This is a genomic window from Streptomyces sp. NPDC058662, from assembly GCF_042716255.1.
Classification (GTDB): Bacteria; Actinomycetota; Actinomycetes; order Streptomycetales; family Streptomycetaceae; genus Streptomyces.
In genome coordinates this window covers 1-55465 of sequence record NZ_JBHXRU010000002.1, presented here as the reverse complement: position 1 = coordinate 55465, position 55465 = coordinate 1, and the positions used below count along the sequence as shown (strand labels likewise).

General features: G+C 74.1%; 48 protein-coding genes, 1 pseudogene and 1 riboswitch (1 of these 50 cut by a window edge). Of the genes and pseudogenes, 19 read left to right on the top strand and 30 right to left on the bottom strand.

Annotated features, from left to right (window positions below):
• Both ACFWUQ_RS01395 and ACFWUQ_RS01390 read left to right on the top strand, forming a co-directional pair.
• A protein-coding gene (locus ACFWUQ_RS01395) for a serine hydrolase (protein WP_384531640.1) crosses the window boundary here: on the top strand, positions 1-860 show its 3' end. The gene continues 961 nt to the left of window position 1, outside the view; only the last 860 of its 1821 coding nucleotides appear in the window; its start codon lies beyond the left edge, outside the window; the stop codon is at positions 858-860.
• A gap of 108 nt (positions 861-968) precedes the next feature.
• On the top strand, positions 969-1505 hold the full coding sequence (locus tag ACFWUQ_RS01390) for a hypothetical protein (protein ID WP_384531428.1): 537 nt from the start codon (positions 969-971) through the stop codon (positions 1503-1505).
• A gap of 118 nt (positions 1506-1623) precedes the next feature.
• Here ACFWUQ_RS01390 and ACFWUQ_RS01385 read toward each other — a convergent pair whose 3' ends face one another.
• From ACFWUQ_RS01385 to ACFWUQ_RS01375, 3 genes are all read right to left on the bottom strand, one after another.
• A complete protein-coding gene (locus tag ACFWUQ_RS01385; protein ID WP_384531427.1) occupies positions 1624-2202 on the bottom strand; it encodes a dienelactone hydrolase family protein in 579 nt (192 codons plus the stop codon).
• 96 nt (positions 2203-2298) lie between these two features.
• Positions 2299-3099 (bottom strand): maleylpyruvate isomerase family mycothiol-dependent enzyme, encoded by an 801-nt coding sequence (locus ACFWUQ_RS01380; protein ID WP_384531426.1) that lies wholly within the window; start codon positions 3097-3099, stop codon positions 2299-2301.
• Entirely contained in the window at positions 3083-3325 is a 243-nt protein-coding gene (locus ACFWUQ_RS01375; RefSeq protein ID WP_384531425.1) for a hypothetical protein, read from the bottom strand. Before ACFWUQ_RS01375 ends, ACFWUQ_RS01380 begins: the two co-directional genes overlap by 17 nt.
• 205 nt (positions 3326-3530) lie before the next feature.
• On the opposite strand from ACFWUQ_RS01375, the gene ACFWUQ_RS01370 reads away from it, so the two are divergent.
• Positions 3531-3869: a YciI family protein gene (locus ACFWUQ_RS01370; protein ID WP_384531423.1), complete on the top strand. Its 339-nt coding sequence runs from the start codon at positions 3531-3533 to the stop codon at positions 3867-3869.
• 109 nt (positions 3870-3978) lie between these two features.
• On the opposite strand, the gene ACFWUQ_RS01365 is transcribed toward ACFWUQ_RS01370, so the two are convergent.
• Positions 3979-4830: a TetR/AcrR family transcriptional regulator gene (locus ACFWUQ_RS01365; RefSeq protein WP_384531422.1), complete on the bottom strand. Its 852-nt coding sequence runs from the start codon at positions 4828-4830 to the stop codon at positions 3979-3981.
• A gap of 89 nt (positions 4831-4919) precedes the next feature.
• Between ACFWUQ_RS01365 and ACFWUQ_RS01360 the strand changes: the two genes are divergently transcribed.
• On the top strand, positions 4920-6146 hold the full coding sequence (locus tag ACFWUQ_RS01360; protein WP_384531421.1) for an FAD-dependent monooxygenase: 1227 nt from the start codon (positions 4920-4922) through the stop codon (positions 6144-6146).
• Positions 6147-6285: 139 nt separating this feature from the next.
• Here the strand turns inward: ACFWUQ_RS01360 and ACFWUQ_RS01355 are convergent, their stop codons facing one another.
• The 4 genes from ACFWUQ_RS01355 to ACFWUQ_RS01340 are packed head-to-tail and all read right to left on the bottom strand — an operon-like array spanning position 6286 to position 11306.
• A complete protein-coding gene (locus ACFWUQ_RS01355; RefSeq protein ID WP_384531419.1) occupies positions 6286-6675 on the bottom strand; it encodes a hypothetical protein in 390 nt (129 codons plus the stop codon).
• Positions 6676-6721: 46 nt separating this feature from the next.
• Positions 6722-8347 carry a phytoene desaturase family protein gene (locus tag ACFWUQ_RS01350; RefSeq protein WP_384531418.1) on the bottom strand — a complete coding sequence of 542 codons (1626 nt, stop codon included), beginning with the start codon at positions 8345-8347 and terminating at the stop codon, positions 6722-6724.
• Entirely contained in the window at positions 8344-10419 is a 2076-nt protein-coding gene (locus tag ACFWUQ_RS01345) for a tetratricopeptide repeat protein (RefSeq protein WP_384531416.1), read from the bottom strand. Before ACFWUQ_RS01345 ends, ACFWUQ_RS01350 begins: the two co-directional genes overlap by 4 nt.
• Positions 10420-10445: 26 nt before the next feature.
• Entirely contained in the window at positions 10446-11306 is an 861-nt protein-coding gene (locus tag ACFWUQ_RS01340; RefSeq protein ID WP_384531414.1) for an oxygenase MpaB family protein, read from the bottom strand.
• 484 nt (positions 11307-11790) lie between these two features.
• Here ACFWUQ_RS01340 and ACFWUQ_RS01335 point away from each other — a divergent pair, with 484 nt between their 5' ends.
• From ACFWUQ_RS01335 to ACFWUQ_RS01325, 3 genes are all read left to right on the top strand, one after another.
• The gene (locus ACFWUQ_RS01335) at positions 11791-12768 is read left to right on the top strand and encodes a hypothetical protein (RefSeq protein ID WP_384531413.1); all 978 of its coding nucleotides are present in this window, start codon (positions 11791-11793) and stop codon (positions 12766-12768) included.
• 237 nt (positions 12769-13005) lie between these two features.
• Entirely contained in the window at positions 13006-14868 is a 1863-nt protein-coding gene (locus tag ACFWUQ_RS01330; RefSeq protein WP_384531411.1) for an HSP90 family protein, read from the top strand.
• Positions 14869-17829 (top strand): hypothetical protein, encoded by a 2961-nt coding sequence (locus ACFWUQ_RS01325; protein WP_384531410.1) that lies wholly within the window; start codon positions 14869-14871, stop codon positions 17827-17829.
• 214 nt (positions 17830-18043) lie between these two features.
• On the opposite strand, the gene ACFWUQ_RS01320 is transcribed toward ACFWUQ_RS01325, so the two are convergent.
• The 12 genes from ACFWUQ_RS01320 to ACFWUQ_RS01265 form a co-directional block, all read right to left on the bottom strand.
• Positions 18044-19327 carry an MFS transporter gene (locus tag ACFWUQ_RS01320; protein WP_384531409.1) on the bottom strand — a complete coding sequence of 428 codons (1284 nt, stop codon included), beginning with the start codon at positions 19325-19327 and terminating at the stop codon, positions 18044-18046.
• A gap of 76 nt (positions 19328-19403) precedes the next feature.
• The gene (locus ACFWUQ_RS01315; RefSeq protein WP_384531408.1) at positions 19404-20435 is read right to left on the bottom strand and encodes a polysaccharide deacetylase family protein; all 1032 of its coding nucleotides are present in this window, start codon (positions 20433-20435) and stop codon (positions 19404-19406) included.
• A gap of 5 nt (positions 20436-20440) precedes the next feature.
• Positions 20441-21823 (bottom strand): condensation domain-containing protein, encoded by a 1383-nt coding sequence (locus ACFWUQ_RS01310; protein WP_384531407.1) that lies wholly within the window; start codon positions 21821-21823, stop codon positions 20441-20443.
• A 107-nt stretch (positions 21824-21930) separates the two neighbouring features.
• Positions 21931-23070 carry an acyl-CoA dehydrogenase family protein gene (locus ACFWUQ_RS01305; RefSeq protein WP_384531405.1) on the bottom strand — a complete coding sequence of 380 codons (1140 nt, stop codon included), beginning with the start codon at positions 23068-23070 and terminating at the stop codon, positions 21931-21933.
• Between the two features lie 73 nt (positions 23071-23143).
• Complete coding sequence (locus ACFWUQ_RS01300) at positions 23144-23893, bottom strand: class II aldolase/adducin family protein (protein ID WP_384531404.1); 750 nt, start codon at positions 23891-23893, stop codon at positions 23144-23146.
• Entirely contained in the window at positions 23890-24606 is a 717-nt protein-coding gene (locus ACFWUQ_RS01295) for a dihydrodipicolinate reductase C-terminal domain-containing protein (protein WP_384531402.1), read from the bottom strand. The genes ACFWUQ_RS01300 and ACFWUQ_RS01295 overlap by 4 nt, the downstream gene beginning before the upstream one ends.
• Positions 24599-24862, bottom strand: coding sequence for a phosphopantetheine-binding protein (locus tag ACFWUQ_RS01290; RefSeq protein WP_384531401.1), 264 nt, complete (start codon positions 24860-24862; stop codon positions 24599-24601). The genes ACFWUQ_RS01295 and ACFWUQ_RS01290 overlap by 8 nt, the downstream gene beginning before the upstream one ends.
• A gap of 28 nt (positions 24863-24890) precedes the next feature.
• Positions 24891-26330 carry a class I adenylate-forming enzyme family protein gene (locus ACFWUQ_RS01285; protein ID WP_384531400.1) on the bottom strand — a complete coding sequence of 480 codons (1440 nt, stop codon included), beginning with the start codon at positions 26328-26330 and terminating at the stop codon, positions 24891-24893.
• A gap of 5 nt (positions 26331-26335) precedes the next feature.
• Positions 26336-27799, bottom strand: a complete 1464-nt coding sequence (locus ACFWUQ_RS01280; RefSeq protein ID WP_384531398.1) for a nitroreductase family protein — start codon at positions 27797-27799, stop codon at positions 26336-26338.
• 590 nt (positions 27800-28389) lie between these two features.
• Positions 28390-29580 carry an acyl-CoA dehydrogenase family protein gene (locus ACFWUQ_RS01275; RefSeq protein WP_384531396.1) on the bottom strand — a complete coding sequence of 397 codons (1191 nt, stop codon included), beginning with the start codon at positions 29578-29580 and terminating at the stop codon, positions 28390-28392.
• A 141-nt stretch (positions 29581-29721) separates the two neighbouring features.
• Positions 29722-30558, bottom strand: a complete 837-nt coding sequence (locus ACFWUQ_RS01270) for a class II fructose-bisphosphate aldolase (protein WP_384531394.1) — start codon at positions 30556-30558, stop codon at positions 29722-29724.
• Positions 30555-31457, bottom strand: coding sequence for an SIS domain-containing protein (locus ACFWUQ_RS01265; RefSeq protein WP_384531393.1), 903 nt, complete (start codon positions 31455-31457; stop codon positions 30555-30557). The genes ACFWUQ_RS01270 and ACFWUQ_RS01265 overlap by 4 nt, the downstream gene beginning before the upstream one ends.
• 155 nt (positions 31458-31612) lie before the next feature.
• On the opposite strand from ACFWUQ_RS01265, the gene ACFWUQ_RS01260 reads away from it, so the two are divergent.
• The gene (locus tag ACFWUQ_RS01260) at positions 31613-32392 is read left to right on the top strand and encodes a DeoR/GlpR family DNA-binding transcription regulator (RefSeq protein WP_384531391.1); all 780 of its coding nucleotides are present in this window, start codon (positions 31613-31615) and stop codon (positions 32390-32392) included.
• Between the two features lie 84 nt (positions 32393-32476).
• Here ACFWUQ_RS01260 and ACFWUQ_RS01255 read toward each other — a convergent pair whose 3' ends face one another.
• The 3 genes from ACFWUQ_RS01255 to tdh all read right to left on the bottom strand — a co-directional run bounded on the left by ACFWUQ_RS01255 (position 32477) and on the right by tdh (position 35891).
• Positions 32477-33391 carry a LysR substrate-binding domain-containing protein gene (locus ACFWUQ_RS01255; RefSeq protein ID WP_384531390.1) on the bottom strand — a complete coding sequence of 305 codons (915 nt, stop codon included), beginning with the start codon at positions 33389-33391 and terminating at the stop codon, positions 32477-32479.
• A 164-nt stretch (positions 33392-33555) separates the two neighbouring features.
• A complete protein-coding gene (locus tag ACFWUQ_RS01250; RefSeq protein WP_384531389.1) occupies positions 33556-34758 on the bottom strand; it encodes a glycine C-acetyltransferase in 1203 nt (400 codons plus the stop codon).
• A 104-nt stretch (positions 34759-34862) separates the two neighbouring features.
• On the bottom strand, positions 34863-35891 hold the full coding sequence (gene tdh / locus ACFWUQ_RS01245; protein WP_384531387.1) for an L-threonine 3-dehydrogenase: 1029 nt from the start codon (positions 35889-35891) through the stop codon (positions 34863-34865).
• Positions 35892-36100: 209 nt separating this feature from the next.
• Here tdh and ACFWUQ_RS01240 point away from each other — a divergent pair, with 209 nt between their 5' ends.
• Entirely contained in the window at positions 36101-37009 is a 909-nt protein-coding gene (locus ACFWUQ_RS01240) for an alpha/beta hydrolase fold domain-containing protein (protein ID WP_384531385.1), read from the top strand.
• A 53-nt stretch (positions 37010-37062) separates the two neighbouring features.
• On the opposite strand, the gene ACFWUQ_RS01235 is transcribed toward ACFWUQ_RS01240, so the two are convergent.
• Both ACFWUQ_RS01235 and ACFWUQ_RS01230 read right to left on the bottom strand, forming a co-directional pair.
• Positions 37063-37800: a class I SAM-dependent methyltransferase gene (locus ACFWUQ_RS01235; protein WP_384531384.1), complete on the bottom strand. Its 738-nt coding sequence runs from the start codon at positions 37798-37800 to the stop codon at positions 37063-37065.
• 181 nt (positions 37801-37981) lie between these two features.
• A complete protein-coding gene (locus ACFWUQ_RS01230; RefSeq protein WP_384531382.1) occupies positions 37982-39745 on the bottom strand; it encodes an alpha/beta fold hydrolase in 1764 nt (587 codons plus the stop codon).
• A 486-nt stretch (positions 39746-40231) separates the two neighbouring features.
• Between ACFWUQ_RS01230 and ACFWUQ_RS01225 the strand changes: the two genes are divergently transcribed.
• On the top strand, positions 40232-42355 hold the full coding sequence (locus ACFWUQ_RS01225; protein WP_384531639.1) for a SpoIIE family protein phosphatase: 2124 nt from the start codon (positions 40232-40234) through the stop codon (positions 42353-42355).
• Positions 42356-42364: 9 nt separating this feature from the next.
• Positions 42365-42958 (top strand): hypothetical protein, encoded by a 594-nt coding sequence (locus ACFWUQ_RS01220; RefSeq protein ID WP_384531381.1) that lies wholly within the window; start codon positions 42365-42367, stop codon positions 42956-42958.
• Positions 42959-43051: 93 nt separating this feature from the next.
• Here the strand turns inward: ACFWUQ_RS01220 and ACFWUQ_RS01215 are convergent, their stop codons facing one another.
• Together ACFWUQ_RS01215 and ACFWUQ_RS01210 are read right to left on the bottom strand one after the other, a co-directional pair.
• On the bottom strand, positions 43052-44845 hold the full coding sequence (locus ACFWUQ_RS01215) for a glycoside hydrolase family 15 protein (RefSeq protein ID WP_384531379.1): 1794 nt from the start codon (positions 44843-44845) through the stop codon (positions 43052-43054).
• Between the two features lie 114 nt (positions 44846-44959).
• Positions 44960-45526 carry a DoxX family protein gene (locus ACFWUQ_RS01210; RefSeq protein WP_384531377.1) on the bottom strand — a complete coding sequence of 189 codons (567 nt, stop codon included), beginning with the start codon at positions 45524-45526 and terminating at the stop codon, positions 44960-44962.
• Positions 45527-45648: 122 nt separating this feature from the next.
• On the opposite strand from ACFWUQ_RS01210, the gene ACFWUQ_RS01205 reads away from it, so the two are divergent.
• Together ACFWUQ_RS01205 and ACFWUQ_RS01200 are read left to right on the top strand one after the other, a co-directional pair.
• The gene (locus tag ACFWUQ_RS01205) at positions 45649-46113 is read left to right on the top strand and encodes a MarR family winged helix-turn-helix transcriptional regulator (protein ID WP_384531376.1); all 465 of its coding nucleotides are present in this window, start codon (positions 45649-45651) and stop codon (positions 46111-46113) included.
• A 104-nt stretch (positions 46114-46217) separates the two neighbouring features.
• Entirely contained in the window at positions 46218-46547 is a 330-nt protein-coding gene (locus ACFWUQ_RS01200) for a YkvA family protein (protein WP_384531374.1), read from the top strand.
• 60 nt (positions 46548-46607) lie between these two features.
• Here ACFWUQ_RS01200 and ACFWUQ_RS01195 read toward each other — a convergent pair whose 3' ends face one another.
• Positions 46608-47243: an alpha-ketoglutarate-dependent dioxygenase AlkB gene (locus tag ACFWUQ_RS01195; protein ID WP_384531372.1), complete on the bottom strand. Its 636-nt coding sequence runs from the start codon at positions 47241-47243 to the stop codon at positions 46608-46610.
• Positions 47244-47462: 219 nt separating this feature from the next.
• Positions 47463-47546, top strand: a riboswitch (cobalamin riboswitch).
• A gap of 60 nt (positions 47547-47606) precedes the next feature.
• Between ACFWUQ_RS01195 and ACFWUQ_RS01190 the strand changes: the two genes are divergently transcribed.
• The 4 genes from ACFWUQ_RS01190 to ACFWUQ_RS01175 all read left to right on the top strand — a co-directional run bounded on the left by ACFWUQ_RS01190 (position 47607) and on the right by ACFWUQ_RS01175 (position 50727).
• A complete protein-coding gene (locus ACFWUQ_RS01190; RefSeq protein WP_384531370.1) occupies positions 47607-47834 on the top strand; it encodes a CbtB-domain containing protein in 228 nt (75 codons plus the stop codon).
• Between the two features lie 14 nt (positions 47835-47848).
• Positions 47849-48667, top strand: a complete 819-nt coding sequence (locus ACFWUQ_RS01185; protein ID WP_384531368.1) for a CbtA family protein — start codon at positions 47849-47851, stop codon at positions 48665-48667.
• A 213-nt stretch (positions 48668-48880) separates the two neighbouring features.
• Positions 48881-49267 (top strand): ArsR/SmtB family transcription factor, encoded by a 387-nt coding sequence (locus ACFWUQ_RS01180; RefSeq protein WP_384531367.1) that lies wholly within the window; start codon positions 48881-48883, stop codon positions 49265-49267.
• A 113-nt stretch (positions 49268-49380) separates the two neighbouring features.
• Positions 49381-50727 carry an MFS transporter gene (locus ACFWUQ_RS01175; RefSeq protein WP_384531637.1) on the top strand — a complete coding sequence of 449 codons (1347 nt, stop codon included), beginning with the start codon at positions 49381-49383 and terminating at the stop codon, positions 50725-50727.
• Between the two features lie 125 nt (positions 50728-50852).
• Here ACFWUQ_RS01175 and ACFWUQ_RS01170 read toward each other — a convergent pair whose 3' ends face one another.
• Positions 50853-51242, bottom strand: a complete 390-nt coding sequence (locus tag ACFWUQ_RS01170) for an RNA-binding S4 domain-containing protein (RefSeq protein WP_384531365.1) — start codon at positions 51240-51242, stop codon at positions 50853-50855.
• A gap of 219 nt (positions 51243-51461) precedes the next feature.
• Here ACFWUQ_RS01170 and modA point away from each other — a divergent pair, with 219 nt between their 5' ends.
• A complete protein-coding gene (gene modA, locus ACFWUQ_RS01165) occupies positions 51462-52250 on the top strand; it encodes a molybdate ABC transporter substrate-binding protein (RefSeq protein WP_384531363.1) in 789 nt (262 codons plus the stop codon).
• Between the two features lie 110 nt (positions 52251-52360).
• Positions 52361-54328 (top strand): ABC transporter permease, encoded by a 1968-nt coding sequence (locus ACFWUQ_RS01160; protein ID WP_384531361.1) that lies wholly within the window; start codon positions 52361-52363, stop codon positions 54326-54328.
• A gap of 57 nt (positions 54329-54385) precedes the next feature.
• Here ACFWUQ_RS01160 and ACFWUQ_RS01155 read toward each other — a convergent pair.
• A pseudogene (locus ACFWUQ_RS01155) lies at positions 54386-55465 on the bottom strand (hypothetical protein); the annotation flags it as partial.

Sequence of the window (55465 nt, the reverse complement as noted above, 5' to 3'; positions counted from 1 at the left end):
ACGCCGGTGTTTTCGGCACCGCCTGGGACCTGGCCGTCCTCGCCCGCACCCTCCTCGACGGCGGGGTCTACGCCGGCCGTCGTATCCTGCGCCCCGCCTCCGTCGAACTGCTCTTCACCGACTACAACACCGCTTTCCCCGGCGACGACCACGGACTCGGCTTCGAGCTCTACCAGCACTGGTACATGGGCGCCATGGCCACCCCGCACTCCGCCGGCCACACCGGCTTCACCGGTACCTCCCTGGTCCTCGACCCCTCCACCGACTCCTTCCTGATCCTCCTCGGCAACTCCGTCCACCCGGTGCGCACCTGGCGTGCCGGGAGCGCGCCCCGGGTAGCGGTCGGCAACCGCTTCGCCCGTGCCGTTCCCGTCCGCACCCGGCACGGCGGCCCGGCCTGGTTCTCCGGCAACACCCCCGGCGGCTCGGGCACCCTCACCCTGCCCCCGATCACCCCCGCCTCCGGCGCGGCCCGGTTGCGCTGCGCCGTGTGGTGGGACACGGTGCCCGGCGAGGGCGCCTTCCACCTGGAGGTCTCGGCCGACGGACAGGCCTGGGAACCGCTGCCGTTCAGCACCGTACGGAGCACGGGCGGCGCCCCCGAGACATGGCCCCGGGGCTGCGCCGGCGGCTGGTCGGGCCGCGTCTGGCACCGCCTGGAAGCCCCCCTGACTCCGGCGTGGGCGGGCCGCGCAACCCACCTGCGCTTCCGGCACACCGCGACCGGCCGCTACGTGGGGCGCGGGGTCTACGTGGACGTCGTACGCGTGGCGGAACCGGCAGGCCTCCTCTTCTCGGACGACCGCCCCTCGGACGCCGCCCGCGTCCACGCCGTCGGCTGGTCCCGGTCGGCGGACTGAAAGGAGACGACGCCCTCACCCCGCCGCCGAACGACCACCACCGGCCCGGGCCCCGGGCCGGTGAAAACCTGGTCGACCGTGGCACCACGGTGAAGGGATCATGGGCGGATGTCGTCGATCGAAGCAGTAGCCAGCGAGCTACAGGACCGCGCCGCCCTCTGGAGCGTGCGCGAGGTCTCCGCCGGCGATGTCGTCAGCGCGGCCTGCGACGCGCTCGTCGCTGGACTCGACAGCCCGGGACTTCGGGTGTTGGCAGCCTGCACCAGCGCCGAGGCGGACTACGACGTGCACGACCTGCTCCCGGTGGCGCTCGACGAACTCGGACTCGACTTCTATCCAGTCGACAGCGACGCCGGCCGGGAAGCCGCCGCGCGAGCGCTCGCACGCCGCATGCTCGCCGGCGAGCTGACACCGTGGGAGCTGACATTCCGTATCCGCCGACGCTACGGACACGACCTGCCCTCGACCCAGCGGCTCGCCGAGCTCGATGACGAGTACGCCTTCCTCGAAGACGACGACAGCGCGGTGGCCCAGGTCAACGCCGAGGTCACGTACGAGGCCCGCCGCCTCGCTGCCGACCCCCACACGCCAACCGAACCCGTCGCACCGGTGCTACCGGAACCACACGCTGGAACAACAGGGTGACACCGTGCGGGCGCCGGGGGTCGGCGGCGAGGCGGGTGGGCCCGTACTCGGTCTGACGTCGCAGGCGTCTCCACCAGGTCGACGAACCCGGTGATCTCCAGCCCGGCCAGCGGTCGGGCTATGTGACGCGGTCGAGGAAGTCCAGTACTCGATCGGTGGCCTGCGTTGCGGCGTGTTCGTCGTGTGACGGCAGGCTGCTGTCGGTGAACAGGTGCCTGTCGCCGGGGTAGAGGAACAGTTCGGCATCCGTCGCCGTCTCGGCGAGTGCCCGGGCTGCCTCCAGGTCCCCTTCCCCGGCGAAGAACGGATCCTCGTCCATGCCGTGAACCTGGACCGGGACGCTGTGAGGCCATGCGCCACCGAACTCGGTGACCGGAACGCACGCCTCCAACAGCAGCGCCCCCTTTGCTCGGGGGCGGGTCTGGGCCAGTTTCTGCGCCGGCAGAACGCCCAGCGAGAACCCGAGGTAGACGAGTTCTGCAGGCAGCCCCTCGGCGGCGGCAATTCCGCGTGCGACGACCGTGCTGATCCCGATGTCCTCGGCATAAGCCATGCCCTCCTCAAGGCTGTCGAATACGCGCCCCTCGTACAGGTCCGGGACGTGGACGGTGTGTCCGGCCCGTCTCAGACGCTCGGCGAACTCGCGGACGCCGACGGTCAGCCCGTACCCGTGGTGGAGAATCAGCACCTCAGCCATGTCACTCCCCTCGTGCGGTGCCCGAGCGGCGCCGCAACGCGAGTATGGCCTGCACTCCGGCGGTCTCCAGGGGCGGCCAACCGTTTCCGCTACGTCCTACTTCTCCGCCGGCTCCCAGGCGCGGAGCAGGTCGAGCAGCCCTGCGTCTCCGTCAACGTGCAAGGAGTCGGCCTGGATCCGGTCGTACAGGTAGAGGACCAGCTCACTGGCCGTGCCGTGGACGGAGGCGCCGGCTGCGTCCGAATCCTCGCCGGTCGCGGCGGGGGGCGCGGGGATGCGGGTGGTGCGTGCGCCGTCGCCGTCGACGGTGAGGCGCCAGGAGCGGCCCTCGGCGGCGTGGAAGTCGAAGACCGTGGGCTTGTGCGGCCAGGCACTAGGCGTTGCGCAGACGGTGAACAGGAACTCCTCCACACCGTCGAGTGCCAGCTCGACCGGCAGCGGCTGCGGGGCGCCCCCGGCGAGCTGGGCGTCGTAGGTGTGCACCGCGGTCTCCTGGACCCGGTGCCGGGCGGTGCCGCCGGCGGTCTGCGGTGACTGCGACGCGGGCCACCACGTCCAGCAACCGCTCTCCGGTCCCGCCGCGCGCAGGGCGCCCAGCAGAAGCTGCGTCGACGCGTCCAGCCAGGCCAGCAGGGCCTCACGCTCCTGCGGCACTTCCAGCGCGGCGCGCGCGGCAGCGGCCTCGGCCGGGGGCGCGTCGGCGGGCCCCGCGCCGACGATGGCGGCCCAGAAGCGGTCTCCCCCGCCCAGGTGCTTCACCAGATCGAACAGCGTCCACCCAGGGCAGGTCTTCACCTGTGCGTCGAGACCGGGCGCGGCGGCGACCACGGCGCGGAAGGCGGTCGACCGTTCATCGATCAGTCGCAACAGGTCGGGGAACTCAAGATTGTTTTCCACGCCGGAGGTCTACACCGTGCTCCGGTGATCGGACAGCGATTTTCACAGCGCGGACACGGGCCAGGTCCTGCTGCTGCTTGGCCGCGTGGGCCCGCGCCGCGTCGGGCAGCGCCTCGGGGGCGCGGGCCTTGACCAGGGCGTAGAACAGGTCCTTGAGGCCAGTGTGCGTGTGGGTGAGCTTGTTGCGGCGCAGTCCGGCTTCGGTGGCCAGCGAGACGATCGTCATTCTGCCGTCGGAGTAGGGCGGTGATCTGGCTGTCGGTGCGGCTGATGTTTCGCGAGGGCCACGATCGGCACGGGGTCCTGATCGCCGCGCACCGCCATGGCGGCGGCCAACAGGCTCGGCGGTACAGCTCCGGCGTCGAGGAGGGCTGGCATCGTAGGGTGAAAGCCCGGTACGCCCGGGAAGGCCGGCAGCTCAGGAGGCACGGATGGCGCGGTACCTGATCTCGTTCGACGACGGTGCGATGGTCCTGTCCGAGGAAGAGTTGCCCGAGGTGGTCGAGGCCTCGGTCGCGGTGGTGCGGGAGGCTCAGGACGCCGGCGTATGGGTCTTCGGCGGTGGAATGGAGAGTCAGCGGGCGAGCGTCGTGGCCGTCGACGGGACTGTTGCCGAGGGTCCGTACCCGGAGACCAAGGCGGTGCTCGGCGGGTTCTCGGTCATCGATGTGCCCACACGCGAGGACGCGCTGGAGTGGGCTGCCAAGATCGCGGCCGCGTGCCGTTGTGCGCAGGAGGTGCGGGAGATTCTGCCCGACCCGATGGCCTGAACCCGAGGCGCCCCGCCCTGCGGCTGAGGCCTGTTCCGTACGCGGCCCGCGACCCGCGAGGTCGGCATGCCGCGGGGTGGGCTGCGGCGGGTTGCCGGTAGTCCGTGGGTCAGGCGGGACCCGGGAGGTGTCGCGGCGCGGACGCGGGCGCGGGCGTGGCGGCGGGCACCGCCCGGGGTGGCGGGGCGAGGGCGGCGTCGAGCATCCGGCGGACGGTGGAGGCGAGTTCGGCGGGATCGGGCGCGGGCAGGGACCGGGCCAGGGCGCCGGCGAGCCGGTCGTAGAGGAGACCGTCCGTCCAGGCGATGAGCAGTTCCGCCGCTTCCTCGGGCCGCTCGGCGCCGAGGGCGGCGAGTGCCTGCGCGGCGCGGGCGCGCGAACCCTGGCCCGCGCGGTGGAAGTCCGTCTCCAGGTCCGGGTTGCGGGCCGCCTCCAGGCTGAGCTCGAAGCGCGCCAGCTGGCGTGCGCGCCCCACCGTGAGCCAGCGGTACAGGAGTTCCGCCAGGGCTGCCGCGGTCGCGTCCCGGTCCGGCGGCACCGGCGCCGGACCGACAGGCGGAACACGTCCCGCACCCCGGACCGCGCCCACATCCGCGCCCGGGCCCGCACCCGGGTCGGCGTCCGCATGCGCACCCGCACCCGGAACGCCCCCCGCACCCGCGCTCCCGCCAGGAACGGATCCCGAACCGGCGCCGTCGTCGAAGTCGGCGAGGTCCAGCTCCGCCAACCGCTGGTAGCACGCGCCGATCAGAGCCGTCCTCGTCCGAAAGTAGTACGAGGTGCTGCCCGCCGGCAGGGCGGCCGCGCCGTCGACGGCCCGGTGGGTCAGGCCCCGCAGTCCCGAGGAGGCCACGAGGGCGATCGCGGTGTCCGCGATGAGCGTCCTGCGGTCGGCGGGCGGCGGCTGCGCGGCAGGGCCGCCAGGCGGGGTGCGGGGAGGGGTGCGGGGAGGGGTGGACATGGCCTCACTCTACAGCTGTAGAGTGAGGCCACGAGAGCCTCTACGGATGTAGAGGCACATGCGGAGCAGACGGAGAGGTGGGGTGCGCCGTGTCGGAGGTCGCGCGTCATGCGGTCGTGGTGGGTGCGGGCATCGGGGGGCTCACGGCGGCGGTGGCCCTGCATCGCGCGGGCTGGCGCGTCACCGTGTGCGAACGCTCCGCCGGACCGGCCGCCGTCGGGGCCGGCATCGTCCTCGCCCCGAACGCGCTGCGGGCCTTCGACGCCATCGGGTTCGACGCCGCCCGCGTCGCCGGCGGGACCGTGCCCGCCGCGATGGGGGTGCGCCGCCCCGACGGCCGCTGGTTGAGCCGCGCCGACACCGCCGCGCTGACGGCCCGCTACGGCCGGCCCCCGCTGGCCGTGCACCGCTCCGCCCTCACCGGCGCGCTGGCCGCCGCACTCCCCGACGGCACCGTCCGCCACGCGATGGCCGTCACCTCCGTGCTCGACCCGGACGGCCGCGACCCGCTGGTCCGTACGTCCGGCGGCGAGCTCACCGCCGATGTCGTGATCGCCGCCGACGGGATCCACAGCCCCCTGCGGCGCCAGTACTTCCCCGACCACCCCGGTCTGCGCCACAGCGGCGAGACCGCGTGGCGCACCGTCCTGCCCCCCGCGCACGGGACGGGCGCGGGCGGCGCCGGGGCCCCTGCGGCGGCCGAGACCTGGGGCCGCGGCGAACGCTTCGGGGTGGTCCCGCTCGCGGACGGCCGCGTCTACGTGTACGCCACCGCCGTGGCGCCCGAGGGGTACCGCCCCGACGACGTCATCGCCGAACTCCGGCGCCGGTTCGGCCACTGGCACGACCCGATCCCCGAGATCATCGCGCGGATCGACCCCGCGGCCGTGCTGCGGCACGACCTGTACGACCTGGCCACCGCGCTGCCCCGCTACCACCGCGGCCGGCTCGCCTGGATCGGGGACGCCGCCCATGCCATGACACCCAACCTGGGCCAGGGCGGCTGCCAGGCCATCGAGGACGCCGTGGTCCTGGCCCGCCTGCTGGAGCGGACCGCCCGGGCCGACGTACCGGCCGCCGTCGCCGCCTACAGCCGGGCCCGCCTCGCGCGCACCGACGCCATCCGCGTCCGGGCCCGCCGCGCGGGCCGGTTCGCCGCCGTCACCCATCCGCTCGCCGCGGCCGCCCGCGACCTGGCCGTGCGCGCCACCCCGGAGCGCGTCGCCCTGCGGGCCCTGGACTCCCTGTTCGACGGTTTCGTCCTGCCCGCCCGGCCGGCAACCGGCGGGGCGCCCCCGCGCGCCCGCGCACAGTGATCCCGTCCCGCTCCGCCCCCCAGCGCCGCGACCACGGGCTTCCTCCGGGGCGAACAGCAAGCGGCGGCGGTGGCCGTGACGGTAGCCGTGGCCGTGGCCGTGGCCGTGGCCGTGGCCCAAGGATCCCCAACTCGGAACCTTACTCGGCCATCTCCCCGGGCGAGAGACGAGTGATCTTCCTCCCGGCCTCGGTCTCCACCAGGGTCAACGCGCCGATCCAGTCCCCGTCGTCGGGATACTCCCAGTTCGCGGCATCCCCGAGGATCCCCGGAAGCTGATCCCGAGGAATCACCTCGCCCGGCTGGAAGCCGTTCTCCCCGGCCGGGGACGTCCACGGCGCGACCCGACGGACCTCGATCCACCCGCGGTCGACCAGAGTGAGCAGAATTCCCGCGAGCTCGCTGACCGGTCGGGATTGATCAGTGTCGCCGAGATCGCCCCACACGCCGGCCAGGATGTCGATCTCGTACGAATTGACCATGAACGCCTCTTCGGCCTCGGTCAACGCGTCCCACTCGTGCCTGCTCACCCGCCGATCATCGCAGAGCACCCAGGGAACCCTCACGGTCACGGCACTAGCGCCCCAGCACCGCCATCGCCGCGTTGTGCCCCGGGATGCCGCTGACCCCGCCGCCCCGCACCGCCCCCGCGCCGCACAGCAGGATGTCGCGGTGGCCGGTCGCGACGCCCCAGCGCGCTCCGGCGCTGTCCCCGTCACCCGCGCCCTGGCCGTCCGTCTCCGCGTACGGCCAGGACAGGTCCCGGTGGAAGATGTGGCCGCCGGGCAGGCGCAGTTCGCGCTCCAGATCGATCGGGGTCTTGGCCTCGATGCACGGCCGGCCGTCGGCGTCGAAGGCCAGGCAGTCGGTGAGCGGCTCGTCCAGGTGCGCGTCGAGCTGGGCGAGGGTGGCGGTCAGCAGCACCTCGCGCGCCTGCTGGTTGTCGTGCGCGAACAGCCTGGCCGGGGTGTGCAGCCCGAACAGGGTCAGGGTCTGGTACCCCTGCTCCACCAGCTCCGGAGCGAGGATCGTCGGGTCCGTGAGGGAGTGGCAGTAGATCTCCGACGGGGGTACGGAGGGCAGTTCGCCGGCCGCGGCCTCCGCGTGGGCCCGGGCGAGCTCGGCGTACCCCTCGGCGATGTGGAAGGTGCCACCGAAGGCCTCGCGCGGGTCTACGGCCGTGTCGCGGAGCCGCGGCAGCTTCCGCAGCAGCATGTTGACCTTGAGCTGGGCCCCTTCGGCGGGAACGGCCGGCGGGCTCTCGCCGAGCAGCCCCGCCAGCGCCGCGGGCGAGGCGTTCACCAGGACCTTGCGCGCGGCGACCCGCCCCTCCCCCGTGGCCGTCCGGAACAGCACCTCGGCGGGCCCGGCGCCGTCCGTGTCGATGCGCAGCGCCTCGTGGCCGGTGGCGATCTGCGCGCCGGCCGCACGCGCCGAGGCGGCCAGGGCGTCGGTCAGTGCGCCCATACCGCCGACGGGGACGTCCCAGTCGCCGGTCCCGCCGCCGATGACGTGGTAGAGGAAGCAGCGGTTCTGGGCGAGCGAGGGGTCGTGCGCGTCCGCGAAGGTGCCGATCAGCCCGTCCGTGAGGACCACGCCGCGCACCAGGTCGTCGGCGAAGCGGTGCTCCACCGCGCGTCCCAGCGGCTCCTCGAACAGCATCCGCCACGCGTCCTCGTCGTCGATCCGCGACCGCAGCTCCTCCCGGGTGGGCAGGGGCTCGGTCAGGGTCGGGAACACGTTGCGCGCGACCTGGGCGGTGGTGCCGTAGAAGGCGCGCCAGCTCTCGTACTCCCGGTCCGATCCGGTCAGCCGCGCGAAGGACTCCCGGGTGCGCGCCTCGCCACCGCCCACCAGCAGCCCGCCGGGCCGCCCGTCGCGCTCGACGGGCGTGTACGAGGAGACGGTGCGCCGGCGTACCGAGAACCGCAGGTCCAGATCGCGCACGATCTTCGCCGGGAGCAGCGAGACCAGGTAGGAGTAGCGCGAGAGCCGGGCGTCGACCCCGGCGAAGGGGCGGGTGGAGACCGCGGCCCCGCCGGTGTGGCCGAGCCGCTCCAGGACGAGCACGGACTTGCCCGCCCGGGCCAGGTACGCGGCGGCCACCAGCCCGTTGTGGCCGCCTCCCACGATCACCGCGTCGTACACCGCGCTGCCGAAGTCGTCGAGACCTGTCCGTGCCGAACCCCGCGAAGTGGTCATGGCTGTTGGTAGCACACCTGGCCGAGCCGCTCCAGGCAGTGGGCCTCGTCGGCGTGGGCCAGGACGGTGTCGGGGTGGTCGTCGCCGAGGGACCGCTCGCGGATGCCGGACAGGTCCCGGTAGACGGGCAGCGCCTCCTCCCAGCGGCCCAGGCGGCCCAGCCCGACGGCCATCTCGCGGCGGCTGGCGAGGGTGTCGGGGTGTTCGGCGCCCAGGGTTTCGGCGCGCGCCCCGCAGACCTGCCGGGCCTCCTCCACCGCCTCCTCCCAGCGGTCGAGCCGGCCCAGGTTGACGCCGAGGACGTGCCGGGCGCGCAGGGTCTCCGGGTCGGCGGCCCCGTACGCGCGGGTGCGGTCCCGGACGAGGGCCCGGAAGAGTTCGAGGGCCTCGGCGTGCCGCCCGGTGCGGCCGAGGGCCACGCCCACCTCGTAGCGCGCGGCGAGGGTGTCGGGGTGGTCGCGGCCGAGGACGAGCTCCCGCGCGCCGGCGACCTCGCGGAAGCCGGTCAGCGCCTCCTCCCAGCGGTCGAGCCGGCCGAGCGCGTACGCGGCCTCGTAACGCGTCAGCAGGGTGTCCGGGTGGTCGTCGCCGAGGACCGCGGCCCGCCCGGCGGCGACCTCGGCCGCAGCCGCGTGCGCTTCCGCGTGCCGGCCGAGGGCCCCGAGGGCGCAGGCCAGGTTGTGGTGGCAGCGCAGGGTGTCGGGATGGCGGGGGCCGGCCGTCCGGTCGCGGGCGTCGAGCACGGCCCGGTAGATCGCGTAGGCCTCCGCGGGGCGGCCGAGCCGGCCCAGTTCGTACGCGGCCTCCTGGCGGGCCGCGAGAGTGTCCGGGTGGTCCGCGCCGAGGACCCGGGCGCGCCCGTCCGCGACGGCCGTGTAGACGGCGAGCGCCTCCTCGGGACGGCCCGCGCGACTGAGGGCGAAGGCGTGGGTGTGCCCGGCCGCGAGCGCGCCGGCGCCCGTCCCGGGGCCGTGCGGCCGGCCCGGGAGGCCGTACGCGGCGGTGAGGCGGGGGTCCCGGCCGGGCTCGGGGCGGACGATCGGCCGGGGGCCGCTCGCGTGCGGGGCGATGGGCTCGGCGGCGGTCCAGGACCCGGTGAGCACCGCCCAGGCGCCGCTCTCGGGGCGGGGCTCGATGCCGGCCTTGCGCCCGGCGGTCATGCCGTGCGCCCAGGCCGGCAGCGGGGTCGGCGCACCGGGCGGGCCGCTGGGGCCGACCCGGGCCTCGACGAGCCGCCGGTGGACGTGGCGGGCGTCGCCCGGCCGGTCCTCGGGGCGCTTGGCGAGCAGGTCCAGTACCACCTGGTCGAAGTAGCCGGGCAGCTCGGGGCGGTGCTCGCGCGGCGGTACGGGTGCGGTGTCCCGGTGCCCGACGAGCACCGACCAGGAGTCGCCGAGGTCGAAGGGCGGGGCGCCGGTGGCGATCTCGTACAGGACGCAGCCCAGGGAGTAGAGGTCGCTGCGGTGGTCGACCTCGCCTCCCGCGATCTGCTCGGGGGACATGTAGTGCGGGGTGCCCATGGCCATCCCGCCGCCGGTCAGCTTGGCGGTGAAGCCGATGTCGTGGGCGAGGCGGGCGATGCCGAAGTCGCAGATCTTCACGGTGCCGTCGGTCAGCCGCATGATGTTGGCCGGTTTCAGGTCGCGGTGCACGACGCCCTGGTCGTGGGTGTAGCCCAGGGCGGCCGCCATCTGCTCCGCGATGTCGACGACCACGTCCACCGGCAGCGGCCTGGTGTCGTTGTCCTCCAGGAGCTGGCTGAGGTTGCGGCCCTCAAGGAGCTCCATGACCAGGTAGAGGGGGCCGCCCGCGGCGCTGTCGTCGCCGAAGTCGTGGACGACGGTGACGCCCCGGTGCTGGAGGGACGCGGCGACGCGGGCCTCCCGGCGGAACCGCTCGCGCAGCACCTGGGTGAAGTGCGCGTCCTGTTCCGGACCGAGCGGTTTGAGACACTTCACCGCGACCTGTCGGCCCAGCGATTCATCGCGGGCCCGCCACACCTCGCCCATGCCGCCGCGGCCGATCAGGTCGAGCGACCGGTACCGGCCCTGGATCAGTCTGGACTCCGCCATGTCTTGAAGCCGCCCCCGTCGTCGTGCTACGCCCTCCCCGGCCGGTCCAGTATGGCCGCTGATGTACGCAGTGTGTACGGGGCGGGGCGACTCCCGGGGCCCATGCGGCGCATCGCTTTCAAGATGTGACCTGGCGGCAGCTGCCAGCGCAGACCTGCGGGAACGGTGCGCAGCGCGCGGCCCGTGAGGCGCAGGCGCCGGGTGACGGTACGAGGGGTCGGTGCGGGGCGCCCGTACAGCTGGTGCGCCCAGCCGGGGAGGGATCCGTACGCGAGTCCGGCCAGCGGTCGCCACAGCAGGTTTCGGCCAGGGACGAGGAGGGGGTGGACGGGCGGACCGCGCAGGAAGCCGTCCACGGCGCGGGCGTCGGGGCCTGCCGCGAGCTCGGGGCGGACCGCGTCGAAGTACGCGGCCAGGCCGGCGGTGTCGGCCGGGACGGTGGCGGGGTCGAGGCCGACGAGGCGCGCGTTGACGCGGTTCTCGTCGACGTAGCGGTCGGCGTCGGCGGGGCTCAGCGGGATGCCGGACCGGAGCAGGACGTGCAGGAAGCTGTCGATCTGCGCACAGTGGATCCAGAGGAGCAGGGCGGGGTCGTCCACGGGGAAGCGCTCGCCGGTGTCCGGGTCGGTGGCGGACAGGTGCCGGTGGATCTCGCGGACCCGGCCGCCGGCGCGCTCGGCGGCCTCGGTGGTGCCGTAGGTGAGGGTGCCGACGAAGTCGGCGGTGCGCAGCAGGCGGCCCCAGGCATCGCGTTCGAAGTCGGAGTTCGCCCTGACCGCGCGTACGGCCCGCGGGTGCAGCGCCTGGAGGTAGAGCGCGCGGATACCGGCGATCCACATCATCGGGTCGCCGTGGCACTGCCAGGTGACGGACGAGGGCCCGTACAAGCCGGGGTCGGGGTCAGGGTCGGGGGCGCGGCCCGGGTCCTGGCCCGCACCCGGCCCCGCGAGCGCTCCCCCCGCCGGGCGGCCGCCCGCACCCCGTCCCGGTCCTGGTCGCCGTCCCGCTCCCGCTCCCGCTCCCGCGTCCATCCCCGTACCTCCCTGTGGCAGGTGCCCGGCGGATTTCCAGGCTACCCACGTCAGCACCGCGTCAAGACTCGGCCCGCCGCCGTCAGGACGGCGTTACGGCGTACCCGCGGACGGGTGACCGCGGGCACAGCTTCGGTGCGCCCCGGACCGCCACCCGCACCCGGGGTCCGCCCGTGCCCGTGGTTCCCCTGGGAGGGCCCATGTGTCTGTACCGGTCCGAAGCCGACCCCGAGCGGAGCCGAGGGAAACGGATGTGCGATTGTCCGTCGCCCGTGATAGTGACTACGCCTACGGGGGAGTGATCATCGGCCCCTGTTCGAACGCGGCAAGGGGTGGGGACATGGCGGTGCTCCGCGAATGGGGGCTCACGCTGGGGAAATGGGCCGGCCGGCCCGTCGCCCGGGTGTACGAGGATTCCGGCGATCCCGAGGTGCGGCGTGTACGGGAGGCCGCCGCGGCGGCCGACTGGACCACGGTACGGGCGGTGCTCGAAGCACGCCCTGAGAGCGCGGACCGGACGGAGCTGCTGTGGGCCGTCGGCGACACCGCGGGAGTGGAGCGGTGGATGCCCGCGGTCGTGGAAGCGGAACCGGAGGCGGCGCTGCCGCGGCTGGTGGCCGGCGTCCGCCACATCAGCTGGGGGTGGGAGGCCCGCACCGGCGCCCGGGCGGCGCACGTCTCAAGCGAGCAGTTCGAGGTGTTCCACGCCCGGCTGCGCACGGCCGAGCGATGGCTGTACGAAGCCGCGGAGCGCGAACCGCAGTGGATCTCGCCCTGGTACGGACTGCAGATCACCGGCCGCGGCCTCCAGGTCGAGAAGACCGTCGCGCGGCGCCGGTTCGAGGCGACGGTGCGGCGGGACCCCCACCACCTGGGCGCGCACCAGCAGCGGTTGCAGCAGCTCTGCGAGAAGTGGGGCGGCTCGCACGAGGAGATGCACGCCTTCGCGCGCGCGTCCGCCTTCGGCGCTCCCCCCGGCACGCACCTGGGCCAGCTCGTCGCCATCGCGCACATCGAGCACTGGCTGGCCCTCGACTCGGGACCGGACGGCGCCTACATGGCCCGGCCCGAGGTGGCGGCGTCCCTGCGGCAGGCCGCCGACCACTCCTTCCGGCACCCGGACTTCGTCCTCCGGGAGACCTGGCTCCCGGTGGTCAACACCTTCGCCATGGCGTTCTCGCTGGCCGGGGACCGTGTCGCCGCCCGGGAGTGCTTCCGGCTCACCGACGGCTGCGTCAGCAGATTCCCCTGGTACTACCTGGACTCCTCCGACCCGGCCGCGGCCTACCGCAAGCTGCGTTCGTCCGTCGGCCGCTGACCCCGGACGGGCCGCGCACGCACGCCGCCCGGCCCGTGCCCGTACGGCCGCCGCGGGCGCCCCGCGGCTCCCGACTTCCCGCTCCGAACTCCCCGCGCTCCGAACTCCCGGCGCTGCGAACTCCCCACGCTCCGCACTCCCAGTGCCCCGCACTCCGTCCACGTGCCCCCTCGCCCCGCGTCCCGCCCGCGCCGTCCACGGCGCGCACGGGACGCGCCCACCGAAAGACTTCGCCAGGTGCCCCACTCCGAGTCCGCCCACACCTTCCAGGTCGATCTGCGCGGTCTGGTCGACCTGCTCTCCCACCACCTCTACTCCAGTCCCCGCGTCTACCTGCGCGAGCTGCTGCAGAACGCCGTGGACGCCATCACCGCCCGCCAGGCGGTCGAGCCCGGCGCGGCCGGCACGATCACGGTGCGCACCGGTGACACGCTCACCGTCACCGACACGGGCATCGGCCTGACCGAGGCCGACGTCCACCGCTTCCTCGCCACCATCGGGCGCAGTTCGAAGCGGACCGCCGAGGGCTCCCTGGACGGCGCCGGGCTCGACGCGGCCCGCGGCGAGTTCATCGGCCAGTTCGGCATCGGGCTGCTCGCCTGCTTCGTCGTGGCCGACGAGATCACGGTGCTCAGCCGGTCCGCGGCGGACCCGTCGGCGCCCGCCGTCGAGTGGCGCGGCCACTCCGACGGCCGCTACACCATCCGCACGCTGCCCGCCTCGGCCGTGCCCGAGCCCGGCACCACCGTCCGGCTCGTGCCGCGCGCCGACACCGTCGAATGGACCAGCCCGGAGCAGGTGGTCTCCCTGGCCCGGCACTACGGCGGTCTGCTGCGGCACGAGGTCACCGTCGTCGGCCCGCGCGGCGAGGCCCACCGGGTCAACGAAACACCCCCGTGGGAGCAGGCCCACCGCTCCCCGCTGGCCCGCCGGGAGGCTCTGACGGCGTACTGCCGCACACACTTCGGCTTCACGCCGCTCGACAGCGTCGAGCTCGATCTCCCGGCGGCCGGACTGCGCGGCGTCGCCTATGTGCTCCCCACCGCGATGAGCCCCGCCCAGCGGGCGGGACACCGCGTGCACCTGAAGGGGATGCTGCTCACGGACCAGGCGCCCGAACTGCTGCCGGAGTGGGCGTTCTTCGTGCGCTGCGTGGTCGACACCACCAGCCTGCGGCCCACCGCGTCCCGCGAGGCGCTGTACGAGGACGGCACGCTGTCCGCCGTACGGGACGCCCTCGGGGACCGGATCCGGGACTGGCTCACCGGGCTCGCCGCCAGCGACCCGTCCCTGCTGCACCGCTTCATCGACACGCACCACCTCGCGGTCAAGGCGCTCGCCCGCTACGACGACGAGCTGCTGCGCATCGTGCTGCCGTGGCTCCCGTTCGAGACCACCGACGGCAACGTCACGCTGGAGGAGTTCGCGCGCACGCACCCGACCCTGCTGGTCACCCGTAGCGTCGAGGAGTTCCGCCAGGTCGCCCCGATCGCCTCGGCCGCCGGCCTCGGCGTCGTCAACGGCGGCTACACCTACGACCGCGACCTGGTGCACCGGCTGCCCGAGATCCGCCCGGGCACGGCCGTCGCCGACCTGGACCCGGCCACCGTCACCGCCCATCTCGACGCCGTCGACCCGGCCGCCGAACTGCGCGCGGCGGCCTTCCTCGCCGTGGCCCGGCAGACGATCGGGGTCCACGACTGCGACGTCGTACTGCGGGACTTCCAGCCCGTCACCGCCCCCGCGCTGCTCCTGGACAACCGGGAGGCGCGGCACGAGCGGACCCGGTCGGGCCTCGCCGCCGACAGCGACGGCCTGTGGGCCGACATCCTCGGCTCGCTGCGTCACGAGGCCCCGCGCGCCCAGCTCGTCCTGAACCACCTCAACCCGCTCGTCCGCCAGGCGATCACGATCACGGAGCGGGGACTGGCGGTCACGACGGCGGAGGCCCTCTACGGGCAGGCCCTGCTCCTCAGCCGCCGACCGCTCCGAGCAGGCGAGAGCGCCCTGCTCAACCGGGCCTTCATCGGCCTGCTCACCCACGCCATGCACCACCCCGGCCCGGCGGCGCCCGGCTCCGAGCCCCGGAAGGAACTGTAGATGCTGGACACCCCCGAGGCCGTGGTCGAGGCGCTGCGCGAGAACAACGACCGCCCCCACGGCACACAGCGCACCATCACCGCCGAGGAGCTCGTCGAGGCCGCCGAACCCTTCGAGAAGCCCGACGTCCTGGTCACCGCCCTGATGGAGTTGATGTCGGCGTACGAGTTCACGGGCGAGCACCGCAAGTCGCCCGTGGCCTTCGCCCGGCTGCTCCAGTTGTGGGACACCGCTCCGGAATCGTTCAGCGAGTGGGAGGCCCACCAGGTCTTCTGGCGCTTCAAGTGGGTGACGACGTCCCTGCTGCAGGTGCCCGAGGTGCCGCTGGCGACCGTCCGCGGCTGGATCGACCGGATGCGCGGCCGCTACGAGGACGCCGACCACGGCATGCAGCCGGTGGCCGCGATGCGCTACCACGTCGCGCGGCACACGGGCTCCGGCGTACCCGACGCCTACGACCTGTGGGTCACCCGGCCCCGTACCGGGCTGAGCGACTGCGAGGCCTGCGAGATCCGGCACCTCGCCTGGCACCGGCTGACGTCCGGCGACGACGCCGGCGCCCTGGAGGAGTGGCGGCCGGTCCTCGACGGGTCCGCGGGCTGCAGCGAGGAGCCGCAGATGAGCCAGGCGCGCGCCCTGCTGCCACTGCTGCGCGTCGGCCGCGCGGACGAGGCCCGCTCCCACCACCTCGCCGGCTACCGGCGGGTGCGCGGCAACACCGGCATGCAGGACGAGGTCGGCCTGCATGTGGAGTTCTGCGCGCTGTCGCGCAATGAGGGGCGGGGGCTGGAGATCCTGGCCGAGAACCGTCCGCTGTTCGAGGCGACCGGGGCTCCGCTGTCCCACCTGGGCTTCCTCACCGGCGTCGAGGTACTCCTCGCCCTCCTGACCGAGGACGGGCACGGCGACACGCCGGTCGCCGGTCCGCCCGGACGGAACTGGACCGCGGCCGCGCTCCTCACCCACGTCCGCGCCGAGGCGGACCGGCTCACCGAGGCGTTCGACACGCGCAACGGCACCACGGCCGTCGGCCGCCACCGCCGGGTGCGCCTCGCGCAGCGGCCGCTGCTCCCCGCGCCGCTGCCGCTGGGGCTGCGGACGTCCGTCGCCCGCTCCGCCCCGGCCGGCGGCGCCCTGACCGCATCCGCGCCCGCGGCCGGTCCGGAGGTGCCCGAGGACTTCGTCGCCCTGGTGGGCGAGGCACGCCGCCTGACGCGCTCGGGGCACCCGGGCAGCACCCGGCTCTGGGCCCGCGCCGCCGAGCGCCTGGCCGACGGCAGCGCCGCCCACGACGAGCGGCTCGGCCCCGAGGAGCTGCTGCGGGCCGAGCTCGCCGAGCAGTGCGCGTACCGGCTCTCCCAGGAGGACCGCGACAAGGAGGGCATCGCCGAACTGGAGCGGGCCGCCGAGCTCTTCGAGCGGCTCTCGATGGACTGGCACGCGCTGTCCGCCCGGACCCGCGCCCTCGCCTGGACGACCTCCTCCGACGAGGCCGTGGACGTCCGCGCCGGAGTCGACGACGCCCTGCGCGCGGCGGAACGCCTGCGCGCCGCGCTCCCCTTCACGGACGATGCCGCCGGCGACGGCGAGGCCGCGTCGTACGGGAGCGACGCGGAGGACCGGGTCCGTGAGTACCTCTCCGTGCTGTACTCCTGCACCTTCGCCGCCTACCAGGAGGCACTGCGGAGCCTGCCGGAGGCCTCCGGTCCGGCCGCGGAGCGGTTCGAGGAGTTCGCCGGCCTGCTGCGCGCCGCGGCGGAGCAGCTGGCCGTACCCCACCATGTGGCCAACGCGCGGCAGTTCGCGGCGGACATGGCCGCCCGGCGCGGCGACACCGTGCGCGCCGAGGCGGAGCTGCGCGCGGCGCTGGAGGACGTGGACGCCTCCGGGCGGCCCTGGCGGGGTTCGCGCCCGCGCGCGCTGCTGGCGCAGGTCCTGCTGTCCAAGGACGAGCCGGCGGAGGCGGTGGAGCTGCTGCACCGGGCGATCACCGACGCGGTCCGCTACGACGACACGGACTTCGCGATGGCTCCGACGTACGCGCTGCTCGGTCATGCCGCCTCGCACCTCGGTGACTCCGGCGGCGCCGTGCGGCACCTTTCGGAGGCGGCGGCGCGGTTCGACCAGGACGGGGCGCACGACGCGGCCGCCGACATCCGGCTCCAGCTCGCAGACGTGCTGGCGCGCGCCGGGCAGCAGGCCGACGCCGTCGCGGTCCTGGAGTCCGTACTGGCCGAGGAGGCGGCGTCCTCGCTCGACGAGCGGCTTCTCGCGCAGGCCCGGCTGACCCTGGCCCGGGGGCTGCGGGAGCTGGAGGAGTACCTGCCCGCGGCCGAGGAGTTCCTGCGGCTGGCGGACGGGGTCGCCGGCTGGGAGGAGGACCGCGCGGTCCACACCATGGTGGCGGCGGAGGCGGCCGCCACCCTGGCGATGGCCGACCGCTGGGAGGCCGCGGCCACGGCGTACGAGCGGGCCGTGACCTCGCACGCCGAGGCGCCGAACCCGGCTCTGATCGTGCACATGATGTGCGAGTTCGCGCGTCTGGTCGTGCGGTCCCGCGGGGCCGAGGGCCTCGACGCGGCGCTGGAGCACCTGGCCCGGGCCGACGCGGTCCGGCTCGCCGTGCCGCAGGGCGCGGACTCCGCGTCCTGGCACGAGGAGGGCGCCGTGCACTACCAGCGTGCGCGGGTCCTGGCGGAGGCCGAGCGCTTCGCCGAGGCGCTGGCCGAGGCCGAGGCCGCGGTCGCCGCGCACGAGCGGGGCGGAGAGCACGGCGAGGTGGCGCGCGCCGAAGCGGTGCGGATGGCCGCCCTGATCGAGGGCAACGGGCTCGGCCGGTACGAGGCGGCCGTCACCCGGCTGACGACGGCCGCGGCGCGCTGCCGGCGGGCGGACCTGCCCGAGGCCGCCCGGATCCTCGACGCGTTGCGGCAGGACTACCGGAACCGGTCGGCGGCCTGAGGGCGCCGACCGGCCGGGGCCTCCGGCATCCGGCATCCGGCATCCGGCATCCGGCATCCGGCATCCGAGGCTCCGGCGTCCGGGCCCCGGGCGTCCGGCCGTGTACCGCTGCCGACGCCGGCCGCGCGGGGCCGCCCCGCTCGGGGCGTGCCGGAGCCGCCGCGTCCCTGTCCTGGACGCGGCGGCTCCTTCCCGGGCCGGTGCCCGGCGGGGTTCAGGTGCGGTCGGGGACGCGTTCGAGGGTGCGGATGGGGCGGGCCGCGAGGAGGGCGACGGCGGTGAGGAAGCTGACGACGACGCCGACGAGGAGGACCTGGTCGGTGCCGAAGGCGCTGACGGCGGGGCCGGCGAGTGCGCTGCCGATGGGGTACATGCCGACGGAGCCGGCGACCTCGTAGGCGTGCACGCGGTTGAGGACTTCGCCGGGGACCTGGGTCTGGACGCTGGTGGCCCACATGACGCCCCAGATGCCGATGCCGGTGCCGACGGCTATCTGGGCGGCGGCGAGGGCGAGGACGGGCCAGTCGAGGACGATCCCAAGGGGGTACAGGGGGTAGGCGAGCATGGCCGCGGCGCCGGCGGCGAGGGGGCGCCGGGGCTTGTAGCGGATGGCGAGGAGGCCGCCGGCGATGGTGCCCGCGCCGAGGGCGGCGTTCAGGAGGCCGAAGGCACTGGCGCCGTGCAGGGGGACGATGACGCCTGCCGCTACCGACAGTTGGGGGCCCCAGGAGAGGATGGCGTAGAACATCCAGATGGCGATGACGCCCCAGAGCCAGGTGCGGGAGCGGAACTCGTGCCAGCCGACGGCGAGGTTGCGCCACAGGCTCTGGCCGGGGGGCGGGGCCGGGACGAAGCCCAGGCGCAGCGCGAAGAGGCAGACGGCGCTCGTGCCGTAGGCGAGGGCGGAGATGACCATGACCCAGCCCGTGGAGCCGAATCCGACGAGGGTGCCCGCGAGGGCGGGGCCGCCGAGGCCGGTGATGGCTTCGGAGGTGCGCAGGACTCCGTTGGCGCCCTGGACGTCGCGGGAGACGAGGGGGACGGTGGAGGAGGCGCCCGGCTGGAAGAGGGCGTTGGCGGTGCCGGCGACGACCAGGAGCGCGTAGAGCTGCCAGAGGTGGTCGATGCCGTTGATGAAGAGCAGGGCGAGCAGGATGTGGGCCGTGAGGTTGGCCAGGTCGGCGATGATCATCATGCGGCGGGCGGTGAACCGGTCGGCGAGTACTCCGCCGAACAGGACGAGGCCGGCGAAGGGCGCGACGAGGAACGCCATGGAGTAGCCGGCGGTGGCGAGGCCGTATCCGCCGCTGAGGAGACCGGCCGAGACGGCGACCGGCAGCATCGCCCAGCTGAGCAGCCCCGCGCTGCGCGCGACGAAGTAGTACTGGAAATTACGCGACCAGATCGCCGGCCCGCCGGCCGACGGCTCCTCGGCGGGCCGGTCCTGGACGGGGGGCGACGTCACCGGCGCGGTGTGACCTGCCGAACGATCTTTCATGGCTGTTCCAAACCCAACTGTATGTCGTGATCTTCATGGTCGAACGGCTGTCTGCCGGCGGTCTCCGAGTCTCGAACTACGCCTCCGGAGACTGGAGTTCGCCGACGGTGACCAGTTCCAGGCCGCGTTCGAGGAGGCCCTCGATGATCCGGGGGAGGGCCTGGACGGTCTGGGCGCGGTCGCCTGCGCCCTCGTGCATGAGGACGACCGAGCCGGGGTGGACGGCCTCCAGGACGGTGGCGGCGATCTGGTCCGGGCCGGGTCTGGCCCAGTCGCGGGCGTCGACGTCCCACATGGTCAGGGTGGTCGGGTACTCCTCCAGCGCCGCGAGGACCTCGGGGGTGAGGGCGCCGTAGGGGGGCCGGAACCGTGTCGGGGCCTGGCCGGTGACCCGGGCCACGGCCTCGCCGGTGCGGTCGAGCTGCTCGCGCAGCTGCTGCGGCGTCAGGTCGGGGAGGTAGGGGTGGGACCAGGAGTGGTTGCCCAGCTCGTGTCCGGCGGCGGCGATCCGGCGGACCTCGTCGGGGAGCGCTGTGACGTGGTGGCCGACGCAGAAGAACGTGGCCCGGGCGCCGTAGCGGTCGAGGATGTCCAGGACCTGGCGGGTGTGGAGCGGGTCGGGGCCGTCGTCGAAGGTGAGCGCGACCTCGGGGGTGCCCCGGTGGCCGTGCTCGAAGGAGCGTCCGGCAGCGGTGAGCCCGGCCAGGATCGGCTCCCCCCGCCGTACGCCCTCGAAGTACTCCTCGGCGCGGCCGGTCAGGCTGCCGCCCTCGGACGTCACCCTGGCCAGCAGGCCCGGAGCGCTGCGCGCCTGCTGCGCCAGTCGGCGCGCCGACACGGAGCCGAAGCCCGGCCGCGGCGGCAGCAGCCAGGGGTCGGCGCGGTACACCTCCAGACCCGCCGCCGTCATCGGCCCGTCCAGCAGGCCGTTGGTACTGTCCAGGACCACGGACAGGGCGTGCTCCGCGCTCAGTGCCCGCAGCCATGCGATGAGTTCGCCGACCCTGGCGGCGCCCCACTCGCCCGGTTCCGCCACCTGCTCCCCCGCGCCGTCGACGACCTCGACCCGGTAGCCCGCGTCCGTCCAGGCGATACCCGCGTACCTCATGTCCATCACTCCCCCCGGGCGATCGCCTCGGCGATCACCGATTCCTCGACACCGCGCAGGAAGCGCTCCATGCCCTCGCGGCTGAGGACCGCCGGATCGGCGGTCATGGCGAGGTCCAGGGCGCCCGGAGCGGTCAGCACGTCCACCGCGATCGACACGTTCTTTCGGGGCAGGAACTCCGTGGGCCAGCTCAGCTCGGTCCGGCCGATCAGCTCGCCCAGCGGCGCCCGCGGCTCCACGACCGTGTCGAACGGTCCGACGCCGGGGTCACGCGTGTCGTTCCACCAGCACGAGTGGTCGGCCGCCTCGCCGCGCTCGACCAGGCGTGCCACCTCGCGTTCCAGCGCCCACTTGTCGTACCCCGCGTGGCGGAACGCCGTGAACGCGACGGACCGCGTCCGGCGTACCGCGTCCTCGAAGTCCTTGTCCGCGTCCGTGAGGAGGAACACGGCTTCCTGCGCCATCGTGCTGACGGATTCGGCGGCGGCGGGCTGGAAGCGGTTGCCGACCACCACCTGGAACAGCACGTCGCCGCTCCCGGACATCCGGGCCAGCTGGTGGGATGCCGCGCCCAGCAGCACCGCGGCGTCGCTGACTCCCAGCTCCGCCGCCACCCGGCCGACGGCTACGGCCAGCGCGGGCGAGCGCAGCTGGGCGTTGGGGAACAGCCGGCGCGGGTCGGCCGCGAGCTCCGGCGCGGCGGGCTCCTGGAAGATCCGCCGCGGACCGGCGGTGAGCCGCTCGCACCAGTAGCGGCGGGCCGCCTCGTCCCGGCGGCGGCCGACGGGTGACGCCTGGGTCTGGGCGGCCTCCAGCGGCTGGAGGGCCGGGCGGGCCCGGCGCAGCGACTCGGCGGTCCCGCCCGATTCGATCAGCCCCAGGTCGCGGAGCATGCGCCCCTCACCCCACAGGTCCATGGCGGTGTGCGAGGCCGCCAGTACCAGCCGGTGCACCGCACCGTCGCACTCCACCAGGCCGACGCGGAACGGCCACTCCCGCGCGTGGTCGAAGGAGCGGCCCGCCAACTCCTCCATCAGGGCCTCGCCGACAGCCGGCGCCTGCGCCGCGGAGCACTGCCGGACCTCCACCGGCAGCTCGCCGGACCCGTCCACGACCTGTTCCAGGCCGTCCTCGCCGACCGGCAGCAGCCGGGTGTGCAGGCTGTCGTGGAGCAGGAGCAGCTCCGTCACGTCCGCGAGGACGCGGGTGGCGGGGCGGGGCGGGCTGACGGGGAGGTCGAGCCGCAGGTTGTAGCGGGGGGCGTCGTCACCGAGCCGGGTCACGACCCCCCAGATGGCCCGCTGCCCCCACGTCGCCGGGCCCGTGCCGGCCCTCGCGGACTCCAGTCCGATCGTCCGCTGCTCGACCGTGGTCATGGTGTTGCGCACTTCCTCTCATTGCGGCGTACGACGCCTGTCGGCATCGCGCTGAACGGCCGGAACGGCCGGGTGCGGTGCCGGGCGTCGCGAGCCCGGCAGAGTTCGAAAGAGAGGGCCTAGTCCAGGCCCTGCGAGATGACCATGCGCTGGATCTGGTTGGTGCCTTCGACGATCTGCAGCAGCTTGGCCTCGCGCATCCAGCGCTCCACCGGGTGGTCGCAGACGTACCCGGCGCCGCCGAGTACCTGCACCGCGTCGGTGGTCACCCGCATCGCCACGTCGGTGGCGAACAGCTTCGCCTTCGCCGCCTCCAGTGAGTACGGCAGCCCGGCGTCCTTCAGGCGGGCGGCGGCCAGGGTGAGGGCCCGCGCCGCGGCGATCTGCGTCGCCATGTCGGCCAGCATGAAGCCGACGCCCTGGAAGGAGATGATCCGCTGCCCGAACTGGCGGCGTTCCTTCGCGTACCGCACGGCGTAGTCGGCGGCGGCCTGGGCGATACCGACGGCGCACGCCGCGATGCCCAGGCGGCCGCAGTCCAGGGCGCCCATCGCGATGAGGAAGCCCTTCCCCTCACGGCCGATCAGCCGCTCGGCCGGCACCCGGACGTCGTCGAAGCCGACCTGGGCCGTGGGCGAGGACCAGACGCCCAGCTTGCGCTCCGGTTCGTGCACGACCATGCCCGGCGTACCGCTGGGGACCACCAGGCAGGACAGGCCGCGGGCCCCCGGCCCGCCGGTGCGGGTGAACACGTTGTAGAAGTCCGCGTTGCCGGCGTGGGTGACCCAGGACTTGGTGCCCGTGATGCGGTAGCCGTCGCCCTCGCGCACCGCGCGGGTGGTGAGCGAGGCGGCGTCCGAACCGGCCTCGGGCTCGGACAGGCAGTACGCGCCCAGGAGTTCGCCGCCCAGCATGCCGGGCAGCAGCTCCTCGCGCTGGGCCCGGGTGCCGTACGTGGCGGTACCGAAGCAGGCCAGGTTGTGCACGTTGACCGCCTCGGCCACACCGAACCAGTGGTAGGCGATCTCCTCCAGCGCCTGGAGGTAGACCTCGTACGGCTGTCCGCCGCCCCCGTACTCCTCGGGGTAGGGCAGGCTCAGCAGTCCGGCCTTGCCGAGGGTGCGCACGATCTCCCGGGGGAACTCGTGGGCCGCCTCGAAATCGGCGACGCGCGGGGCGAGTTCACCGGCGGCGATCTCCCGGACGAGGCCGAGCAGATCGGCCGCCTCCTCGGTGGGCAGGATGCGCTGGACCTTCATCGGATGGCCTCCGTGGGTGTCGGGTGGATGGGCGACGGGTCCTCCGTGCGGGGAGACCGTGCGGACGGTGCGGTCAGCGCAGGCCCCAGTGGGCGGTCTCCGGCCAGTGGCGGCCCACGCGGCGGACGGCGTAGTCCCAGTAGGAGCGGACGGACAGGTCGGCGTAGATGAAGTCCTGCTTGGCGGCCACGTCCTGCTCGGTGGACCAGGTGTACGGGACGCCGGTGCTCTCGGCGGTCAGCTGGAGGCGGCAGGCCCGTTCCAGGACCTGCGCGAAGACGGAGGCGTGCCGCACGCTCTTGCCGACGATCACTCCGCCGTGGTTGCGCAGCAGGACGGCCGGGTTGTCGTCGAGGTCCTTGGCGATGTGGTCGCCGGTCTCGATGTCGAGGACGGTGTTGCTGGTCTCGGTGAACAGCCCGATCCGGTCGCGGAAGTAGGCGCCGTCGTGCGAGACGGGGCGCATCGGCAGGTCGGTGGCGCCGAACAGCAGGGTGTACGGGGCGTGGCTGTGGACGATGCCGTTGACGTCCGGGCGGGCCCGGTAGATGGCCTGGTGCAGGGGGAGCTCGGGCGGCGCCAGCGGCGGCGCGGGCAGGGTGTGGTCCACCGCGCAGCGGACGACGTCCTGGGGGGCGGCCTCGTCGAAGCCGACGAGCGCCCCCTTGATGAAGAACTCGTCCCGGCCGGGTATGCGGGCCGAGATCTGTCCCTGGTTGAAGTCGTCGTGCCCGTCGAGGGAGAGCATCCGGGCGCCGATCGCCAGCTGCAGGACGAGCCGGCGCTCGGCCGGGTCGAGCGGCTGCGGTTCGTCGGCGGTCATGTCGTGCTCCTAGCTGTCAAGTCGTCGTAGACGGTGCGCATGGTGACGAGGCCGGGGGGTGCGGTACGGGCCCAGTCGGCGGCGGCCAGCGCCCCCCGGGCGGGCACCGTCCAACTGCCGACGTGGTGCCTGACGTGCAGGGACTCGCCGTCCCAGGTGTGGGTCAACTCGTGTTCGCTGACCGGCAGTCCGGATCGTTCGTCGGCGATGTCGGCCACGGGGCGGCCGCTCGCCCCGGCCCAGGTGTCCGCCAGTGCCAGCGCGGTGGCGCTGGGCCGGTGCGCCTTCCCGAGCGGGTGCCGCTCGCGGACGGTGGTGGTCGCGACGAAGGGGGCCGCGGTGAGGGCGGCGGTGAGTTCGGCGATGCGCACCTGGAGGTAGTGGGCGAAGGAGAGGTTGGTGGCCCGGACCACCGGTACGGCTTCGGCCAGCTCGTGCAGTGCCTTCCACTGGGTGTCCGTCAGATTGGAGACACAGGCGATGAGCGGGACCCGCCGCGTGGCGCAGTAGTCGAGGACCGCGTCGTGCGCCTCGGGTGCGCTGGCGTCGACGAGTACGTCGGGTACCGCCTCGACGGACCAGCCCGCACGGCGGGACGCGGTGAGGCTGACCCGCGTCCCGTGGGCCCCGCAGGCCGTGCGCAGGGCCGTACCGAGCCGCCCGGCGCCGACGATGCCGAGGGTGGGGCCGCCGCTGGCGGCTGTCTCAGGCATCGGTGCCTGTTCCGCTGGCGACCACGAGGGCGGTGACGGAATCGATGGTCTCGTAGTGCTCGATGGCGGCTTCCGGGTCGAGGTAGACACCGACCTCGTTCTCGATGCTGTCGATCAGTCGCATGTAGGAGAGCGAGGAGTAGCCGACGTCACGCAGCGAGTAGTTGGCGCCGGCGAGTTCGTCGGCGGTGACGCTGCCGTCCCCCGCCGCGACGGCGAGGTCGAGGATCTTGGTACGAAGGGCGCTGCTGTCCATGGGGTACGTCCTGTGTCTCGAAAGGGGTTCAGCTGTTCTGGGGTTCGCTGAGCAGGCGTCGCAGGCTCTCGATCGACGGCTTGCCGATCGAGTTCGCCGGGATGCGGTCCACCAGGCGCAGGATCCCGGGCACTTTGAACGAGGGGAGCGTCCGGGCGCAGTGCGCGCGCAGGGCCTGTGCGCTCACGCCGGGTCCGACGGCGACGACGGCGGCCAGGGTCGGTTCGCCGTGCTGGTTGTCGGCCTCGAAGGCCACGGCGTCCAGCACCCCGTCGGCCGTGCGCAGCACTTCGGCGATCTCGATGGGATCGATCTTGCGTCCGCCCACGTTGACCAGTCGGCTCGTGCGGCCGGTCAGGTGGAGCGCGCCGTCGACGAGGTGGCCCTGGTCGCCGGTGCGGTAGTAGCCCTCGGCGTCGACGCGCTCCTCGAAGACGCCGGGCGCGTTGAGGTAGCGGGAGCCCATCGACTGGCTCCTGACCCGGATGCCCTGCTGCTCGGCGCGCAGGTCCACGCCGGGCAGGACCGCTCCGAGGCCGCTGCCGGCCCCGTCGGCGGCGTACGTCAGCGGACCGGTCTCGGCGACTCCGTAGTAGTTGTGGATCGGTACGCCGGTGAGTCGGGTGAACTCCTCGCGCACGCTCTCGCGCAGTGGGGCACCGGAGGAGATCGCGGTCCGGACGGCGGCGAAGCCCTCCTCCGGGGAGCGCCGCACGATCGACTCGTACAGGGCCGGGAAGGCCACCAGCCGGGTCGCGGCGGTGCTCTCCAGGAGTCGTACCACCCGGGACGCGGTGGGCAGTCCGTGCGAGAGGTGCAGTGAGGCGCCGGGCAGGAACGCCGCCAGCAGGGAGGTGTTGAAGGCCAGACCGTTGGAGAGGGCGGCGAAGCAGGCGATCCGGTCATCGGCGGAGAGGCCGGTGCCCCGGACCCAGTTGGCGGCGGCGGCGGACACGGCCGCACCGGAGAACTCGATGCAGTTCGGCCGGCCGGTGGAGCCGGACGTGAAGCGGCACACCTCGGTGTCGTCCAGCAGCCGCGGGCGGGGGCTCTCGTACCGGCGCACCCGGCTGACCGCGAGGGCGCCGAGTCCGGCGCCGTCGTCGAGGACCTCGTCCGTGACGGCGCGGACGTCCGCTCCCGGGGCGTGGACCAGCAGGTCCAACCCGCAGTCCTCGGCGATCCGGGACAGTTCGAACGGGCCGAAGGCCGAGTCGGCCAGGAAGGGCACGCCGCCGGCGAACAGGGTCGCGAGGTAGGCGACGACGTAGTCGACCGAGTTGGTGGCGTACAGCCCCACTCTCAGCCGCTCGCCCTCCGGGCGGTGCGGGGCGAGCCCGGCCGCCGCGGCGCGCGCCCGGTCGGCGAGTTCGGCGTATCCGAGCGAACCGTCGGCGTCGGTGACGGCGACGCGGTCGCCGTGGCGGGCGAGGATCTCGGTGAAGAGGTCGGGGAGGACAGCGCGCATCCGCCTCACCGCTCGTTCTGGGCGTGCGCGGTGGCGAGCCGGTCGAATTTGACGCCGGAATCGTCCGGGCTGCCGAGCAGCAGCGCGTACAGGATCTCGTCGTCCTCCGGCAGCCCCGCCAGCGTGCGCCACAGCGGTGTGTCGAAGCCGCCGATGGCGGTCACACCGACGGCGGCGCGGTTGGCGCCGAGGTAGAGCAGCTGGCCCAACGCGCCGCAGCGAAAGGCGAGTTCACGCAGGTTCTCGGCGTCGGCGGCCGATCCGGCCCCGGCGAGCGAGGTACGGGGGACGTGCAGCAGCACGACGGCCGCGGCTCCGGCGAGGGCGCGCTGCTGCATGCAGGCACGCGCCACCTCGTCCGTGGACGGCAGCCGTACGGGCTGCCGCTCCCCCGTGCCCAGCCGGTACACGGCGTCCTGGTCGGGTTCCGTCGTCGACCGCAGGACCAGGGTCGCGGACAGCGGCGAGAGGTCGGGCAGGTCGGTCTCCAACGGCGTCGACAGGGCGGAGACCGCCTGCCAGACGGCGGCGGCGGACAGGGGTTCGCCCGTGAACGCCTTGCTGGAGGTGCGCGTCCCGATCAGTTCCGACCACTCGGCCGGATCGCCCAGGCCCTGCTCCCCCGGGGAGAGCCGCCTGCCCGTACGGATACCCGTGAGCGGGGCGGGTGCGGTCCGCGGGGTCGCGGAGCCGGGGGACTCGGGCCAGCCCGCGAGCGAGTCCCAGCAGGTGCTCTCCAGCCAGGACCGCCACGTGGGCCCGCGCAGCTCCCGGTCGGTGTCGTCGTGCACGGTCCAGCCCGTCCACGACGCGTCGACAGACGCGGCCGGCACCACCACCGCGGAGTGGATCTCCCGGCAGTTCTCCCCCGCCTCCAGCAGTCCCGAGAGGGACTCCCTCGGGAAGCGCAGCCGTAGCGCCCCCGCGGCGCCACGGCCGGCCGCCGCCAGCAGCAGGTTGCCGGCCGCGTGCCCCGCGTCGAGCTGCGTGTACAGGTAGCCGCGGTCGCCGTACTTGCGCATCGACAGCCAGGGACGGGTGAGCGTGACCACCAGCGCTCCGCCGTATTCCGGCACGGTGAGCAGGGACGCGTCCAGCGCGGCCGTGACCCGGGTCCCGGCGGCCAGCCTGGCGCAGGTACGACGGTCGGCGTCGATCCGGAAGGCCGTCGGCACGCCGTCCTCCATGGCGAGGACGGCGAACTCGTAGGGGTACACGGCCCCGGCCGAGGGCACGGCCCGCGCCACGTACGAGCCGCAGGCGCGGTTGGCGCGGCTGGTCAGCACCCCTTCCTCCAGCAGGGAGAGGGCAAGGCGGAGGCCGGGCGCCGCCACCGGCTCGGCGGGCGGCTCGGGCGCCGCGGCTGGCAGGGCCACCTTGGCCCACAGGTCGACGTGGCGGCCCGAGGCTCCGCGCTCGGGCACATAGGCGACCGGCGCGGCTTTTTGTTTGATCAGATTTCCTTGCACGACTGACGCAACCTCCCATTCACTGACAGTTCACAAAAGGTGAACAAGGCAGGCGGTGCCCTCCGCACAGACTTTGCGGACTCAATGCACCACGGAGAAATACGAGGGGGCGCACCAAAACGGTTGACGCGATCCCCCGGCAGGGCTTATGGGCGCCCTTGACCAGCCACGACGCGATACAGAATCGCGAAACGGGCGATGTTGCCCCTCAATACAGAACTACTGCGTCGGTCACGACGCACACTTTCCATCGACCCCCGTGTCGGAATACAGCACGCATCGATTGAACCTCTCGCATAACGAGGAATCATGATCGTGTACGGCCGCTGCCAGCATGCCAAGGGTCTTGGGCATTGGTCAAGACCAATGAAACAAAGCTGCTAAATAAATCCCACCCAAGCGGGCGAACGCCGGAAACCAGACATAAGCCCGAAGAGGCGACCGCCATCAGGGGCGGCCGCCATCGGGAGGGCCCGCCCACCGCGCCACCGGGGCACGGGAGTTGGGCCCGGGCGCGGGCGGGCAGGCAGCAGGCCTGCAGGCGCGCGGGCTGGAGGTGTCGGAACGGGGAGGGCGGAGGGCGGCGGCCCTCAGCGGCGGACGCGCGGCATGCCGAGGCCGATCCACGAGATGATCTCGCGCTGGATCTCGTTGTTGCCGCCGCCGAAGGTGAAGATGACGGCGCTGCGGTAGCCGCGTTCGAGTTCGCCGTGCAGGACGGCCCCGGCGGAACCATCCTTGAGGAAGCCGGCGGCGCCCACGACCTCCATGAGCCAGGCGTACGCGTCCCGGCGGGCCTCCGAGCCGTACACCTTGACGGCGGAGGCGTCCTGCGGGGTGAGGGTGCCGTCCTGGACGGCGTTGACCATCTGCCAGTTGAGCAGCTTCATCGCGTCGAGACGGGCGTGGGTGCGGGCCAGGCGGCCGCGGACCCAGGACAGGTCGATGACGCGGCGCCCGTCGGCGAGCTTGGTCCCCGCGGCCCAGCGCTGGACGTCGTGCAGGGCGCGGATGGCCATGGTGCCGTGGGCGGCGAGGGTGACGCGTTCGTGGTTGAGCTGATTGGTGATCAGGCGCCAACCCCTGTTCTCCTGCCCGACGCGGCGGCTCGCGGGCACGCGGATGCCCTCGTAGTAGCTGGCCGTGGTGTCGTGGGAGGCGAGGGTGTTGATGAGGGTGCAGGAGTAGCCGGGGTCCGAGGTCGGCACGAGGAGCATGGTGATGCCCTTGTGCGCGGGGGCGTCCGGGTCCGTGCGGACGGCGAGCCAGACCCAGTCGGCGGTGTCGCCGTTGGTGGTCCAGATCTTCTGCCCGTCGACCACGTACGTGCCGGTCTCCTCGTCGCCCTCGCGGACCGCCCTGCATGCGAGGGCGGCGAGGTCGGTGCCGGCGCCGGGTTCGCTGTAGCCGATGGCGAAGTCGATCTCGCCCTTGAGGATCCGGGGCAGGAAGTACGCCTTCTGCTCGTCGGTGCCGAACTGCATGATGGTGGGGCCGACGGTGTTGAGCGCCATCAGGGGCAGCGGCACGACGGCCTGCGCGGCCTCGTCGAAGAAGATGAACTGGTCCATCGGCGACATCCCGCGGCCGCCGTACTCCTTCGGCCAGCCGACCCCCAGCCAACCGTCCGCACCCAGCCGGCGGATGGTCTCCCGGTAGAAGCGCTTCTGTGCGGCCGGGTCCTCGTACCGGGCGTAGACGTCCTCGGGGACGAGCTCGGCGAAGTAGGCGCGCAGCTCGGTGCGCAACTGCCGCTGCTCAGGCGTGTATTCGAGGTGCACGGCCCCTCCGGGATTCTCGCGGTCCAGCCGGTCGCTGTGGCGGCGGTCAGAGTAGAACCTGTTACAAGAATCCGGAAGGGGCGCGCGGGGCGCACGGCGCGGCGGCGAGCGGGCCCCCGCGGCCGGCGCCCCTCGTGCCCGTCAGTTCAGCGCGCTGATCATCGCCTCGGCCGTCGCCGCCATCGCCGTACGGGCCGCGGTCAGGTAGGGCCGGGGGTCCGCCGGGGTCAGGTGGGCGCGGATGGCGTCGGTCATGGCCACGTTCAGCGCGGTGCCGATGTTGACCTTGCGGATGCCGCCCGCGACGGCGGCCGCGAGCTCCGCGTCCGGCAGCCCGGAGGAACCGTGCAGGACCAGCGGCACGTCCACCGACTTGGCCAGCCGGGCCAGCAGCGCGTGGTCCAGGGCCGCCGTCCGGCTGGTCATGGCATGGCTGCTGCCGACGGCGACGGCCAGCGCGTCGACCCCCGAGTCGGCGACGAACCGGCGCGCCTCGTCCGGGTCCGTGCGTGCGCCCGGCGCGTGCGGGTCCAGCGGGGCGGCGCCGTTCTTGCCGCCGACCTCGCCCAACTCGGCTTCGATCCACAGGCCGTTGGCGTGCGCCCAGTCGGCGGCTGACCGGGTGGCCTCCAGGTTCTCGCCGTACGGGAGGTGGGCGGCGTCGTACATCACCGAGCTGAACCCCGCGTCGCACGCCTGCCGGAGCAGGTCCGCGCTCTTGACGTGGTCCAGGTGCAGGCCGACGGGGACCCCGGCGGCCTCCGCGCAGGCGACGGCCGCCCGGGAGATGGGCAGTAGCCGCCCGCCGCGGAACTTCACGGCGTTCTCGCTCAGTTGGAGGATGACCGGCAGCCCGGCCGCCTCGGCCCCCGCGACGACGGCCTCGGCGTGCTCCAGGGTGATGATGTTGAACGCGGCGACGGCCCGCCCCGCTCCCGCGGCCTCCAGGACCAGCGCGCCGGCCGGGACGAGGCTCATCGGACCGCCTCCTCGCCCGCCGTGAGGATCACCGAACGGGTCAGGTGGCGCGGCGCGTCCGGATCGAGCCCCTGGTGGGCGGCCACCGCCAGGGCCAGCCGGTGCACCCGGACCAGTTCGGCGAGGGGGTCGAGGGTGCCGGCCACCCACTGGGCGCCGGTCCCCCGGACCTGCTCGGCGAGTCCGTCGGGCGCCTCGTCGAGGGACCAGGTGGCGGTGCCGGGGCCCGAGACGCTGATCGGCCCGTGCCGGTACTCCATGGCCGGGTAGGCCTCCGCCCAGGACAGCGAGGCCTCGCGCATCTTCAGGGCCGCCTCGTGGGCGAGCCCGACGCTCCAGCCCCGCCCCAGGAAGGTGAACTGCCCCCGGCCGGCGAGGTCGGCGGGCAGCGGGCGGGCGAGCGCCGTCCGGGCGTCGGCGACCGCGGCCGGGGAGTGCGCTCCCACATGGGCGCGCAGCAGGGTCAGCGCCGTGGTCGCGAAGCGCGTCTGCACGACGGACCGCTCGTCGGCGAAGTCGAGGACGACGAGCTCGTCGGCGAGGGTCATCACCGGGGTCGCAGGGTCGCCGACGACGGCGGTGGTCGGCACGCCCGCGTCCCGCAGCCCGGCCAGCAGGTCCAGCACCTCGGTGGTGGTGCCGGAGCGGGTCAGGGCCACCACCCGGTCGTACCGGCGGTGCCGGGGGAATTCGGAGGCGGCGAAGGCGTCGGTCTCGCCGTGGCCCGCCTCCTCGCGCAGGACGGCGGCCGCCTGCGCCATGTAGTACGAGGTCCCGCAGCCGACGAGGGCGGTACGCTCCCCCGGCTGCGGCAGCACCGCGCGCCGGGCGGGGGCGAGGTCGGCGGCCCGCTCCCAGCACTCGGGCTGCGTGCCCAACTCGTGCGCGATGTGACTCATACGGGCTCCCTCGTGCTGCGGCCGGGGCTGGATGCGTTTTCCTGCAAGATAGCGCGCTGTTTCGCGCAACTTCAAGCATCCACGAGCTGACGGGCTGCGTTAGTGTCGGCGGGTGGGCCGACCGAGCACACGCGGTACACCGAAGGGGGCGGCCGATGACCCGCAAGGAACGCTGGCAGAAGCTGCTGGACCTGCTCGTGGAGCGGGGTGAGCTGGAGGTGGAGCCGGCGGCCGAGGTCCTCGGCGTGTCCGCCGCGACCATCCGGCGCGACCTCGACCAGCTGGCCGAGCAGCAGTTGCTGGTCCGCACGCGCGGCGGAGCGGTACTGCACGGTGTGTCGTACGAGCTCCCGCTGCGCTACCGCAGCTCGCGCCGCGCCGCCGAGAAGCACCGGATCAGCGAGGCGGTGGCGGGTCTTGTCTCCCCGGGCGAGGTGATCGGCCTGACCGGCGGCACCACGACCACCGAGGTGGCCCGGGCGCTGGCCGGGCGCGCCGACCTGGCCTCGGGGTCGCCGGCGCTGACCGTGGTGACCAATGCCCTGAACATCGCGGGCGAACTGGTGATCCGGCCGCAGTTCAAGATCGTGCTGACCGGCGGCGTCGCGCGCCCGCAGTCGTACGAGCTGACGGGTCCGCTCGCCGAGCAGGTGCTCGGTCAGCTCGCCGTGGACACGGCGGTGGTCGGGGTGGACGGCTTCGACCCGGCGGACGGCGCGGCCACCCGGCACGAGGACGAGGCCTCGGTCAACCGGCTGCTGTGCGAACGGGCCCGCCGGGTGGTCGTCGCGGCGGACTCCAGCAAGCTCGGCGTGCGCGCCTTCGCCCGTATCTGCGCGACCGGCGACGTGGACGTCCTGGTCACGGACACGGGCCTGTCGGGCGGCGTCGCGGCGGAGTTCGAGGCGGCGGGCGTCCAGGTGCTGCGGGTCTGACGGACCGGCCCGCGGCCGGTCGCCTGCGCGCGGCGCCGGGCGCCTGCGCTGTCACAGCAGGCGGAACCGACCGCCGACCGCCGCTCAGTGGGCCGTGAGCCGTTCCGACTCGCGTACCAGCGCGGCCAGGACGGGCGCGATCAGCGGGTGGCTCTCGGCGCCGCGCCGGGTGGCGGCGAAGACCCTGCGCGTCGCCGCCGGGCCCGCCACGGGACGGACCTGGACCTCTTTCAGGTCCATGCCGCGCAGCGCCGACCGGGGTACGAGGGCCACCCCCGCACCCGCGCCCACCAGTGCGGTCACGGCGCGGAAGTCGTCGGAGCAGTGCACGAACCGCGGTTGGAAGCCGGCCAGTTCGCAGGCCAGCAGGGTAACGTCGTGGCAGGGGTTGCCGGGGTACTGGCCCACCCAGTCCGCGTCGCACAGGTCGGCCAGCGCCACCGCGGGCAGGTCGGCCAGCGGGTGCCCCGTGGGCAGCACCGCGTCGAAGGGCTCCGCGTACAGCGGGAGGACGGAGAGCCGGCCGTCGTCCGCGCCCGGCGCGCCCCGGTACTCGACCGCCAGCGCCAGGTCGGCCTCGCCGTCGAGGAGCTGCGGCAGGCTCTGATCGCCCTCCGCGTCGCGCACCCGCAGTCGGATGCCCGGGTGCTCGTGCGCCAGCCGGGCGATCACCGGGGCGAGTACTTCCGCGATGCCGGTCGCGAAGGCGGCCACCGTGACCTCGCCCGCGGTGCCGCCCGCGTACGCGGCGAGTTCGGCCTCCGCCCGCTCCAGCTGGGCCAGTACCTCGCCGGCGTGCCCGACGAGGATCTCGCCGGCCGCCGTGAGGCGTACGCCCCGGCCGCTGCGGGTCAGCAGGACGTGGCCCGTCTCCTGCTCCAGCGCCGCGAGCTGCTGGGAGACGGCGGAGGGGGTGAGGTACAGGGCTGCGGCCGCGGCGGTCACCGTACGGTGGTCCGCCACGGCGCGCAGGATGCGCAGCCGGCGGGGGTCGATCACCCTGTCATTGTCGCAGGCCACCGGGGCCCCTCCGGCCGTCGGATCCGGGCCGGTCACCGCCGCTGCCCGCGTGCGGGACCGGCCGCGCCCCGCGTCGGGGACGGGCTGCGGCCGGTCAGGCGTCGGTCCGCGCCGGCGCCCCGCGTGCGACCGGCGGCGGCCGGTCAGGCGTCGGAGGCCGCCAGCGCCGCGCGCGCGTCGATGAAGGCGGCCACCGCGCGTTCCACGTCCGCCGTGGAGTGGGCCGCCGAGAGCTGTACACGGATCCGCGCGGCGCCGAGGGGGACCACCGGGTAGGAGAACCCGATCACGTACACCCCGCGTTCCAGGAGCAGCTCCGCCATGCGGGCCGCCTCCGCCGCGTCGCCGATCATCACCGGGGCGATGGCGTGGTCGCCGGGCAGGATCTCGAAGCCGGCCTCGGTCATCTTCGTGCGGAACAGCGCGGTGTTGGCGGCGAGGTGCTCGCGCAGGTCGCCGGCCGACTCCAGCAGGTCCAGCACCTTGAGGGAGGCCGCCGCGATGACGGGGGCGAGGGAGTTGGAGAAGAGGTACGGGCGCGAGCGCTGGCGCAGCAGCTCCACGATCTCGGCGCGCGCGGCGACGTAGCCGCCGGAGGCGCCGCCGAGGGCCTTGCCGAGGGTGCCGGTGATGATGTCGACGCGGTCCATGACCCCGTGCAGCTCCGGGGTGCCGCGCCCCCCGGGGCCGACGAAGCCGACGGCGTGCGAGTCGTCGACCATCACCATCGCGTCGTAGCGCTCGGCCAGGTCGCAGATCTCCGCGAGCGGGGCGACGTAGCCGTCCATGGAGAAGACGCCGTCCGTGACGATGAGCCGGCGGCGGGCGTCCTGCGACTCCTTGAGCCGGGTCTCCAGCTCCGCGAGGTCGCGGTTGGCGTAGCGGTAGCGGCGGGCCTTGGAGAGGCGGATGCCGTCGATGATCGAGGCGTGGTTGAGGGCGTCGGAGATCACCGCGTCCTCGGCGCCGAGCAGGGTCTCGAAGACGCCGCCGTTGGCGTCGAAGCAGGAGGAGTAGAGGATCGTGTCCTCCTGGCCGAGGAAGGCCGACAGCCTCGCCTCCAGCTCCTTGTGCACCTCCTGCGTACCGCAGATGAAGCGGACGGAGGCCATTCCGTAGCCCCAGCGGTCGAGGGCGTCCTTCGCCGCGGCGACGACCTCGGGGTGGTCGGCGAGACCGAGGTAGTTGTTGGCGCAGAAATTGAGGACCTCACCGGCGGCGCCGCCCGAGGTGACGGCGACGGCCGCGTTCTGCGGGGTGCCGATGACCCGCTCCGGCTTGTGCAGGCCGGCGGCGCGGATCTCGTCGAGGGTGCTGCGGAGGTCTTCGCGGACGGACTCGAACATGTGCGGTTCTCCTGGTGCGGCGGAGGGGCGGAGGAGGGGCCGGGCCCCGCGCAGGGGGGTTGCGGGGCCCGGCCGGGACAGATGGTCTGCGGGACGGTCGGCGGCTACGCCGTCCAGTCCAGGATGATCTTGCCGCTGCGGGCGGTGGCCGCCTCGTCGAAGGCGGCCTCGAAGTCGCGGTGCGAGTAGCGGCCGGTGATGACGGGGCTCAGGTCGAGGCCGCCCTCCAGCAGCACGGTCATCGCGTACCAGGTCTCGAACATCTCGCGTCCGTAGATCCCCTTGATGGTGATCATCGAGGTGACCACCTTCGCCCAGTCCACCGCGAACTCCTGCGCCGGCAGCCCCAGCATGGCGATCCGGCCGCCGTGGGTCATGTTGTCGATCATGTCGCGCATGGCCTCGGCGCGGCCGGACATCTCCAGCCCGATGTCGAAGCCCTCGCGCAGGCCGAGCGACCGCTGCGCCTCGGCGATGGAGGACTCGGCGACGTTCACCGCGAGCGTGGCGCCCGCCTTGCGGGCGATCTCCAGCCGCTCGGGGCTGACGTCGGTGATGACCACGCTGCGCGCACCGGCGTGCCGGGCGACGGCCGCCGCCATGATCCCGATCGGGCCGGCGCCGGTGATCAGCACGTCCTCACCGACCAGCGGGAAGGACAGCGCGGTGTGCACGGCGTTCCCGAACGGGTCGAAGATCGCCGCCACGTCGAGGTCGACCCGCGTGCGGTGGACCCACACGTTCTGCGCGGGGAGCACCACGTACTCGGCGAAGGCGCCGTCCCGGCCCACGCCGAGCCCGACCGTGCTGCGGCACAGGTGGCGGCGCCCGGCCAGGCAGTTGCGGCACTTCCCGCACACGAGGTGGCCCTCGCCGCTGACGAGGGCGCCGACCTCGATGTCGCGCACGTCCGCTCCGAGCGCCGCGACCTCGCCGACGAACTCGTGGCCGAGGACGAGCGGGGTCTTCACCGCGCCCTGCGCCCAGCCGTCCCAGGAGCGGATGTGCAGGTCGGTTCCGCAGATGCCGGTGCGGAGCACCTTGATCAGTACGTCACCGGCACCGTACTCGGGCTCCGGGACGTCCATGAGCCACAGACCGGGTTCGGCCTTGTGCTTGACGAGTGCCTTCATGGGTGGCTCCAGGCATGCGGAAGGGGGCGCCCCGAGTGCGGTGGCACGGGCGGCGTCGGTGTCAGGCACCAATCTGCCGAGCGGCGTGGTGATCAGTCCATCGAGACTTTCTTAAGCGGGCCGACAGCCCAGCTTCACGCCTATGCTCCTCAGGTGACGGGCAGGGGCCCGGGCCGGGGACGGCACGGGGGAACGGGGAGGTGGGGGGCGTGCCGAGTCTGCGCAGCAGAGCGCTGTCGGCGGCGCTGATCGCGGCGGGACGGCGAAGACGGTTCGCGAGTGCCGAGGCGGTGCGCACCCGGGTGGCGGAATCCGCCCGCCGGCCCGCGTCCCACCTCCCGCCGCGCTCGCTCGGCCGGGCCGCGGAGATCTCGCGGACCTTCGTGGGGGCCTGGCCGGTGTACAACGTGTCCCCGCGCGACGCCGAGCCGACGGTCCACGTGCTGTATCTGCACGGCGGCTGCTACATCAACGAACTGGTCCGCCCGCACTGGACGATGGTACGGACCCTGGTCACACGGGCGCGGGCACAGGTGATCGTCCCGGCCTACATCCTGGCCCCGCGCGGCACCGCCGACCGGACGGTCCCGGCCGCCGCGGACCTGCTGAGCGGGCTGATCGCGAGCGGCGGGGAGGGCGGGACGGTGCTGGTCGGGGACTCCGCCGGCGCGGGTCTGGCGCTGGCCGCCGCGCAGCGGCTCCGCGACCGTACGGGCGTGCAGCCCTCCCGGATCGTGCTCATCTCGCCCTGGCTGGACGTGACCATGAGCCATCCGGACCAGGCGGCGATCGAGGCCGGCGACCCGATGCTGGCGCGGGCCGGGCTGCGGGAGGCCGGGCGGCTGTACGCGGGGACACTCGCGGCCGACGACCCCCTGGTGAGCCCGCTCCGGGGCTCCTTCGCGGGGCTGGCGCCGCTGACGGTGTTCAGCGGGACCCGCGACGTGCTGGCCACGGACAGCACCGAGCTGGTGCGCCGGGCGCGCGCGGAGGGTGTCGAGGTGGACTTCCACGAGGCGGCGGGGCTGCCGCACGTGTACCCGCTGCTGCCGGTCCCGGAGGGGCGCGCGGCACGCGAGCGGATCGTACGGCTGATCCAGGAGGCGGCGGAGCTCTGACCGGGAGGGACGACCCGGACGGCCGGTGCGCGGTGCCGCGCCGCGCCGCACCCTCAGGCCGTGCAGGTCATGAGCGAACTGATCGGCCAGGCCCGGTAGCCCGTCCAGTACTCCTCGTCGCGCACCGGGTCGGCGGGCGGGGTCCTGTTCGGCTGCCAGCCGACGGTGGTGAACCCGGCGTCGACGGCCGCTTCGGCGAGGTCCGCGTGCGCCCATTCGCGGAATTCGAACGGCACCGGCGGCTCGGTCAGGAAGTGCGCCTTGAGCAGCGGCGCGTCCCCCTGCGTGACCCGGTCGAGGATCCGGACCCCGTACGGCGACCAGTCCACGCGCGGGAAGGCGCCCGCGTTCGGGACGATGGCGAGCAGCCGGCCGCCCGCGCGCAGGCTGGTGCGCACCGAGCGGAACATCGCGTGCAGGGAGGTGCGGTCGGGCGCGTGGTTGAAGAGGTAGGCGGTGGTGGCGAGGTCGAAGGGTCCGAGGTCGGGCACGCCGTCCGCGTCGGCGACCACGTACTCGACGTCCGGCCGGCCCCTCGTCGCCTCGTGCTCGCGAGCGAGTTTGATCATCTCCTCCGAGGCGTCCACACCGACGGTCCGCCGGGCTCCGCCCCGGGCCAGCAGCCGGGTGTTGTAGCCGTACCCGCAGCCCAGGTCGAGGGCGTCGAGGCCGCGTACGCCGCCGAGCGCGTCGAGGGCTCCGTGCAGGGTGTAGGTGTCGGCCGCCGAGAAGGCCGCCGTGGTCGTGGACTCCGCGTAGCGCTCGCCGATGGTGTCGTACTGGAACCGCATGCTCTGCCTTCCGGGGCCGGCCGGGGGTGGGGACGCGTGCGTATCGTGCCCCGGGGCGCACCCGCCGGACGCCCCGCGCACCCGTACGTCCCCCGGACGAGCGAAGCGGTCGGCCCAGAGACGCCCTGGTCGCCGACGAGCCGGGAGCGGAGAGCTCCCGGCTCGCTTCTCGACGTACGGTTCAGCCGAGCGGGAGGTCCAGGTAGGCCTCGTCACCGGCGGCGGAGCTCAGCTTCAGGGTGCTGTAGGCCGGGTTGGCGTCCGAGTAGAGCTGGTCCTTGCTGTTGACCGCGAGCATGAGCCGGTGGTTCGCCGGGATGTCGTACGCGGCTGCCTGCAGGTCCCAGGTGACGGCCGTCGCCTCGCCGGGGGCGCCGTCCAGGACGGTGTACGGCTCGTGGGTGATGATGCGGGCGGTGCCGTCCGGGGCGAGGTCGAAGAGGTAGGCGACCAGGGTCGTGTCGGCCTCGACGCCGGTGACGGAGAGGTGGACGCGCGGGATGCCCCGGACTCGGCGGGCGCCGGCCTCCGACACCCAGGTGGCGAGGTAGCGGCGGTCGAACTTGCCCGTGGTGTAGATCTTCGGGTTTCCCTTCCACTCCTCGGCGCCGGTGGTCATCAGGGCGTCCACGGCCGTGGCCTCGGTGAGGCTGCCGGTGGTGAAGGAGACCGTCCAGCCGGGAGTCCTGCTCGCGCTGAGGGTGCCGTCCTGAGTGCCGGCCGGGGTGCCACCCAGGTACAGCTTCTCGGTACCGTTGGTGACGTCGGCCCAGCTCGCCCGTCCCTCCCGCACCTCCGGCGCGAACATCACCTGGCTGTTGACCTGCGGCCAGCCCGGCACCTCGTTCTCGGCGTCGAGGATGTGGTGGTCGAGCCAGGCGAAGGCCTCGTCGACCGGGAGGTTCGGGCCGGAGAAGGGGATGGTCAGCCCGGCGCCCTCGGGCGCGGCGTGGTCGCCGATCCAGAGGTTCAGGTGCTTGGGCACGGTGAGCGCGTTGAAGACGTCGAGCACCTCGTTGACCGGGAAGAGCGTCTCGTGCCAGGTGTTCGAGAAGAAGGTCGGGACACCGCGGGAGTTGGTCTCGTCCAGGTAGCTCTGCGGCGAGCGCTCCTCGGCCCAGGCGCGGACCTTGGGGAGGTTCACGCCCTTGCGGAAGTCGTCCAGGATCTGCCGGGTGGCCGCGTCGAACTTGCGCTCCTCCGGGCCGCCGGTCATGCCGACCAGCGCGTCGACGGCCTTCAGGTGCTGGGTGTCGTTGCCCAGCAGGGCGGTGGCCAGGTTGCCCCAGGTGCTCAGCGCCACCACCGCGTCCACCCGGCCGGCCGGGTCGTGGGCCGCGGCCAGCTGGCTGATCCCGGAGCCGTAGGACTCACCCAGGAAGGCGATCTTGCTCGGGTTGAGGACCCGCTGCGCGTATTCGATCACCGTGGAGGCGTCGGACCAGTCATTGGGGCCGCCCACGTCGACCGTGCCCTGGGAGGTCCACGGAGCGTCGACGAAGCCGCCACCGGGAACCCGGAAGGTCAGGCCGATTCCACGCGGGGTGTAGGCGAGCACGTGGTAGCCGCGCTTGGCCAGCTGCAGGTGGGCGTACTCGAACAGCACCCAGCCGAGCGGAGTCCACCCGGCGGGGACGATGACCACCGGGCGCGGCTCAGTGGTGTTGAGCTTGATGGTGTGCGCGGAGAGCCTGGTCCCGTCGTCGGCGGTGATCCACGGGAAGTCGAAGGTGGCCTTGGCCCGGACCTCGGCGACCAGTTGCTCCAGCTCCGCCGTGAGCACCTGCGGCTCGGCGCTGCCCCGCAGGGTGGCGACCAGCGCCTCGCCCACGGCCGCCGCCGCAGGGTTGACGGACGGCCCCTGCGCCCAGATGCCGGAGTCGGCGATCTGCGCCAGCTGGTCGGTGGTGAGCGGGGTGATCGAATCGTCCTGGGGGTCGCTCATGGTGTGGTCCCTCTCACAAGGCAGTGGGCGTAAGGCTTTCGCCGATTCCATGATCAAGGCCATCGGTCCGTACGCCCACCACTGCGAAGCCATGTTCACTCGAAGGGCCGATTGCTGGTCGAATACCTGATAGGCAGTCAATCCCTTTTGCAGAAACGGAAGTTGAGCAACCACGGCTGGAAAAGGGGCATGGGTCGGCAGCCGGACCCCGAGTCGAGGCCCGACCACCCGGTGTCGCCGGGCGGCAGGCGAACCAGCGGCGGCGATCTTCGGCACGAGAGCACCCGGCGCGTTTCGGAGCACCGCTCTCCTTATGGCCGTCGGCAACTCTCCCGGGTGCGGTGCGCGGCGCCCGGGGCGCATCCTGGCGGTGTGACGGCGAGATCGGACAGCGGCGGCTCCCCGCCCGATGCCGTGGCTCGCGCCCTGGCCCGGGCGACCCTGGAAGCGGTGGCGGCTGTCGGCGGGCACGCGGGCGGCGTCTACCTGCGCTCCACAAGCGAGGGACTGCTCCGGCTGGCCGTGGTCACGGGGCTGCCGGCGCGACTGTTCCGGCCCTGGTGGCGGATGCACGCCGACCGCCCCTACCCGGTGGCGGAGGTGTACCGCACCGGGCAGTCCGTGCACCTGGCCGACGCCGAGGCGGCCATGCGCTTCCCGCAGCTGATGGCCGGCCTGCCCTTCCCCTTCGCCTCCCTGTACGAGCCGGTGGCGGCCGGGCCGGAGCGGTTCGGCGTGCTGTTCGTGATCCGGGAGGCGACTCCCGGGGTCCCCGTCGGAACCCTCGACCGGGAGCGGCTGCGCGCGGCCGGACATCGGCTCGCCCGTGATCTCGCCGCGCTGACGGCGGCCGGGCAGGCGGCGGTCTGGGACGGCGACGCGCTCGGCGTCGGCCCGCCCGCGACGGACGGGAGCGATGGCGGGGCCGAGAGCGGGGCCGGGGCCGAGAGCGGGGGCGGGGCCGAGAGCGGGGGCGGGGCCGGGGCCGAGGACGGGGGTGCCGGCGAGGCCGTGGACCGGCTGGCGCAGGCGGTGCTGTCCCTGGACCGGCGGGGCGCCGTCGGGTTCGTCAACACCGCCGCCGAGGAACTGCTCGGCCTCCCCCGGGCGCAACTGCGGGGGCGGGTGGTCTGGGAGGTGCTGCCGTGGCTGGGGCACCCCGCCTACGAGGACCACTTCCGCGCGGTCTTCATGTCCACCGAGCCGGTGCACTTCCGGGCCCGGCGGGGCCGCCACCCGCCCGGGGAGTGGATGTCGGTGGGCCTGTACCCCGGCCCGGGCGGGGTGACGCTGACGATCGACGCCGCGGACAAGCCCGCCTACGCGCCCGCGTCGGCGGTCGTCGAGCCGGGTGCCGGCCAGGACCCGGCCGCCGACCGGGCCACCGCGCTGTACCGTCCGGTGGCCCTCGCCATCGCGCTGTCCGAGGCGGTCACGGCCCGCCAGGTGTCGGCGGTGGTCACCCAGGAGCTCCTGCCCGCCTTCGGCGGACGCCAACTGGCGATCTACCTGCTCGACGAGCGGCACCTGCACCTGGCCTGGGAGACCGGTTTCCCGCACGGCTTCCTGAACCGCTTCGACGGGGTGGCACTCGATGCCCGGCTGCCCGGGGTGGAGACCCTGACCTCAGGCCGTCCGCTGTTCTTCGAGTCGATGGAGCACCTGGCGGCCGCCTACCCGGGCATTCCGCTGGACGCCGATGTCGGGGCCCGTGCCTTCCTGCCGCTGATCGCCTCGGGCCGCCCGGTCGGCTCGTGCATCCTCGGCTTCGACGCGCCCCGGGGCTTCAGTCCGGAGGACCGTACGGTCCTGACCGCCCTGGCCGGGCTCATCGCGCAGGCCCTGCAGCGGGCGCGGCGCTACGACACCGAGGCGGCGCTGGCCCGCGGGCTGCAGGCCGCACTGCTCCCGCACCGGCTCCCGGTGCGCGCACACGTGGACACGGTGGGCCGCTACCTCCCCGGCACCCAGGGCATGGAGGTGGGCGGCGACTGGTACGACGTCATCGAGACCCGCGGCGGGCTGCTCGCGCTGGTCATCGGCGACGTCCAGGGGCACGGGGTGTCCGCCGCGGCGACGATGGGCCAGCTCCGCAGCGCGGTACGGGCCTTCGCCCTCACCGGCAGCACGCCGGAGGAGGTGATGCGGGGGACCAACCAGCTCCTCATCGACCTGGACCCGGGACAGTTCGCCAGCTGCTGCTACGTCCTGCTCGACCCGGCGTCGGGCATCGTCCGGGCGGTCCGCGCCGGGCACCCGCAGCCGCTGCTGCGCCACCCCGACGGCCGGACCGAGGTGCTGGACCTGGCCGGCGGCGTGGTCCTCGGCATCGACCCGGAGGCCACGTACCCGCTCACCCCGCTGCGGCTGGAGATCGGCTCGGTGCTCGCCCTGTACACCGACGGGCTGGTGGAGACGCCGGGCGTCGACATAGACCTCGGGGTGGAGCGGGTGCGGTGCGCCCTCGCCGCGGCCAGGCCGGCGCCGTTGACGGAGACGGCCGACCGGCTGATCAGCGAGGCGAGCGGCGTCACCGACCGGCCGGACGACATCGCCCTGCTCCTGGCGTCCCGTACCGGCGGCGCCGGCGTTGTCGGTGGCCCGGCGTAGATTCGCGGGATGGGGATCTACCTGTACGCCGTCGGCGCCGACGACTGGTCCGACGAGGAGGTGCTGCGGCCGACCGCGCTCGCGCTCGACGCCGAGCTGGCGCGCCGCGGGTGGCCTGCGTGGGCACCGGCGTGGGAACCGGCGGCGGGGGCGGCGCACGCACCGGAGCCCGGGTTCTCCGAGAAGCTGAACCGCCCGATGGACGGCTTCTCCCGGCTGTGCCGGGCCCAGCCCGGCGGCAGGGAGGACGAGGACGCCCTGCTCGACTGGAACGTGCTGGTCCCGCTCCCCTTCACGGGGCGCCTGGCACTCCCCGAAGACCCGGTGACCGGCGAGGAGATGACGGTCCGCAGCGCCCACCGGGCACTGGCCGCGGCGGAGCGGCTCGCCGCCGCCCTGGCGCTGCCGGCCGCGGCCGCGGCCGCGGCGCACCGGGGCGCTCTCGGCCTCACGAACTGGTTCGCCGGTCCGGCCGTCGCCGAGGCGGCCGCCGCTCGGCCGGGCCCGTGGACCGGGGACCTCGACGCCGCCTACTGCACGGCGGTCCACCTCGCCGCCGCGCGGTACGCGTTGCGCTGGAACCGCCCGATGCACTACAGCTGATCGGCGCCTCGGCCCGCTGCCGCACCCCGTGCCCCGGTGCCCGGCACCGCCGCGCGGGCGCGCCGACGGCCCGCGGCCGGTAGCCGGTGGGTGTCAGTCCGGCACTCGGCCCGTGCCCAGGGTGAGCGCGGTGTTCACCAGGCCGATATGGCTGAACGCCTGCGGGAAGTTGCCCAACTGCCGTCCGGCGACCGGGTCGTACTCCTCCGCGAGCAGTCCCACGTCGTTGCACACGTCGAGCAGCCGCTCGAACAGCTCGCGGGCCTCCTTGCCGCGCCCCGTCAGGTGCAGGGCGTCGGCGAGCCAGAACGAGCAGGCGAGGAAGGCCCCTTCGTCGCCGGGCAGTCCGTCGATGGAGGGGCCTTCGGTGCTGTAGCGGCGGACCAGTCCGCTGCGGCCGAGTTCCTCGCGCACCGCGTCGACGGTCCCGAGCACGCGCGGGTCGTCGGGCGGCAGGAACCCGACCCTGGGAATGAGCAGGGTCGCCGCGTCGAGCTCCTTGGAGCCGTAGTACTGGGTGAAGGTGTTGCGGACCGGGTCGTAGCCCTTCTCGCACACGTCGGCGTGCACGGCCGCCCGCATCGCCCGCCACCCCTCCACGTCGCCCGGCATCAGGGGGTCGTGCTCCAGGGCCTTGACGGCCCGGTCCGCGGCCACCCAGGCCATCACCTTGGAGTGCACGAAGTGGCGGCGCGGGCCGCGCACTTCCCACAGCCCCTCGTCGGGCCGCTGCCAGTTGCGCTCAAGGAAGTCGAGCAGCGCGAGCTGGATCTTCCAGGCGTGCGCCTCCGCGGCCAGACCCGTCGCCCGGGCCAGGTGCAGGGAGTCCAGCACCTCGCCGTAGACGTCGAGTTGCAGCTGGTCGACGGCGGCGTTGCCGATGCGTACGGGCGCCGAATCGGCGTAGCCGCGCAGCCAGGGCAGGTCGGCCTCGGGGATCCGCCGTTCGCCGGCGATCCCGTACATGATCTGGAGGTCGGCCGGATCGCCGGCGACCGCCCGCAGCAGCCAGGCCCGCCAGGCGCGCGCCTCGTCGAGGTAGCCGGTGGCGAGGAGCGCGCCGAGGGTGAGGGTGGAGTCGCGCAGCCAGCAGTAGCGGTAGTCCCAGTTGCGGACGCCGCCCAGCTCCTCGGGGAGGGAGGTGGTCGCGGCGGCCACGATGCCGCCCGTCGGGGCGTAGGTGAGGGCCTTGAGGGTGATGAGGGAGCGTGTCACGGCCTCCCGGTAGGGGCCCTCGTAGCGGCACTGCGCGGTCCAGGCCCGCCAGTCGGCGAGGCTCTGCTCCAGGGCTTCGTACGGGTCGATGGCGGCGGGGCGCGGCTCGTGCGAGGGGTGCCAGGTGAGGACGAAGGCGACGCGCTGGCCCGCGCTCACGGGGAACTGCGAGCGGGTGCTGTTCTCCTCGCCCCAGGTGCGGACGGGCGGTTCGCTGCGGAACCACACGGAGTCGGGCCCGGCGACGGCCACCCGGTCCTCGTCGCTGCGTCGGACCCAGGGGACGACGCTGCCGTAGTCGAACCGCAGGCGCAGGGTGCTGCGCATCCTGACCCGGCCGGAGACTCCCTCGACGATACGGACGACGTCGGGGGCCACGTCGCGTTGCGGCATGAAGTCGATGACCTTGACGGTGCCGGTCTCGGTCTCCCAGTAGGACTCCAGGATCAGCGAGCCGTCGAGGTAGGCCCGGCGGGTGCACTGCTCGCCGTCGGCGGCGTCGAGTGGCGCGATGCGCCAGTGGCCGTTCTCCTCGTCGCCGAGGAGCTTGGCGAAGGACGCCGCGGAGTCGAAGCGCGGCAGGCACAGCCAGTCGATGGACCCGTCGCGGCCGACCAGTCCACTGGTCATCAGATCGCCGATGAGTGCGTAGTCTTCGATGGGTTGTGTCATTTGTGCGATCTTCCCTCGAATGCCGGGGGCCAATCAGATCCGGCCCCGGACACCCTCGTGCGCACCGGCCCCCCATGTCACACCGCTTCGCGCCGCTCGCGCCGCCGGGACGGGTCAGCCCCGTACGAGGAGCAGCGCACCGCCCAGCACGACGCCGAGCGCGAGGGCGAGGGCGCCGTGGGCGGGGCGCCCGTCGCGCAGGACGGGGAGGAAGCGGTCCGCGGCGTACCGGCCGGGGCCGGTGAGGGCGAGCGCGGCGGCGCCGACCGTCAGGAGCAGCTCGTACTCGATGCCCTTCGGGGCGAAGAAGGCTCCGGCGCCGTGAACGGCGATGGCGTTGATCATGGTGCCGACGAGGGCGGCGCCGGCGAGCGGGGTGAGCAGCCCGACGGCGAGGCCGAGGCCTCCGAGGGTCTCGGTGAGGCCGGCGAGAACGGCCATGGCCTCGCCGGCCGGGTAGCCGCTGGCGGTGAAGAACTGGCCGGTTCCCTCGATGCCGCCGCCTCCGAACCAGCCGAACAGCTTCTGGGAGCCGTGGGCGGCCATCGTGAGGCCGAGGACCACGCGCAGGAGCAGCAGACCGGTGTCGGTGCCGACGGTGGGGAGGGATGAGCCGGCGGCGGTGCGTGCGGCCGGCTCGGCGGTCCGCGGGTTCGTCGTGGTGGCGGAGGGGCTGGTCATGGGGGGTTCCTTCCGGTCGCGCGGTCCGTGGGTGGGGACGGACACAGTTGTTCAAATTCGAACCGCTTATCGCCGACCCTAACCACTGATTCAAATTGGAACAACCTGTGTAGGCTGGAGGCATGGCCCAGACACGATGGCTCGACGAACGCGAGATGCGCGCGTGGAGCGGCTTCCTGGCGGCTTCGGCCCTGGTGAACCGCCGCCTCGACCAGCAGCTCAAGGACGACTCCGGGCTCTCGCACCCGCAGTACGAGATCCTCGTGCGCCTCGCCGCGGCGCCCGAGGGCGAACTGCGGATGACCGAGCTGGCCAACGGCCTGATCAACTCCAAGAGCGGGCTGACCTACCAGGTCACCCAGATGGAGAAGGCCGGACTGGTCCGCCGCCGCAGCTGCCCGTCCGATGTCCGGGGCGTCTTCGCCGTCCTCACCGACGCCGGTCGCGCCAGGCTCGACGAGGCCGCGCCCGGGCACGTGGCGACGGTCCGGGAGATCCTCGTCGACGTGCTCACACCGGAACAGCTCGACGTGCTGGCCGACGGACTGGGCGAGGTCGGCCGGCGGCTGCGCGCACAGGGCGCCTGACGGGGCCCGGGCGGCCGCGCCGGGGCCGGCGCACCCGCCCGAACCGTGGGCCCGCTTGCCCGGGGACGTGATAGCGGGGCGGGTATCCGGGTATAACGGCCTGCATGGACGGAACGGTCTGGCTCACGGTGGCCGCGGTCGTCGCGGTCGGTCTGGCGATCGCCGCGGCGGTCCTGCTCGTACGGGTCTTCAAGGCGCGGCGGCTGCTCCTCGACGCCGGGATCCCGGTGCGCGACAAGGCGCTCTTCTGGGTGGCCGTGCTCTACACAGTCTCGCCGGTGGACCTCGTCCCGGATCCGGTCTACCTGGACGACATCGGTGTCCTCCTGCTGGCGCTGCGCTCTCTGCACGCGGCGGCCGCGTCCCGCCTGCCGGGCAACCCGCCGGGCAAGGAGGCCGACTCCGTACCCGACCTGCCCGGCCGGGGCCGCTGACGACCGGCGCCCCCGCCCGGCGCGCCGGTGCGCGCGCAGGGATCGCAGGCGGCGGAGGAGTCAGAGGACGCCCCGGGGCCGGAACTGGACGCTGATGCGCGGCCCGACGGCCCGCGCCGACTTGGGCACGGCGTGCTCCATCGTCCGCTGGCAGGAACCGCCCATCACGACGAGGTCGCCGTGCCCGAGCGGCAGGCGCAGTACGGTGGCGCCGCCGTCGCGGGGCCGGAAGGCCAAGTCGCGCGGGTCGCCGACGGAGACGATCGCGACCATGGTGTCCTCGGTCGAGGAGCGCCCGGTCCGGTCACCGTGCCAGGCGACGCTGTCCCGGCCGTCCCGGTAGAGGCACAGCCCCGCCGTGGCGAAGGGCTCGCCGAGCTCGTCGGCGTAGTGGCGGGTCAGAGTCCGGCGCGCCTCCGCGAGCACCTCGTGCGGCAGGGCCTCGCCCTCGCCGTAGAAGGCGAGCAGCCGCGGCACCTCGACCTCGCGCTCGTACATCTGCCGCCGCTCGGCGCGCCAGGGCACGTCGGCGGCCAGTCGTTCGAACAGCAGGTCGGAGCCCGTCAGCCAGCCCGGCAGGTGGTCCACCCAGGCCCCGGCTCCGAGCACGGTCCGCCGCAGGCCCGCGAGCGGGCCGAGCCGGATCTCGTCGCCCTGATCGAAGAGGGACCCCTGCAGGCCGGTGACCACGTGCATGGCTCCACCCTAACCCCAGGAACCGAACATATGCACGAACGAGAGGGGCAACGAAGCCTCCGGGGTGCCGGTCGCCCGACGGATCGCGCCGGGACCGGCACATGCTTTCGGCACGTCACAGGGGGCGTGCGGATGTGATCAGCACCTCACGCTCTTGGCCGACGGCCCGTCACGCGGTACCGTCACGGCGACAATTCAACAGACAGACGACGGCGAGACGGAAGTCCGGTGCGAATCCGGCATGGTCGCGCCACTGTGTGCTGCGGCGGTGTCCCTCAGGGGACTCGGCGCGGCGAGTCAGACCCGGGGACCGTCGTCCTGCACCACCGTATGGGACGCGTTGTTCCCCGAGGAGGTTCCACCATGGCCGAGGCTGTCGTCTCCACCACCCTTTCCACCCCCGCCGACTCCCTGCAGGCTCCGCTGCCCGTGAACGCGGTCCTGCCCTGGGCGCTCTTCGGCGGCCTGCTGATGCTCGTGGCCCTCTACTTCGTCGGCGCCGAACAGGGCGCCACGTCGGTGTTCTCCGGCGCCGGTGTGCACGAGTGGGTCCACGACGGACGCCACCTGCTCGGCTTCCCCTGCCACTGAGAGGCGCGCACACCATGCACGCCTCGACTGTCAGAGGTCTCCTGGTCCGCGGCATGCTCGCGGGCCTGATCGCCGGCCTGTTCGCCTTCGCCGTCGCCTACGTGGTCGGCGAGCCCCCGGTGAACGGGTCGATCGCCGTGGAGGAGGCCCGGGCCGCGCAGGACGCCCACGCCGGCCACGGCGGCGGCTCGGCTCCTGCCGACGCCGCCGAGGAGGAGGAACTGGTCAGCCGGCCGGTCCAGTCCACCTTCGGCCTGGCCACGGGGGTCCTCGTCTACGGGGTCGCCCTGGGCGGCATCGCCTCCCTGGCCTTCGCCTTCGCCCTCGGGCGCGTGGGCGCGTTCAGCCCGCGGGCCACGGCGGCGCTCACCGCGGCGGGGGCCTTCACCACCGTCTACCTGGTGCCGTTCCTGAAGTACCCGGCCACTCCCCCGGCGGTCGGCAACCCGGACACCATCGGACAGCGCACCACGCTGTTCTTCCTGATGATCCTGCTGAGCGTGCTGCTCGGCGTGGGAGCGGTCATCGCGGGCCGGCGGCTGGCCCCGCGCCTGGGCAACTGGAACGCGACACTCTCCGCCGGCGCGGGCTTCGCCCTCGCCATCGGTATCGCGTTCGCGTTCCTGCCGGGCAACGACGACGCGGTCAAGCCGGGCTTCCCGGCGGCGCTGCTGTGGGAGTTCCGGATCGCCTCGCTGGCCGTGCAGCTCGTGCTGTGGGTGGTGTTCGCCGTCGTCTTCGGGCTCCTCGCCCAGCGGCTGCTGGCCCCGCGTACCGCCGACTCCGCCGTCGACGCCGATACGGCGGCGCGGCGGGTCCCGGCGTCCGGCTGAGCCGGAGCGCACCACGCCGGAGCCGATGTGGCCCCGCCGTCCCCCCGGGGGCGGCGGGGCCACGCGCGTATCCCCGCTCGGGCTGCCGTACTGGCTGCCTTAGTGGGGATGCGGCCGCCGCGGCGGTACGCCCCCGGGCTCCCGCCCGGCGCGGATTCGTGCGCGGGCGCGCACGCGTGCACCCGCCGGAGCCGGCCGCCCTACGATGTCCGCATGACCGCAGGCACGCGTCGCGCAGATGCGAAGGACACGCAGGAGCAGCGGGAGCCTCGGGACACCCACGGCTCCCCGGAGGTGGCGGACCGCCTGGAGACCGCCGCGGCCGTACTCGCCCTGCTCGCCGACCGCACCCGGCTGGCCCTGCTGGAGCGGCTCGGCCGGGGCGAGGCCGACGTCACCACGCTGACCGAGGCGTGCGGGGCCGCCCGCCCCTCCGTCAGCCAGCACCTCGCCAAACTCCGCCTCGCCGGCCTCGTCGCCACCCGCAAGGACGGCCGCCGCGTCGTCTACTCCCTGCGCCACGGGCACCTGCGCCGCCTTGTCGACGAGGCGCTGAACGTGGCCGACCACCAGCTGCGCGGCCTGCCGCCCCACGACTGACCGGCCGCCCGGCCCCGGAGGCGCTCGGCCGCACAACGAACGAGTGCACAGGTACGCACATGTTGGTTACGCTGGGAGGCCCCCCACCTCATGACGACCGGGACGGGCCCTCGATGCTGTCCGTACTGCGCAACAGCACCTACCGCCGCCTCTTCACCGCCCAGGTGGTCGCCCTCGCCGGCACCGGCCTGGCCACCGTCGCGCTGAGCCTGCTCGCGTACGACATCGGGGGCGCGGACGCCGGTTCCGTCCTCGGCACCGCGCTGGCCCTCAAGATGACCGCTTACGTCGTGATCGCCCCCCTGGCGGGCGCGGTCGCCGACCGCGTACCCCGCCGCGCCCTGCTGGTCGCGGACCTGCTCCGCGCCGCTGCCGCGCTGGCGCTGCCCTTCGTCTCCCAGGTCTGGCAGGTATACGTACTGATCCTCCTGCTGCAGGCGGCGTCGGCGGCCTTCACCCCGGTGTTCCAGGCCACCCTGCCCCAGGTCCTGCCCGAGGAGCGCGACTACACGCGGGCCCTGTCGCTGTCGAGGCTGGCCCACGATCTGGAGAGCCTGCTGAGTCCGGCGCTGGCCGCGGCGCTGCTGACCGTACTGCCGTCCGCCTGGCTGTTCGCCGGGACCGCGGCCGGGTTCCTGGCCTCTGCCGCGCTCGTCGTGTCGGTCGCCCTGCCGACCCCGGTACCCGCGGAGGGCGGGGGCGGCGGGTACGCGCGGGCCGTCTTCGGCGCCCGGCTGTTCCGCGCCACTCCCCGGCTGCGGGCCCTGCTCGCCGTCGACCTCGCGGTCGCGGCCGGCGGGGCGCTCGTGTTCGTGCACACCGTCGTCCTGGTCCGGGACCACTTCGCGCGCGGCGCGGGCGCCGTCTCCCTGGCCCTGGGCGCGTACGGGGCGGGCTCGATGCTGACCGCGCTGCTCCTGCCGCGGCTGCTGCGGGGCGCGGCCGACCGCGCGGTGATGCTGCCGGCCGCCTTCGCCCTGCCGGCGCTGCTGGGCGCCGTGGCCGTGCTGGCGTCCACCGCCGATGGCGGGTGGTGGGCGTTCCTCGCGGTCTGGACCGGGATCGGCGCCGCCTGCTCGGCCGCGTCGACCCCGGCGGGCCGGGTGATCCGCCGGTCCACCGCCGACCGGGACCTGACCGCCGCCTTCGCCGCCCGGTTCTCCCTCTCGCACGGCTGCTGGCTCGTCACCTACCCGCTGGCCGGCTGGCTCGGCGCGGGCGCCGGGCTGCCCGTCGCCGCGGCCGTCCTCGGCGCCGTGGCCCTGGCCGCCGCGCTGGCCGCCGCGGCGGTCTGGCCCGCACGCGACCCCGCCCGCCTGGACCACGCCCACCCCGAACTGCCCCCGGGCCACCCCCACCTCGCCGACGCCCGACCGGCCCCGGACGGCTGGCGGCACGGCCACCACTACGTCATCGACCGGCACCACCACAGCTGGCCCACCCCGGGACGCGCGAGCTGAACGCGGGGCCGCCGGGGGCGGACAGCAGCGCGGGAACAGCGGGTCCGGCGCCTGGATCGACATGCTCCGGGCCCCGGTCCCGGGCCGTGGACCGACAGCCCGGTTCCATGGGTCGCGGTGGGGGGTCAGCGCCCCCGGAGGGACTCGATGTCGCGGCGTTCGCGCTTGGTGGGGCGGCCCGCACCGCGGTCGCGGATGCCCACCACGGCCTTCTCCACGGGGGTGGGCGGCGGCGGGCTGTTGTCGATGAAGCACTCGGCCGCGACCGGCGGCCCCACCCGCTTGGACACCGGCCGCCGGACCACGACGATCCGCTCGCGCCCCGCGTGGAAGAGGCGCACCTCGTCACCGGCCCGCACCGCCTGCGCGGGCTTGGCGCGCTCCCCGTTGACCTTCACGTGGCCCGCCCGGCAGGCGGTAGCCGCGATCGCGCGGGTCTTCGTCAGCCGCACGGACCAGATCCACGCGTCCACGCGCACCGAACCCGTTGCCGTCGCCGTTGCCTCATCAGCCATGCCACGACTCTAGCGAGGCGGGCCGACAGGTACGCAGCGACTTTCGTCGGATGAGACGAGACAGCACGCAGATGCCATGTGCATCGTCCGAACAAGATTGCACATGCGGCGAAGGTGCCTCTACCGTGTGGTACATGCGGTGTGGATGATCCACCGCCCGGGTGAAGACCACCGATGTGCTCTTCCAGCGGAACGAACCGACCGAGGAGCAACGCGCCCATGTACCCGCCCCGTCGCCGCACCGTCACCGCCGTGCTCACCGCCGCCCTCCTCCTGCCGCTGGCCGCCTGCGGCGACGGCGGGGGCGACGCCGACGGCGGGGAGTCCGCCGCCGAGGCGAAGCCGGCGCACCTCACCGTCCTCGCCGCCTCCTCCCTCACCGACGCCTTCCGGACCGCCGGCGCCGCGTACGAGGCGGCCCACCCCGGCACGAGGGTGACCTTCTCCTTCGCCGGTTCCCAGGAGCTCGCCGCGCAGGTCCGGCAGGGCGCCCCGGCCGACGCCCTGGTCACCGCCGACACCAGGACGATGGACGGCCTCGGGTCGGAGACCGGCCCGCCCCGGGTCATCGCCAAGAACCGCCTGGTCATCGCGGCGGGCAAGGGCAACCCGTTCAAGATCGACGACCTCAAGGACCTCGCCGACCCCAGGATCAAGGTCGTGCTCGCCGCGCCCGAGGTGCCGGTCGGCCGCTACGGCAGGCAGATCCTCGACGCCCAGAAGGTCGAGTTGAGGCCGGTCTCCGAGGAGCCCAACGTCCGCGCCGTACTCAGCAAGGTCGAGCTGGGCGAGGCCGACGCCGGCCTCGTCTACCGGACCGACTCCGTCAAGTCCGGTGACAGGATCGCCGCGGTGGACATCCCGGACGCCCAGAACGCGGTGGCCTCCTACCCGGCCGCCACGCTGAAGCAGTCCCGGAACGCCGCTGCCGCCACCGCGTTCGTGGACTGGCTGAGCACTCCCGAGGCGCAGAAGATCCTCCAGGACGCGGGTTTCCAGCAGGCGTGACCGCCCCCGCGCCGGGCCGACGGGACCCTCGCGGCCCCGTCCTGCGCGGTACCCGACAGCCGTCGCCGTACGCTTCGCCCGCCGCCACCACTCCCCAGCCAGGAACCGACATGAGCAGACCCCGCACCCGCACCCGGCCCCCCGTGACCCTGGCGCTGCCCGCGCTGCTCGCCGTCGCGTTCCTGCTGCTCCCGCTGATCGGCATCCTCACCCGCACCCAGTGGAGCCGGCTCGGCGCGCACCTCAGCAGCCCCGGTGTGGTCGAGGCGCTCAAGCTCTCGCTCGTGGTGTCCGCCTGGGCGCTCGTCCTGTCGCTCTTCCTCGGCGTGCCGCTCGCCTGGCTGCTGGCCCGTGTCGAGTTCCGGGGGAAGGCGTTCGTCCGCTCCCTGGTCCTGCTCCCGATGGTGCTGCCCCCGACCGTCGGCGGTGTCGCCCTGCTGCTGGGCTTCGGCCGGCGGGGGCTGCTGGGACCCTGGCTGGAGGACTCCTTCGGGATCACCCTGCCCTTCCACACCTCCGGAGCCGTCGTCGCGGCCACCTTCGTCGCCATGCCGTTCCTCGTCATCAGCCTGGAGGGTGCCCTCGGCGGGCTCAGGCCGAGTTACGAGGAGACGGCCGCCTCGCTCGGCGCCTCACCGGTCCGCGTCTTCTTCACGGTGACCCTGCCGATGGTCGCCCCCGGCCTCGTCGCCGGCGCCGCGCTCACATGGGCCCGCGCGCTCGGCGAGTTCGGCGCCACGATCACCTTCGCGGGGAACCTGCCCGGCACCACCCAGACGCTGCCGCTCCAGGTGTACCTGCTGCTGCAGGACCAGCCGGAGGCGGCCACGTCCGTCTCGCTCCTGCTCCTGGTGATCGCCATGGGCGTACTGATCGCCCTGCGCGGCCGCTGGACCGCGAAACCCGTCACCGCCAGGAGCGCCGAGGCGGCGGCGCCCCCGGTCGGGGAAGCCTTCGGCCCGGACGCGCCGGACGCCCCCGACAGCCCGAACACCTCGGACGGCGAGGACGCCGGGGCCGCCGCGGACCGCGGGGACGGGGGCCGCTGGCCCCTGCACGCCACCGTGACCGGCTTCAACCAGCTCACGCTCGACGCCCCGCCCGGCACGACCATCGCCGTCGTCGGCGAGAACGGCGCCGGCAAGACCACACTGCTGCGCGCCCTGCTCGGGCTGACCCCCCGGGCCCACGCCGAACTGCGGCTCGGCGGCACCGATGTGACCGCGCTGCCGCCGCACCGGCGGCAGGTGGCCTGGGTGCCGCAGGACGGCGCCCTGTTCCCGCACCTGACGGCCCTGGCCAACACGGCGTACGGGCTGCGCGCCCGCCGGGTGCCGCGTGCCGACGCCCGCCGCGAGGCGCGGGCCTGGCTGGACCGGCTCGGCGTCGGCCACCTCGCCCAGCGCAAGCCCGCGCAGCTCTCCGGAGGCCAGGCCCAGCGCGTGGCCCTCGCCCGCGCGCTCGCCGCCCGCCCCCGGCTCCTCCTGCTCGACGAGCCCCTCGCCGCGCTGGACCAGACGACACGGGGCCGTGTGCGGCACACGCTGCGCACCCATCTGGCCGGTTTCGGCGGCGTCTGCCTGATCGTCACGCACGACCCCGTCGAGGCGGTGTCGCTGGCCGACCGGGTCCTCGTACTCGCCGACGGGCGCACCCTGCAGGACGCGCCGCCCGCCGAGGTGACCCGGCACCCGCGCTCCCCGTGGGTGGCCCGGATGCTGGGGCGCAACGCCTGGCCCGGGACGGCCTCGCCCGACGGCCTCGTCCTGGCCGGGGGCGGCCGGCTGGTGGTGTCCGAGGCCCTTCCCGAAGGCACACGGGCGCTCGCGATCATCGCCCCCGAGGCGGTGTCGGTGCACCGGGTCCGCCCGAGCGGCAGTCCCCGCAACGTCTGGCGGGGCACGGTACGGGAGATCACCTCGGTCGGCAGCCGGCTCCGTGTGCTGGTCGCCTCGGACGAGGCTCCCGACCTCGTCGCGGAGATCACCCCCGAGGCGGCGGCCGAGCTGGGCATCGTCGACGGCATCACGGTCTGGACGAGCGTGAAGGCGACCGAGGTCACGCTGGTACGCCTCTGAGCCACCGCCCGTGGCCGCCGGCGGGCGACCGCGGGCGGGGCCGGGCGGGGCCGGGACTCAGAGCCTGCCGGGACGGCCCGGGTGCACGGAGAGCCAGTCCCGGCCGGCCGGGGCGAAGGCGTCGGCGCCGACCAGGGCGCGGGCGTCGCGTGCTGCCGTGAGCCGGAGCACGCCCTCGGAGCGCCCGGCCGCGAAGCGGGGCCCCGCGACCGTGAGCACCGCAGCCCGCTTGCCGGTGGTGCGGCGGAACTCGGCGAGCCACCGGTCCCGCAGGGCCGTCTCCTTGCCGTCGAGCGCGTGCGGCGCGTACCGCTGCAGCACGGCCACGGCCCCCGTGCCGGGTTCGCGGGCGGCGACCGCCAGGGCCTCGCGCAGGGCCCGCATACGAGCCGCTCCGCCACCGGCCAGGGTGCGGCGGCCGGTGTCGAGCGGCAGGAACCGTACGCCCCGGTGGACGAAGGACTCGCGCTCGGCGCCGGTGAGGACGAGGTCGGCGCCGTCCGCGCGCGCCTGTTCCACCTGTGCCGGGGCCGAGGACGGTACGACGGCGAACCGCCACGGCCGGGCCAGGACCGCGGCTGCCGTGTCCACGATCGGGTCCGGCCGGGCCGGCTCGGGCGCCGCGGGGCCCGTCGGCGGGGTCAGCGCGGCCAGGGTGTCGAGCACCAGCCGGGCCGGCCGCGCCCCCTCCGCGACCGTGAGGCGGGTGACGGACAGCGGGCGGGGCGCCGCGGCCGCCGGGGGCAGCGGCAGCACGGTCTCGCGCCAGCCGGTCCAGTCCGCGGCCGGGCCGCGCACGACGACCGTGCGGCCGTCGGCATCGGCCAGTTCCACGCCGGCCCGCGCCCCGGAGCCGTCCCCGTGCACCCAGAGCGACAGGGACCGGGCCAGCTCCGGCACGGGCAGCGGTCGGGGCGCGGCCGCCGAAGCGGGGGCCGGGCCGGCCGGAGCGGCCCGGAGCAACCCCTGCGGCCGGGACGGCGCCGCGACGACGGTAGGGGGCGACGGCGCCGCGACGACGGCCGGCGGCGCCAGCACTGTGACGACGGCCGGGGGCGGCGCCGCCGTGAGGAAGGCGGAGCCGGGCGTGGCGGGCCGCGGGCCGGCTCCGGCTCCGGCGCGGACCGGCCCCCGGGG

What these genes read in the sequence shown, in the direction of transcription:
- ACFWUQ_RS01390 (WP_384531428.1), top strand. Translation starts at nt 969, where the DNA reads ATGTCGTCGATCGAAGCAGTAGCCAGCGAGCTACAGGACCGCGCCGCC.
- ACFWUQ_RS01385 (WP_384531427.1), bottom strand. Translation starts at nt 2,202, where the DNA reads ATGGCTGAGGTGCTGATTCTCCACCACGGGTACGGGCTGACCGTCGGC.
- ACFWUQ_RS01375 (WP_384531425.1), bottom strand. Translation starts at nt 3,325, where the DNA reads ATGACGATCGTCTCGCTGGCCACCGAAGCCGGACTGCGCCGCAACAAG.
- ACFWUQ_RS01370 (WP_384531423.1), top strand. Translation starts at nt 3,531, where the DNA reads ATGGCGCGGTACCTGATCTCGTTCGACGACGGTGCGATGGTCCTGTCC.
- ACFWUQ_RS01365 (WP_384531422.1), bottom strand. Translation starts at nt 4,830, where the DNA reads ATGTCCACCCCTCCCCGCACCCCTCCCCGCACCCCGCCTGGCGGCCCT.
- ACFWUQ_RS01350 (WP_384531418.1), bottom strand. Translation starts at nt 8,347, where the DNA reads ATGACCACTTCGCGGGGTTCGGCACGGACAGGTCTCGACGACTTCGGC.
- ACFWUQ_RS01345 (WP_384531416.1), bottom strand. Translation starts at nt 10,419, where the DNA reads ATGGCGGAGTCCAGACTGATCCAGGGCCGGTACCGGTCGCTCGACCTG.
- ACFWUQ_RS01335 (WP_384531413.1), top strand. Translation starts at nt 11,791, where the DNA reads ATGGCGGTGCTCCGCGAATGGGGGCTCACGCTGGGGAAATGGGCCGGC.
- ACFWUQ_RS01325 (WP_384531410.1), top strand. Translation starts at nt 14,869, where the DNA reads ATGCTGGACACCCCCGAGGCCGTGGTCGAGGCGCTGCGCGAGAACAAC.
- ACFWUQ_RS01320 (WP_384531409.1), bottom strand. Translation starts at nt 19,327, where the DNA reads ATGAAAGATCGTTCGGCAGGTCACACCGCGCCGGTGACGTCGCCCCCC.
- ACFWUQ_RS01315 (WP_384531408.1), bottom strand. Translation starts at nt 20,435, where the DNA reads ATGAGGTACGCGGGTATCGCCTGGACGGACGCGGGCTACCGGGTCGAG.
- ACFWUQ_RS01305 (WP_384531405.1), bottom strand. Translation starts at nt 23,070, where the DNA reads ATGAAGGTCCAGCGCATCCTGCCCACCGAGGAGGCGGCCGATCTGCTC.
- ACFWUQ_RS01300 (WP_384531404.1), bottom strand. Translation starts at nt 23,893, where the DNA reads ATGACCGCCGACGAACCGCAGCCGCTCGACCCGGCCGAGCGCCGGCTC.
- ACFWUQ_RS01295 (WP_384531402.1), bottom strand. Translation starts at nt 24,606, where the DNA reads ATGCCTGAGACAGCCGCCAGCGGCGGCCCCACCCTCGGCATCGTCGGC.
- ACFWUQ_RS01290 (WP_384531401.1), bottom strand. Translation starts at nt 24,862, where the DNA reads ATGGACAGCAGCGCCCTTCGTACCAAGATCCTCGACCTCGCCGTCGCG.
- ACFWUQ_RS01285 (WP_384531400.1), bottom strand. Translation starts at nt 26,330, where the DNA reads ATGCGCGCTGTCCTCCCCGACCTCTTCACCGAGATCCTCGCCCGCCAC.
- ACFWUQ_RS01270 (WP_384531394.1), bottom strand. Translation starts at nt 30,558, where the DNA reads ATGAGCCTCGTCCCGGCCGGCGCGCTGGTCCTGGAGGCCGCGGGAGCG.
- ACFWUQ_RS01265 (WP_384531393.1), bottom strand. Translation starts at nt 31,457, where the DNA reads ATGAGTCACATCGCGCACGAGTTGGGCACGCAGCCCGAGTGCTGGGAG.
- ACFWUQ_RS01260 (WP_384531391.1), top strand. Translation starts at nt 31,613, where the DNA reads ATGACCCGCAAGGAACGCTGGCAGAAGCTGCTGGACCTGCTCGTGGAG.
- ACFWUQ_RS01250 (WP_384531389.1), bottom strand. Translation starts at nt 34,758, where the DNA reads ATGTTCGAGTCCGTCCGCGAAGACCTCCGCAGCACCCTCGACGAGATC.
- tdh (WP_384531387.1), bottom strand. Translation starts at nt 35,891, where the DNA reads ATGAAGGCACTCGTCAAGCACAAGGCCGAACCCGGTCTGTGGCTCATG.
- ACFWUQ_RS01235 (WP_384531384.1), bottom strand. Translation starts at nt 37,800, where the DNA reads ATGCGGTTCCAGTACGACACCATCGGCGAGCGCTACGCGGAGTCCACG.
- ACFWUQ_RS01230 (WP_384531382.1), bottom strand. Translation starts at nt 39,745, where the DNA reads ATGAGCGACCCCCAGGACGATTCGATCACCCCGCTCACCACCGACCAG.
- ACFWUQ_RS01220 (WP_384531381.1), top strand. Translation starts at nt 42,365, where the DNA reads ATGGGGATCTACCTGTACGCCGTCGGCGCCGACGACTGGTCCGACGAG.
- ACFWUQ_RS01215 (WP_384531379.1), bottom strand. Translation starts at nt 44,845, where the DNA reads ATGACACAACCCATCGAAGACTACGCACTCATCGGCGATCTGATGACC.
- ACFWUQ_RS01210 (WP_384531377.1), bottom strand. Translation starts at nt 45,526, where the DNA reads ATGACCAGCCCCTCCGCCACCACGACGAACCCGCGGACCGCCGAGCCG.
- ACFWUQ_RS01205 (WP_384531376.1), top strand. Translation starts at nt 45,649, where the DNA reads ATGGCCCAGACACGATGGCTCGACGAACGCGAGATGCGCGCGTGGAGC.
- ACFWUQ_RS01200 (WP_384531374.1), top strand. Translation starts at nt 46,218, where the DNA reads ATGGACGGAACGGTCTGGCTCACGGTGGCCGCGGTCGTCGCGGTCGGT.
- ACFWUQ_RS01195 (WP_384531372.1), bottom strand. Translation starts at nt 47,243, where the DNA reads ATGCACGTGGTCACCGGCCTGCAGGGGTCCCTCTTCGATCAGGGCGAC.
- ACFWUQ_RS01190 (WP_384531370.1), top strand. Translation starts at nt 47,607, where the DNA reads ATGGCCGAGGCTGTCGTCTCCACCACCCTTTCCACCCCCGCCGACTCC.
- ACFWUQ_RS01185 (WP_384531368.1), top strand. Translation starts at nt 47,849, where the DNA reads ATGCACGCCTCGACTGTCAGAGGTCTCCTGGTCCGCGGCATGCTCGCG.
- ACFWUQ_RS01180 (WP_384531367.1), top strand. Translation starts at nt 48,881, where the DNA reads ATGACCGCAGGCACGCGTCGCGCAGATGCGAAGGACACGCAGGAGCAG.
- ACFWUQ_RS01175 (WP_384531637.1), top strand. Translation starts at nt 49,381, where the DNA reads ATGCTGTCCGTACTGCGCAACAGCACCTACCGCCGCCTCTTCACCGCC.
- ACFWUQ_RS01170 (WP_384531365.1), bottom strand. Translation starts at nt 51,242, where the DNA reads ATGGCTGATGAGGCAACGGCGACGGCAACGGGTTCGGTGCGCGTGGAC.
- modA (WP_384531363.1), top strand. Translation starts at nt 51,462, where the DNA reads ATGTACCCGCCCCGTCGCCGCACCGTCACCGCCGTGCTCACCGCCGCC.
- ACFWUQ_RS01160 (WP_384531361.1), top strand. Translation starts at nt 52,361, where the DNA reads ATGAGCAGACCCCGCACCCGCACCCGGCCCCCCGTGACCCTGGCGCTG.